Here is a 56,624-nt window from a genome sequence, read left to right on the forward strand (position 1 = left end):
GGCGCGGGGGCAGGGGCGGGCGCCGGAACCGCCTGTGGCGGGTTCAGATACTGGTAGATGAGCCCGATCATGATCGGGAGGAAAATCGGAGCGGCGAAGATCATCGACCAGGTGGTCCATCCGAGCGGCTGGGTGATCGCCTGGTATGCGATGAACAAGAGCAGCACCCCCGACGACGGGTTGCCGAGCCACCCGAGGAAGTTGTTCAGGAAGTCGCTCAGGAAGTCGAAGATGGCGCGAAAGAAGTTGCGCACGAAGTTCAGGATCGACTCGAAGAAGTCCTCGAAGAACCTGACGATCTGCTGCAGCAGATCCGAGATGGAGTCCGCGACGTTCAACGCCGCACCGGAATCGGCGGCGGTCACCATCGCTGCGGACTGCTGGGCGGCTGCTGCCGCCGAACCCGCTTCTCCGACACCGGGAGTCAGCAGGAACGGCGCGGGCATGGTGGTCGGCGCGGCGGCCACCGCGGCGCCTGACACCGCCTGATACGTACTCATGGTCGTGGCGGCCTGAATCCACATCCGCACGTAGTCGGCTTCGTTCAGCGCGATGGGAATCGTGTTGATCCCCAGGAAGTTCGTGCCGACCAGGATCCCGTGTACGGCATGGTTGAGCGCCAGCTCGGCCAGCGTCGGCATCGTCGCGAGTGCCACGCTGTAGGCGGCGGCCGCCGTCTCGTGCTGAACGGCGGTCGCCGTGCTGTTGGCACTCGCCTGTGCCAGCCACGCCAGGTACGGGGTGTGTGCGGCGACGTACTGCTCGGCGCTCGGGCCCTCCCAGGCGCCGCCCTGGACCCCACCCAACACGCCGGTCAACTCCGCTGCGGCCGAGGCGTATTCGGCGGCCAACGACTGCCAAGCCCCCGCGGCAGCCAGCATCGGGCCCGGGCCAGGGCCTGCGCTGAGCATCGCGGAATGCACCTCCGGCGGGAGAGCCATCCAGATGGGGGCCATCATGTTCAGCTACCGGCAACCAGGTAGGACGAAGCGGCCATCGCGTCACCGGTGAGATAGCTGGCACCGGACTCGCCGACCCCGACCCCGGAACGTCCGAGTTCCTCGACGCCGAGCGCGGCCATCGTGTTGTGCTGCACGCCGTGCGCGCTCATGCCCGCCGCGGTCTGCAGCGACACGGCATCGGCGGCGGGCGGCAGGACGGCACTGATCAGGGGCGCGGCCGCGGCGTGAGCGGCGGCGAGTCGGGCGGTCAGTGCCTCGACCGCGGCGCTCGCCGCGACAAGACCCTCGGGAACTACGCGCAGAGTCATCAGTTGAACTCCCTTCCTCTGTTTCCGTTGTGTCCGGTGCTGCCTGTACCGCCTTGGACTGTGTCTGCGAGCGGATTGACGAGCTGCAGGAACGTCGGAGCATCGCCGTCGTCGAGCAACATGGCGCGACCTGCGGGCAACCTGCGGAACCGGTGGCCCCTGATCTTGCCGCTGTCCTGCGGATTACCGGACAACATGACGATGGCGGCTTGCAGCTCGTTCAGGCGCCGCAGCAGCGGAGCAGTCATCAAAGCGTGCGCCGACCCCGTTGCTCGCGCAGTGACGATGACGCGCAGCCCCAGCTCGCTCGCCTGCGACAGCAACCCGATGATGCCGGTCCACGGACGTTGCCCGACGAACGGCCCGCTGACGGCGGGAGCGTCCGGGATCTGGTCGACGTCGTCGACGATCAGATAGTGGGTGTGGCCATCGGCACCTGATTGATAGGACCACCTGCTCAACTCCTGCGGGCTCAGCCCCGCCGGCGGTCGGCGCTTCTCCAAGAGTGCCGAGAGCCCGAGCATCGCGGGCGTGATCCGATCGATGTTCGGGGTGTACTCGTTGTCGGGGAACAACGGTTCCTCGACGAGGTGCAGACGGCGGTCGACGACCGTGAACGCCACGCGGTCCGGCGTCGAATTCTCGCGGATCGTGCGAATCACATGGCGCAGCAACGTCGTCTTGCCCGATTTGGAGTCGCCGAACACCATGAGTAACGGATTGTCCGAGAAGCTCAATGACACGGCGGCGAGATCCTCCTCGCGCTGGCCGACGACCACCCGCTCCGGCGCCGGATACAGCGGCGCCACTGCGGCCGGGGCCAGCTCCAGCGGCAGCAGCCGCACCGGCGGCGCGGCGACACCCGGGTACCGCGCATTGATGACCGCGATATCGCGCAGCGAGGGCTCCGCGACGAGGAAGTGCTCGGCGGCCATCGTCAGGCCGCGGCCCGGCTGGTCGGCGGGCACGGCTTCGGCGGGCCTGCGCAGCGCCCCGGTGATCCGCACATTGCTGTCACGCGCATCCGCGAGCTTGAGCTCGAGCCGCAATCCGAGCCCGTCACGCATCGCCAACGGCACCTCGAGCCAGTTCGGCGTGGTGATGATGACGTGGATGCCGTAGGACATACCGGTGTTGACGAGCTCTGTGACCTTGGCCAGCAACGGGTTTCGGGTGTTGAACGTGTCGGTGTTGTCACGGCTGAAGGCGTACAGGTTGTCGATGACAAGAAAAACTTCGCCATACTCATCACGCTCGCCGTTGCCGGAGTGGCCACGAGCTTGGCGCGCCTGCAAAAGCTGTTCGAGTTCACCGAACGTGCGCCGGATGCGTTCGGGTTCCAGTGGCGACGCGACGCTGCCGACGTGGGCGAGGTCTTCGAGCTCGCGCAACTGACCGCCGCCGTAGTCCAGGCAGTAGAACGTGACGTCGCGGGGTGAGTGCAGCGCGGCGGCCGACAGGATGAACGTCTGCAGCGCCGTCGTCTTGCCCGACCTCGGTCCGCCGTGAATCAGCACGTTGGCGGCGGCCGACGTCGCGTCGAAGATCAGCGGGTCACGCCGCATCGCGAACGGTCGGTCGATTTCGCCCAGCGGCCAACGCCATTCGCGCTCGGACACGTCCGCACGGGCGAGCAGCTCGTCCAGCGGTATCGGCTCGTCCAGCGGGGGCAGCCACAACCGCGGCGCCTTGGGGCCGTAGTGCGAGAGCTGGTCGCCGATGGTGGCGACGAGCTTGCGCGGCGGACGGTCCTCGTGCGCGGCGGGTTCGACGACCGTCACCGTATCCGCGGGCGCGTCCACGTGGCCGGCGGTGAACAGCTGCGGTACCGGAAGCGATTGCACGACAACCGACTTCTCGACCCTGGGCGGATCGTAGATGCCGTCGACATAGGTGCTGCGGAACTTGACCGGCATGGCGCCGGGCGTCGGCACCAGGTAACCCTCACCCTTGTGATCCGGCCCCGCCTCGATGTGGAATGCGTCCTCGACGCCGATGATCTGGCGGCTGACGGCCGGGCTCGCCACCTTGAGCCCGATCCGGTACGAGGTGTTCTTGTCGATGTCCTTGATGCGACCGACATCGAGAGTCTGCGACGCGAACAGAATGTGGATGCGGAACGAACGGCCCTTGCGAGCAACATAGTCGAAGAGCTCGGCGTACTCGGGATGGTCGGACAGCATCAGCGAGAACTCATCGGCGACGACGAGCAGCGTCGGCAACGGCGGCAGATCATGACCCGCCGCGATGGCGGCCTCGTATTCCAGCACCGAGTTGAAGGCGCTGCCTTGCACTCGCCTCCCGGCCTCCATCAGCAGTTGCTCGCGACGCGCCACCTCACCGCGCAGAGTGTCGGCGAAACGGTCGGCCAGGGAGCGCTTCTCCGCCATATTCGAGATGACGGCGACCACCTGCGGGAAGTCGCGGAAGATGTCGGCGCCGGCCTCACCCTTGAAGTCGGCGTAGATGACGATCAGCCGGTCCGCGGAGTGAGTGGTCAGCAGCGACAACAGGATCGACATCAGCGTCTGCGACTTGCCGGAGCCGGTCATACCGATCATCAGACCGTGAGGGCCCATGCCGCCCTCTGCTTCGTCCTTGAGATCGAACTCCAGCGGATCACCGGTCGACGTCACACCGATGGGTACCCGCAGCTCGTCTGCACGCGCGCGGGGCGCCCACAAACTCGCCACGTCCAGCGCCGCGGCGTCCGGAATCCCGAGCAGCGTCGAGAACGTCGCCACCCCGGCATTGCTCGTACGCGCGTGGCTCGGATTGGAATCCCAGCGGGACAGCCGTCGCGCGACGTGGCGGGCTTCGGCGACATCGAGGTGATCGGCCGCATCGACATACGGTGCCCAGCCACCGGATTGCCACCGCTCGAGCCTCCCGTCCGCGACGCGCAGGATGGGCCGTTCGGGGTCGGGGTACTGCTCGCGGTGCGGAGGTTCGGCGATGCGCTGCACCAGCGTCACACCGGACAACCCGCCGCGTGGCACCAGGATGTTCGGATCGGCGTTCTCGGGGTCGTCTACGACGATCAACAGATGCTTGGCACTCGAATCCGCGTCGGAGCCGAACGGTGCGCGGTCGTCGAGTACCGGTTCCAGCAGCGAGCGCAGTTGCGTAACGTCGTCGCAGAGATAACGCGCGGGGCCCGCACCGTCGGATGAGCCGGGTACGTCGTTGTGCGGCAACCACTTCAGCCACGACCAGTCGTCGCTCTGGAAGTCCGGTGATGCCAAGGCGACACCGAGGACGGCGGGGTCGTGCCAGGTGACCGCCTGGATGAGCCACGCCCGCAACGCACCACGAACCTCGTCGGGCTCGCCCAGCACGGAGATCCGCGAGACCTTGGCCAAATCGATCGCCGCGGGGACGGCGCGCACCGTGCGCTGCACGCCGAGCAGTCCGCGCAGCGTGGTGTGCGAAACCGGTTCGAGGTCGACCTCGTCGGCGCTGTCCTTGACCCGCAGCGCTGCGCCCAGCGGTGCATCGTGCAAACCCGTTCGCACTACGAGGAAGTCGCTGTCGTGCGGGTCGCGCTCCCACTGGCGGCGGGTGCCAGGCACCTCGGCGAGCAACTTGGGATCCGGATGCGACCACTCGAGGGCGGCACGCTGTTCGGCCGCGTGTGCGCGAACGTTGTCGCGGACCACCGACAGGTACCGCAGGTAGTCGGCCCGCTCGGCGTCCACCTCCTCGGTGCGCATCTTGTTGTCCGTGCCGCGGTAGAGCGCCGTCGCGGCCAGCAGCAGGACGAACGGGAAGAACAGCGTCGTCGGCGAGATCAGCCGCATACCGGTGGCGACCAGCGCGACGATCATGCCGATGATCAGAATGACGATCAGATACGGCAGCACCCGCCGCAACAACGACGGCGGCACCATCCGGGGCAGTTCCGGTGGCGGTTCGATCGTGATGGTGCCCTTGCGCACCGTCGGCGGCGCAATCCTGCGACGCGCTTCGAAGATGAGCCGACTCACGATGGGGTCTCCCTCACGACTGCGGGACGGGGGTCGGCCGCGAGCCCGTCGTGGGCCAACAGGGCGTCGGCACGCGACAACGTCGGGCCCTCCGCGAACTGGCTCAGCATCGACCATGGAATGGGTAGCGGCGGCGGGGTCAGTCCGAGCGCCTCGATCGTCCTCTGGTCACTCTCGGTGTCGACGCCGTACCGCACGCCGGTGTCGCTGAGCCAGAAGGTCGCCCCTCCGACCGGTTGCGTCGACGTCCCTCCGCCGTCCTGGCCGACGGTCTGCACCAGGAAGCCTGAGCCGGGTGTCAACACGACGCGGTCGGCAGTGGTGCCCGATCCGGCTCCGACCAGTGCGACGGTGCGCAGCTCGTCGACCACCGGAAGCGTTACGCCAGAACGCAATTGAAGCGTTCCGCCGGTCGCATCCGCGGGCCGTGTCCATTGGGCGCACGTCAGCGGTGCGTCGGTGGCGTCGACGACCGTGACCGGCTCGCTCGGATACGCGTCGTTGGCGATACCGCTTGCCACTGGCGCCTTGGCGATGTCGTCGGCTCCCAGCCGCGGCGGCTGGTTGAGGCCGAACGAGTTCGTGTTGCGCAGGATCGCGGCGACCACCGGCGAAACCGGTTGCAGCCCTTGGCGAAGCACCGCGTAGTGCTGTAGTGCGTTGTCGGCTCCGAACGATGTGACGACCGCACCGACCGGTGCCGGCGTCGGCAGCGGGTAGCTCGTCGGCTCACCCGCACCCTCGATGACGGGCGCAGTCAGCGCGGCAGCCTCCGGAATTGCGTTGAACAGTCCCGGAGCGACGGCGCGACTGGCGGGCGCGTCCGGGCCAAGACCCAGCGCACCGGTGACCGCGCGATCGTTCAGGTCGATCGTGCTGCGACGGCCGTCCCACAGCAGCCACGTGCCCGCGTTGGGCCCGGCCTCGTTGGAGACCAGAATGACCTCGTTCTTGGGCAGCACCGCGGCGCGTTCGCCGCCCTCGGTCAGCGGGGCGGCGATCAGCGTCACTCCCGTCGCCGGTCCGGACGCTCCGTCGCACACCGTCCAGTCCGCATCGCCAGTGGTGTTCTGCACCATGCGTTCTGGCGCACCCGGGATACCGATCAGGTTGCCGCGCGCAAACTGGTCGATCTCACTGGTCTTCACCGTGGTCGGGTTGTCGGGCCGGCCCGCGATCAGGCGCGCCGAGGTCAGGTTCAGCACCGGGTGCAACTGGTCGCCGAGGCGGACGTAAAGCGCCGACGTGGTGCGGTCCGCCAGGATCGCGTCGTTGCCCGCCACGCCGCCGGGCCTGATGAGCGAGAAGATGAAGCAGCCGGCGAGACCGGTGATCAGTACGAGTGCGCCGACGAGGACTGCGCGCGACTGGGTGCGCAGCGGATCGACGAGCATCCGGGTGTCATGTAGCGCCACACCGGAGGCGATGCGCCGCATGATGAATCGCCAGCCCGAGACCTGATGGCGCGTGACGAATCCACGCCGGTAAGCGACCCGGTCGGGGTTCTCGTTGACCGGAGTCCTGGAGGTGAACTCGCGGCGGTCACCACCCTCGCGATCCTGGCCGCTCATTCGGACACCGACAGTCCGAGGCCGCGCAGCAGCGGGATGGCGGATCTCGTGACGTCCTGGTCGGTGATGGTCATCAGCTCGTCATCGGTGAAATCGTCTGCGTCGGAATGATCGAGACGGTATTCCCGCTCCTCTTCCGAACGCTCCACGAGGTTGCGGACGAACCGGCCGTTGCCGGCGATGTCGAGGTTGCGTCGCTCGATCCCGTTGGCGTCGGGCGTGGTGACCGAAGCGAGTTGGCCGAACAGCGTCTCCATGTGTTGTAGCGCCGCCGCTTCGAAGACGCTGTCTCGCTTCTCGGCCATCCGCATGGCGATCTCCACCAGTTCATGCGGCGAGTACGACGGGAAGTCGATGCTGCGGGTGAACCGCGACCGCAGACCCTCGTTGGTGTCGAGGAACGCGTCGAGGTCCTTGCGGTAACCCGCGACGATCACGACCAGCCGCTCGCGGTCGTTCTCCATACGGGCCAGCAGGGTGTCGATGGCGACGAGGCCGAAGTCGTTCTTCGCGCCGGTCGACACGAGCGCGTACGCCTCGTCGAGGAACAGCACGCCGTCGAGTGCGCTGTCGATGATGCCGTTGGTCTTGGCCTCGGTCTCGCCGATGTGCTGGCCGATCAGGTCGGCGCGGTGCACCTCGCGCACGGTTTCTTTCTTGAGAATGCCCAGCCCGCAATAGATTTTGGCGACGACGCGCGCAATCGTCGTCTTACCGGTGCCCGGAGGGCCCGCGAAAACCAGGTGGTTGGTGCGGTTGGCCACGGTCAGCCCGCGCTCCTGGCGACGGATCGCCATGGCGACCGAGCTCTTCAGCCGGGCCACTTGGTACTTGACCTCTTCGAGGCCGATGAACTCGGCGAGCTCCGCCTCGGCCTCGATCAGCAGGTGGGCCTTGCGCTCCTTCGCGCCGGGATCGACGAAATCTGTTTCGGTGGGCTCGGTTTCGGGATCCCACGGATCGGTCCGGGCCTCGATCCTGGCTGCCGTCGTCGGCACGATGCCGTACGACGTATCCGTGATCGCGGTCTCGACTTCTTCGTTCTCGGGGTTGGCGGCGTAGAGCTCGGCAAGCACGTCGGCGGCGTCGAGGTCCTCGCCCTGTGCGCGCAGAGACAGCGCCCTGGCCAGCGCGCCGTCGACGGCCGCAACCGCGACGGGTCCGGATGGGTCCTCGAGGTAGGACAGCGCCGGGGCGAACATGCCCAACCTCGCGAGCGAGGTGCCCAGTGCGATGCGCACGGCGTGCGCGTACCTCTGGTCCAGCTTCGTGTCGTTGACGATGGGGGTCAGCAGGCGCACCACATCCGACCATCGCTCGGTCCGGTAGTACATCGCGACCCGCACCCACCGCGCCTCGAGCCAGCTCGGCCGCCGCGCGATCAGGGGGTCGACGAGTTTGTCCGCCGCCGCATAGTCGCCGGCGTCGCACAGGGTGACCGCGTAGGCCAGCGCGAAATCGTCGGGCGTCGAGGCCGCGAATTGGAGGTAGAGACCGGTGTCGTAGTCGAACACCAGATCGCCGTCGGCGAGGTCGACCTCGCGCTGCAGCACACCCGCGGACTTCACCGTCTGCCACACGGCCTCGATGACACGCGCGCTCGTATCGCCGGCGGCGGCCAGACCCGTCCACGCGTCGCACTGCTCACGGGCGATTCGCGTCAGTTCGGCAAACCCGGACCGGGCCGCCGAGAGATCCGGCGGGCGCCGCCGATCGTGGACAGACAAGCCCAGCGCCCGGCAACACGTCGCAAAACGACTCACGACGTCGCTGTCGACGCGGGACGTCGCAGCAAAATCCGTTGATACAGGCACGTGCGCTTGTCTCCCCCGTAAGTTATGGCAGGCTAACTTTCGAAAAGTTAGCATTGCATAACTTAACTGTCGAGACTCACGGTGTGGGGTTACGACGTGACTGCACTCACCCCTTGATCGCGCTGACCAGACTGATCGTCGCGGTCATGGTGCCTGCGTCGGACTCGGGCGAGGCGCGCCAACCCCTGGCGGCGAACCACTGGGCCGCCGGCTCATGCTGCTCGTTGTAGATGAGCTCGAAGAACGGACCGCCGTGGGCCGAGCCTCCCCCGATCCGCTCTTCCTCTTGTTTGGCGGCGAACGCGTCGGCATCCATCGGCACGGACTCCTCCACCGCAGCGTGGCTGCCGGCGCCGAGAGCCAGTCGATGCCGGCGAACAGCTGAACCTGCGCGGTCGCGGGCAGATAAATCAGGAGGCCCTCGGCAATCCAGGCAGATGGCGACGTGGGGTCCAACCCGTGATCGAGCAGCGCCCGCGGCCAGTCATCACGCAGGTCGACGGCGACTTCACGACGCGCGGCGATGGGCCGCACCCCGGCCAGGGCACTACGCCCGGGCCGCGGCCACGAACAACGCCGTCGACCCGACACTCGTCTTGATGCCCCAGGTGTCGTTATCGGTACGCATGTAGCCGTTCTACGCGGCCAATCTGACAACCTGCTTACAGCCCAGGTGACTGCCCGCTAGGTCAGCGGACGGCCGGTTCGGATCCGCCAGTCGAGATCCCGCAGCATCCAGTTGAACGGGAAGCGCCGAATGAAGCGCGGCATCACCTTGTTCACGGTCCCGATAACCGTCATCACCCGATTGAACCTGCGCTGCTTGCTTGCATCCCACGGCAGTCGCATCTCGTCGCGGAACCGTTGCGGCAGAAAGCCGGTGGTCATGAACAGGTTGACCGCGTCCAGCCGCTTCTGCAACGGCCGCGGCAACGTGGCGTTCCCGAGACGCCCGGCCGCGATGGGCCACAGATACTCATGGACGGCGTCGTCGATGTGAATCTGTTCCAGTGACTGCTGCCAGTACTCGTCGAAAGCCTTGCGATCGGCAGGCCACATCTCCGCGGGCACCTGCAACGTCGTGCCGAGTGTCATGCCTTCGCGATAGTGGCGGTCCGCGGTTTCGTCATCCATCTCGCCGACGAAGATGCGATGAACGTCGACGAAACCCTTGTACAGGCACGCCGCCACCCACATCTGCAGGTCCTTGTCGAAGGCGTTGTATTGCACCGGGTCGCCCGGCTCCGAGTACACCTGTGCGTGGGACTTGTTCACCGCGCGGCGATACAGCTTCTTCTGCTCCTCGGTGCCCGAGAGGGCGACCGCGAGATAGGTGAAGGTGGTCCTGGCCCGCTTGATGGGATGACGGTCGGCGCGTCCACTTTCGACCCGGCTGTCCTTGACCCCGTACCCGACGCCGGGGCGGGCCAACTCCATGATCACGTTGGCGCCTCCGGACAGCAGACCGATGAACGCGGCGTCATCCGCGGCGCCCATCCACCTCGGCGGCTTCTTCCCGCCGGGAAGCACCGGGTCGTTGAGGGGACGCTCGACGTGATCGATCGGAACAGTGACCGTCATTGGCCGCCACCTATCGGTAAAGTGAGAACGTGTGTTTCCTGATATTGCCCTGTCAATGGGACAGGTGTCAAGATGGCAGGCATGGCACAGGTCCGTCCCTACCGCGGCGTCGACGCGGTCGAACGCGTCGCAGGTCGCCGTCGCCGCCTGCTGGATGCCGGGCTCGACCTACTCGGCGCCGCAGGTAAGGACCCCGCCGAGTTGACCGTGCGCGCAATCTGCGGGCAGGCCGCGCTGGGCGTTCGGTACTTCTACGAAAGCTTCAACGACAAAGACGACTTCGTCGGAGCGGTGTTCGACTCGGTGATCGCCGACATCGCCGCGACCACCCAGGCCGCCGTCGCGGCGGCATCCCCGGCCGAGCAGGCCCGTGCCGCGATGGCCAACGTCGTCCGCACGATCTCCGCCGACCCCCGCGTCGGACGCCTGCTGTTCAGCGTCGAGCTGTCCAATACCGTGATCGTGCGCAAGCGCGCGGAGTCGACGGCCTTGTTCGCCGCCCTGCTCTTCGCCCATGCGGGCGCGAAAGGGGCGCTGGACAACGACCAGGTCAAGGCCGCATCCCATTTCGCGGTCGGCGGCGTGGGTCAAGCCATCAGCGCATGGCTGTCCGGGGAAGTCGAACTCGACCACGACGAGCTGGTGGAGCTGCTGGCCGCGCTGATCGATCAGCTGGCCGCGATGCCGCCAAGACCCTAGACGCCCACCCGGGGCCGGCGATCCGCGGCGGTCTTCGGCTCGGTCGTGGTGTCACTGTCGGTGAATTCCTTGGTCCAGCAGGCGAACTCGAGGGTGATGCCGTCCGGATCGAAGAAGTAGAACGACCGCACGTACACCCCCGGATGTACCGTCGGGGAGACCTGCTGCTTGCTCTCGTCATGGTTGAGCACCGGGCCGACGCGCACACCCTTGTCCTTGAGCCGCTGCCGGTATTCGTCAAACTTCTCCGCCGGGACATGGAACGCCAGGTGATTCATGGTGCTCACGGCGCTCACGATGTCGCCGATACCCGGAATCGCTTCGGGCGACGAGATTCCCGGAACGCGATCCGGTGCGTCGGCGAACCAGAAGAACGCCACGCAGTCGCCGTTACCTGCATCGAAGAAGAAGTGTTGTCCCATGCCCCCCGGCAGGTCGAGTGACTTGATCAACGGCATTCCAAGCACATTGCTGTAGAAGTCGACCGTCTTCGCCATGTCCGAGCACACGAGCGCTACGTGGTTGATGCCGCCGAGTTCGAACTCGGAATTCGGGTTGTTCGGCTTGATCATGTGTGGCTGCTCCTCTAGTCAAGCTCGATTTCTGAATCTAACATCAGGTTCAGGTTCGATCAATGGTCCGATCGGCGAACCGATCAATGGTCGAGGAGAGGCCGTGTCCGCAAGTTCTCGCGTGCAGCTTCCGACGCTGCGCGGTCGGCGGACGCAGGCGGCGATCGACGCGGGAGCCCGATCAGTGATCGCCCGCAAAGGCATTCTCGCAACGACGATTTCGGATATCGCCGCCGAAGCCGGCAAGTCCACCGCATCGTTCTACAACTACTACGACTCCAAGGAAGCGATGGTCCGCGAGTGGGCCCTGCGGTTCCGCGACGAAGCCAGGGAGCGCTCGCGGGCCGCGGCCGAGCCGGGCCTGTCGAACTGGGAGCGCTCCTACCAGGTCGCGGCCGCTCACTGGCACACCTATCGCCACCAACTCGCCGAGATCGTCAGCGTGTCGCAACTGGCGATGGTCAACGACGACTTCGCGGAATACTGGAACGACATCTGCTCGCTCCCGATCACGCTGGTCACCCATATGGTGAAACATGCTCAACAACAGGGCTTCTGCGTTGACGATGATCCACGCCTCGTGGCAGTGGCGTTGGTGTCGATGCTCAACCAGTTCTGCTACACACAATTGGCCGGGGACGCCGGGCGGGGTGGCGGGAAAGACCCGCACGGTGATGGGGACGCCGTCGATGACGAGGCATGCATCATCACGCTTGCCAACATCTTCTACCGGACGATCTATCACAAGGGGGCGGAATGACAAGGACACCATCGAGCGGCGGAACCCCTGGTGTCACCCGCGAATTCGTCGGCGCGCAGTCACCCACCGCACGTCGTGCGGGTGCGGGCGGGAACCCCTGTCAGGGCCTCTACTACCGCGGCGTCGGACGAAAACCGAAGGTGGCGATGATCGCCACGCACTACCAGATCGACTTCTCCGAACACTATCTCGCCGACTACATGGCGACCCGGGGTATCGGCTTCCTCGGGTGGAACACGCGATATCGGGGCTTCGAGAGCAGTTTCCTGCTCGACCACGCACTGGTCGACATCGGGGTGGGAGTGCGCTGGCTGCGCGAGGTGCAAGGGGTGGAAACCATTGTTCTGCTGGGTAATTCCGGCGGTGGTTCACTCATGGCGGCGTATCAGGCACAGGCTGTCGATCCGCACGTGACCCCGCTGGACGGTATGCGTCCTGCGGCGGGTCTCAACGACCTGCTGCCCGCGGACGGCTATATCGCGAGCGCTGCCCATCCCGGCCGTCCCGACGTCCTGACCGCCTGGATGGATGGGTCGGTCGTCGACGAAAGCGACCCTCTCGGCAGCGATCCCGAGCTCGACCTGTTCAATCCGGAGAACGGCCCACCCTTTTCCGAGGAGTTCGTCGCGCGCTACCGCTCGGCACAGATCGACCGCAACAACGCCATCACCGACTGGGCCGAGAACGAACTCAAACGCGTGCACGCCGCCGGCTTCTCGGACCGCCCGTTCACGGTGCTGCGGACCTGGGCGGACCCACGCATGGTCGACCCGTCCATCGAGCCGACCAGGCGTCAGCCGAACATGTGCTACGCGGGCGAGCCGATCAAGGCAAACCGCTCCGCGCACGGTATCGCCGCGGCGTGCACGCTGCGGAGCTGGATCGGCATGTGGAGCCTGCGGCACGCGCAGACCCGGGCCGAGCCGCACCTGTCCCGTCTCGCCTGTCCCGCGCTGGTGATCAACGCCGAACAGGACACCGGTGTGTATCCGTCGGACGCGCAACGCATTTATGACGCGCTGGCCTCCGAGGACAAGGCGCAGTGCTCCTTCGACACCGACCATTACTTCTCGACGCCGGGCGCACGCAGCGAGAAGGCCGATACCATCGCCAAATGGATCGCGAAGCGGTGGCGTTGAAAGTCCTCGCTCACTACGTTCCCGGTGACAGAGTCGCGCAGTTCGTTGCACCAGAAGTGGATTGGCTCGATATTCGCTACTGCGCCGAAGATGACGACGACGCTTTTTATCGAGAGCTCCCCCATGCCGACGTGATCTGGCATGTGCTGCGGCCGATATCGGGCGGGGACCTCGAGATGGCTCCGCGGTGCCGGCTCGTGCACAAGCTGGGCGCGGGCGTCAACACCATCGACGTCGAGACGGCGACGCGGCTCGGCATCGCCGTGGCGAACATGCCGGGCGCGAATGCCCCATCGGTCGCCGAGGGCACCGTGCTGCTGATGCTTGCCGCGCTGCGCAGGCTAACCGAGCTCGACCGCGTCACCCGCGACGGCAACGGCTGGCCCTCGGATCCGAGCCTCGGCGAGACGGTGCGTGACATCGGCGGGTGCACCGTCGGCTTGATCGGCTACGGCAACATCGCGAAACGCGTCGAAGCCATAGTGAGGGCGATGGGTACTCCGGCTTCTCGGGTGCTGCACACCAGCACCCGCGACGACGGTCTGCCCGGCTGGCGCGCGCTGTCCGACCTGCTTTCGGAAAGCGACATCGTCTCCCTGCACATCCCGTTGACGGACCAGACCGCGGGCTTGCTGGATCGCCGCGCCCTCGCGTCGATGCGTTCCGATGCGGTGTTGGTGAACACCTCCCGTGGCGCGGTGATCGACGAGGACGCGCTCGTCGACGCGCTGCGATCGGGCGGGCTGGCGGCCGCGGGCCTGGACGTTTTCGCCGTCGAGCCGATCCCCGCCGGAAATCCGCTCCTGACCCTGGCCAACGTGGTGCTGACCCCCCATGTCAGCTGGTACACGCTGGACACCATGAGGCGATATCTGGAGGTGGCCGTGGACAACTGCCGCCGCATCCGGGATGGCCGGGACCTCGCCAATGTCGTGAACGGTATCGTGGTTCCCAACCGACCGGTTAATAGGGAAACGCCACAATGAGGTGCAACAGCTATGCCCATCGCAATCAACACTGAGCACAACGACCTGGCTGATTCGGTCCGGTCCCTGGTGGCGCGGGTCGCGCCGTCGGAGGTGCTGCATGAGGCACTGGAGACGCCGGTTCCCAACCCGCCGCCGTACTGGAAGGCCGCCGCCGAGCAGGGTCTGCAGGGTGTGCATCTGTCGGAATCCATTGGCGGACAAGGGTTTGGTGTTCTCGAGCTGGCGATCGTGCTGGCCGAGTTCGGCTACGGCGCGGTACCCGGTCCGTTCGTACCTTCAGCGATCGCCAGCGCACTGATCGCCGCCAACGACCCCGACGCGAAGGTGCTGGCAGACCTGGCGTCCGGTGACGTGATCGCGACCTACGCGATCGACTCCGGCCTGACGGCCACCAGACAGGGCAACGACCTGGTCATTCGCGGTGAGGTCCGCGCCGTCCCCGCGGCCGCGCAGGCGTCGGTGCTGGTGCTGCCGGTGGCGATCGACAGCGGCGAGGAGTGGGTGATCCTCGACGCAGAGGCGCTTGAGATCGAGGGGGTCCAGAGCGTGGACCCACTTCGCCCGGTGGCCGACGTGCGCGCCAACGCCGTCGAGGTCGGCGACGACCGCGTGCTGGGCAACCTGAGCCGCAACCACGCACGCGCAATCATCTCGACGCTGCTGTCCGCAGAGTGTGTCGGAGTCGCGCGGTGGGCGACCGACACGGCGACGGCGTACGCCAAGATCCGCGAGCAGTTCGGCCGGCCGATCGGTCAGTTCCAGGCCATCAAGCACAAGTGCGCCCAGATGATCGCCGACACCGAGCGGGCGACCGCCGCGGTATGGGACGCGGCGCGTGCCATCGATGAGCACAGCGAAAACCCCAGCGATGAAACGGCTTTCGAGTTCGCCTCGGCAGTCGCGGCCACGCTGGCTCCCGCAGCCGTGTTACACACCACCCAGGACTGCATCCAGGTTCATGGCGGCATCGGCTTCACCTGGGAACACGACACCAACGTGTACTACCGCCGCGCGCTGCTGCTGGCCGCATGCTTCGGCCGCACCAGCGAGTACCCGCAGCGGGTCGTGGATATCGCGACGAGCACCGGAGCCCGCAAGCTCAACATCGATCTGGATCCCGAGACGGAGAAGCTACGCGACGAGATCCGCGCGGAAGTGGCGGCGCTGAAAGCGATTCCGAGCGATGAGCGGACCACCGCGATCGCCGAGGGCGGCTGGGTGGTGCCCCACCTGCCCAAGCCCTGGGGTCGCGCGGCGGGCCCCGTCGAGCAGATCATCATCGCGCAGGAGTTCAGCGCCGGCCGGGTCAAACGTCCGGCGATGGGCATCGCGGCGTGGCTGATCCCGTCGGTGGTGGCATTCGGGACCGAGCAGCAGCAGCAGCGCTTCCTGCCACCGACGCTGCGCGGCGAGATGATTTGGTGCCAACTGTTTTCCGAGCCCGGCGCCGGCTCGGACCTGGCCAGCCTGACCACCAAAGCCACCAAGGTCGACGGTGGCTGGCGGATCACCGGCCAGAAGATATGGACCACCGGCGCGCAGTACTCGCAGTGGGGCATGCTGCTGGCCCGCACCGATCCGAGCGCCCCGAAGCACAACGGCATCACCTACTTTCTGCTCGACATGAGCAGTGACGGTGTCGAGGTGAAACCGCTGCGCGAACTGACCGGCAACGCGATGTTCAACACGGTGTTCATCGACGACGTGTTCGTCCCCGACGACATGGTGCTCGGTGAGGTGAACCGCGGCTGGGAGGTCAGCCGCACCACCCTGACGGCCGAGCGGGTGTCGATCGGCAGCACTGAGCCGCCGTTCCTGCCCACCTTCGACGGCTTCGTCGACTTCATCCGCGACGGCCAGTTCGATCAGGTCGGGAAGAACACCGCGGGTCATCTCATGGCCGAAGGACACGCGGCCAAGGTGCTGAACATGCGGTCCACCCTGCTGACGCTGGCCGGTGGCGATCCGATGCCCGCGGCGGCGATCTCCAAGCTGCTGTCCATGCGAACCGGTCAGAAGTACGCCGAGTTCGCGGTGTCCTCGTTCGGCACCGACGGCGCCGTGGGGAATCCGGAGACACCGCAGGGGAAGTGGGCCGAGTTCCTGTTGGCCAGCCGCGCGACGACCATCTACGGCGGCACATCAGAGGTGCAGCTGAACATCATCGCCGAGCGGCTGCTGGGCTTGCCTCGCGATCCGTAACCGCCCTCGACGGCGGGCGTACGATCGAACTGTTGACTCACGAAAGGGGTCGGCAGCTATGAACCTTCTCAAGCGACGCCCGTCGCGGTTGATCATCACCGGTGCCGCGGCACTGGGGTTCCTGATTGCGCCTGCGGTGTTGACGGCGGAGTCGGCGGTCGAGTCGGAGGCCGCGCCGTGCTACCCCGGCTTCGTCCCCGGTAACCCGTACATCCCGTCCTGCAACGTCGGACCGCGCATCCCGAGGGTTCGCGGCGGGCCACCGGATCAGGCGGCGGTGATCGCGTGCCGCGATATCCCGGGATGCCTGTCCTGGTACATCAACCATCCGCACTGAGCACGGTTTCTCCGTGCGGTACGCGGGAACCCGTTCGACATGACCAATGACGTCGAGAAGCGCTGGGACCGGCCCCGCACCTTCCGTGCCGCGGCGGTCTACGTCGGCGCGGTCGTCGTTGTGGCGGGCATCGTCTTCGCCATATACGGATTGGCCGCCCGGGAATCGGTGATCGCGGCATCGCTGGTGCCGGCCGTTTTGTTCGCCGGCGGCGTCGGCGCATTCGTCAAGACGTATCGCGAGTGGAAAGTACAGGGGCCGTGGGTGGCCTGGCAGGGCGCGGGCTGGTTCCTACTCACCCTGATGCTGGTGTGCCTGTCGATTCCCGGCGCCGCGATACTGTCCGCCTAAGGCAGGTGGAACTATTCCGACCCTTCGGTGTCCATCTCACGTAGTTCGCGCTTGAGGATCTTGCCAGTGGGATTGCGCGGCAACTCGTCGAGGAACACCACCTCGCGGGGGACCTTGTAGCGGGCCAGATTGTCCCGCACGTACGCCTTGATGCCGTCCTCGTCGATCGACGCACCATCGGTCTTGACCACGAAGCAGCGCAACCGGTGCCCCCACTCCTTGTCTTCGACACCGAGCGCGGTGGCCTCGACGACCTCGGGATGCCCGCTCACCAGGTCCTCGATCTCGGCGGGGAACACGTTCTCACCGCCGGAGACGATCATCTCGTCGTCACGACCGCTCACGTACAGCAGACCGTGCTCGTCGAAGTAGCCGACGTCGCCGGACGACATCAGTCCGTCGATGATCTGTTTGTGCCCGCCACCGGTATAGCCCTCAAAGGGGAAGGTGTTGCCGACGAAGATGCGTCCCACCTCGCCCTGCGGTAGCTCGGCGCCGTTGTCATCGAGGATCTTGACCTTGACGCCCTTGACGACGGGGCCGACCGTGCCCGGATTGATCGACAGGTCCTTGGGCCGCGCGATGGTCGCGAAAGCGATCTCGGTCGAGCCGTACAGGTTGTAGACGACGGGGCCGAGGTCCTTCAGCGCGCGCGTCGCCAGCTCGGCGCCCAGCTGTGACCCGGACACGAACACGATGCGCAATGACGACAGGTCGGGTTTGGGCTGGGTCTTCTCGAGTTCGTCGAGCAGCCGAGACAACATCACCGGTACGACGACGATTGCGGTGGCCTTGTTCTTCTCGATGTCCGCCAGCACGGTCGCCGGCTTGAAGCGCCTGCGCAGCACCAGCGTGGAGCCCAGCATCATCGCGATCGTGGCGTGCAGGAAACCGAGCGCGTGGAACATCGGCGCCGGAAGCGACGTCACCTCCCCCGCCTTGAACGGGACGTGGGACAGCACGCCGCCGATGGGCGCCAGCGAGGGCGGGGTGCTGCGGTTGGCTCCCTTGGGCGTCCCGGTGGTACCGCTGGTCAGGATGATGATCGACGAGTGCTTGCTCACCTTGGGGGCGTGCGCGGAACTGCTGCGGGCGATCAGATCCGCGATCGTCTCGTCGGTGCTTTCGGACGGCCCGTCTTTGTCCGGGTTGGTCGGTAGCGCGCGCAGCTTGCCGAAATCGGGGTCGGCCTGCGAAACGGCGGACGTGTACTCGTCGTCGTAGATGATGACCTTCGCGCCTTCGCGTTCCGACACCTCCTTGACCTGGGGTCCGGAGAATTCGCTGTTGAGCAGGATGATGCGCGCCCCGGTGCGGGCCGCGCCGTACACCGAGACGAGGAACCACCGGTGGTTTCGCGCGAGGATCGCCACCCCGTCGCCACCCTTGACGCCCATGGCCAGCAGGCCGTTGGCGACGGCGTGCGCCGCATCGTCGAGTTCTTTGAAGGTGAACTCGCCCTCGTCGTCGATGACGGCGACGCGATCCGGCGTGCGGCGCGCGTTGAGCGCCGGGATCATGCCGAACTCGCCCCAGCGCCGGATGTCGGCGAGGAACGCGGCGATGTTCTGCGGTGCCTCCAGCTTCAGCGCGCCGGCTTCGAACATCTTGCGGGCGTAGTGCAGTTCGGCCGATCCGCGCTCCAGGTACTTCTGGGAGGTCTGCTGGATCTTGGCCGCTGCCTGCAACGGAAGATCGGTTAGCTTGGGCATGAACCCACAATATGTGACACGGGTCGCATGTCGGCCTGGAACCTAACATGGACCCATGCCCGCCCCGCTCCACTTGGAGGTCGACGGTCAGCAGGTGCCCATCACCAACCCTGACAAGGTCGTGTTCCCGGCATTCCAGGGACACGGCGAGGTCACCAAGATGGACCTGATGCGCTACTACCTGCGCGTCGCCGACGGAGCGCTGCGCGGTGTGGCCGACCGGCCGATGATTCTCAAGCGGTTCGTCAAGGGCATCACCGAGGAGGCGGTGTTCCAGAAGCGTGCGCCAGCGAAGCGGCCGAACTTCGTCGACGTCGCCGAACTGAAATACGCGTCCGGAACGTCGGCCAAAGAAGCGGTGATCCGCGACGCGGGTGGGCTGGTGTGGGCTGTCAACCTCGGCTGTGTCGACCTCAATCCCCACCCGGTGCGCGCCGACGACCTGGCCCACCCCGACGAGTTACGCGTCGACCTCGATCCGATGCCCGGTGTGGACTGGCGCCAGATCGTCGCGGTGGCGCTGATCGCCCGCGAGGTACTCGAGGACTACGGGCTGACGGCATGGCCCAAGACCTCCGGGTCGCGAGGCTTCCACATCTATGCGCGCATCGAACGACGCTGGCCGTTCAAGCAGGTGCGCCTGGCCGCACAGACAATCGCGCGCGAGGTGGAAAGCCGCGCTCCGGACCTCGCCACCAGCCGGTGGTGGAAGGAGGAGCGAGAGGGTGTGTTCGTCGACTTCAACCAGAACGCGTTCGACCGCACGGTGGCATCTGCCTACTCGGTGCGGTCGCTGCCGGACGCACGGGTGTCGACACCGTTGTTGTGGGACGAGGTCGCCGACTGCCATCCCGAGCAATTCACCATCGCGACCGTGCCACAGCGGTTCGAGGATTACGGCGACCCGTGGGAGGGAATAGACGACTCAGCGGGTTCACTCGATTCGCTGCTCGACCTCGCCGACAAGCTCGGCCCGCCCGAGAAGGCGCCGCGCGGCGCACGCAAAGGAACGGGCCGCCGTGAGTCGGTGATGCCGCTGATCGAGGTCGCCCGCACGAAGACCAAAGACGAGGCGATGGCCGCGCTGGACGCCTGGCGTGAACGTTACCCGTCGGTAGCTGAAAGGCTCGAAGCGCCAGACATTCTGGTAGACGGCATGCGGGGCCCCAGTTCGATCTGGTACCGCATTCGAATCAACCTGCAACATGTGCCCGAGGATCAGCGGCCTCCGCAGGAACCGCTGCTCGCCGACTACAACCCGTGGGAGAACTACACGGGGCCGCAATGGATGCGCCGAGACTGACTCGTTTGCTATTCGGCAGACCTGGGCACCAAAACACGTTCTTACCAAAGTATTAGCGATAGCACCCGGTTGCCTTACTTTGCCTGGATACCTTGAGACTCAAGAGACCGAGGGGAGGCAACATGTACGGCAACCCGGCGTTCGATTGTGCTGGCGCTCAGATCCATGCGGTGTGCCGTCAGTTGGCCACCGTAGTGACCGTCGAAGGCGTGATCGACGACACCAACATCGAGCGGGTCACCGCCCTGGCGCTTCGGTTCGTCATCGCGGAGAAACCCTTCGTGCTCGACCTCAGCAGCGTGAGTTCCTATTCAGGACACGCACTTTCGCTGCTGTCCGCGGTCGACGAGAGTTGCTTCCACAGCGGTGTGGAGTGGTCGCTGATCACCAGCGCCCCCGTCATGCGCGCGATGCAGGCTGCCGGGCTCAGCTTCCCGGTCGCCGAGTCGATTCCCGACGCGCTCCATCATTTCGCCGACAGCATCGACGAACGCCGTCGCCTGCTGCCCCTGCTGACCAAGAAATCCGCATAGCGGAAAGGTCCGAAAATGCTTCTCGATATTCGCTGGCTCCAGTTCCTGCTTGGGCGCCGTCACCTGCCCGCCAGGCGCGCACTGCCCGCCGCTCGGTAACCGTATTGCGCTGGATCGTCGACGGCATGAACGTCGTCGGGTCCCGCCCGGACGGCTGGTGGCGCAATCGCCGGTCGGCGATGTCCACCTTGATCGAACATCTCGAACGTTGGGCGTCCACCGAAGGTGAGGACGTGACGGTGGTGTTCGAGCATCCGCTGTCACCGCCGCTGGAATCGTCGGTCATCACCATCGCGCACGCACCGCGGGCGGCGGCCAACTCGGCCGACGACCACATCGTCACGCTGGTCGGGTCCGCCGAGAATCCGCAGGACGTCCGCGTGGCTACCTCGGATCGTGCACTGTCAGAGCGGGTCGGGGCGCTCGGCGCGACGGTCTACCCCGCGCAGCGCCTGCGTGACCTCATTGACCCTCGCTGACGCGCTCACCGGTCCAGTTGGCCAGCAGGCGTAAGGCGGTCTCCGAGGGCGACGCCGCCTCCGCGGTGTAGAGGCACAGGGTCTGGTCGGGATCGCCGAGTAGCGCGACGGACTCGTACTGCAACGTCAGGTCCCCGACGAGCGGATGGTGGTAACGCTTCGTTCCGTGCGTGCGTTCGCGCACATTGTGATCGGCCCAAAAACGGCGAAACTCCGGGCTCTTCACCGACAGCTCACCCACCAACTCCATCAGCAGCGGATCGTCGGGATGACGTCCGGCGTCCAGGCGCAAGGTCCCGACGTTGTCCTTGGCGACCTCCTCCCAATCGACGAACAGCTCTTGGGTGGACTCGTCTAAAAAGGTGTAGCGCAACAGATTTCGTTCGCGTGGCGGGAGCGCTTCGAAATCCGTGAGTAGCGCCCGCGCCAGTTTGTTCGCGGCGAGCACATCCATCCGGCGGCCGAAGACGAACGCGGGCGTCACGTCGTCCAGCGTCTCGAGGATGCGCCGCACACCGGGCCGCACGCGTTGCACGGGCGCCGGCGCACGCCTGCGCGGCCGTCGCGGGTTGGTCTTGGCGATCCGAAACAGGTACGCGCGTTCGGTGTCGTCGAGGCGCAACGCGCGAGCCACGGCATCGAGAACCTCGTCGGACACATTCAGGTGCCGGCCCTGTTCGAGGCGGCTGTAGTAGTCCACGCTGACACCGGCAAGCGCAGCGACCTCTTCGCGACGCAACCCTGGCACGCGTCGCCTACGACCGGTGCCGCCGACATCGACATCGTCGACGTTCAGCCGCGCGCGGCGGGTACGCAGGAAGTCCCTCAGCTCCGCGTTGTGCTCCATGTCAACCAGTCTGAGGCCCCCGGCGCGTGCACGCCGGAACAAACGTAGGTCTGCCAGACCTAGGTAGAGCAGTGCTCGAATAGGCGGAAAGCATCGTGCCGTCGCGATGTTGATGTGGGCATGACCACTTCAACCAACACCACCAACACCGACACCACTCTCATCGGCCGCGTCGCCGTCGTGACCGGCGCGTCCAGCGGCATCGGCGAGGCCACCGCCAAGCGCCTGGCCGCATCCGGCGCCAAGGTCGCCGTGCTCGCTCGGCGCGCAGAACGACTCGACAAGCTCGTCAACGAGATCGAGCAGGCCGGCGGCACCGCCCTGGCCGTTCCCATCGACGTGTCCGACGCCGAGGCCGTACGCGCCGCCGCCGATCGGGTGGCTCGCGAGCTGGGCACCGTCGACCTGCTGTTCAACAACGCCGGGGTCATGCTTCCGGCACCCGTCGAGGAACAGCGCTTCGATCAGTGGCAGCAACAGATCGACCTGAACATCAGCGGCCTGATGTATGTGATCGGCGCATTCATTCCGCAACTGATCGCGTCGGCTTCCGAGAAGGGGGTCGCCGACCTGATCAACACCTCGTCGATCGGCGCGCAGAACATCTTCCCGAACTTCGCCGTCTACGCGGGAACGAAGGCCTACGTGACACACATGTCGCGAACGCTGCGTGCAGAACTCGGCCCCAAGGGAATCCGGGTCTCCGCGATCGAGCCTGGCATCGTCGGGACGGAACTGCCGAACCACGTGACCGACGCCGGGGCAGGAGAATGGATCTCCGAGACGAAGGGGCAGATCGATGTGCTCGAATCCGAGGATGTGGCTGAGGCGATCAACTTCCTGGCCAGCCAGCCGGCCCGGGTGAACTTCCAGCAGCTCACGATCATGCCGACCGCGCAGGTTTCCTAGCCGCCGGCACGATCGCCGCGAGGTCGGATCGGTCGCTGACTAATATTCGTCCATGCCGTCCAAGGCAAGGCGCCCCGACCTCGCGGCGATGCTCGCTCCGCTGCTCCGTGAGTTGATCGCCGCAGAGCTTCCAGTGCTGGCCGAACACGATGTGTCGATGTGGGGCTACGCCGTGCTGCTCGCCCTCGACGAATCCCCGGTACGCACCCAGGCGGCGCTCGCCGAGGCCATCGGTGCCGACAAGACGCGCATCATCCCGACGCTCGACGAGCTGCAGACCAAGGGCCACATCGAGCGGCACGCCGACCCCGACGATCGCCGCGTACGACTGCTTTCCATCACCGAATCCGGCCGCCAGGTGAAAGAGACGGTGCAGAACGACATCCAGCGCGCCGAGGAGCGCTGGCTCTCGGCGCTCTCAGCCGACGAGCGTCGAGTGTTCCTGAACGCGCTACAGAACATCACACGCGTGCGCCATGCCCCTTAGGGTCGAAGAGTGAACCGCCTCGACCGCTTCTTCGAGATCTCGGAGCGAGGGTCCACGCTCACCAACGAGATCCGCGGCGGCGTAGTCACTTTCATCGCGATGGCCTACATCATCGTGCTGAACCCGATCATCTTGTCCGGCATCGACGACGTCACGGGCAGCCAGCTCGAATTCGATCAGGTCTCGGCGGTGACGTCGCTGGCCGCGGGCGTCATGACCATCCTGTTCGGTCTCATCTCGCGACTGCCATTCGCGTTCGCCGCGGGACTGGGCCTCAACTCGTTCGTCGCAACGACGCTGGTCGACTCGCTGACCTGGCCCGAGGCGATGGGACTCGTCGTCATCAACGGGCTCATCATCGTCGCACTCGCGGCGACCGGGTTGCGCAGACTCGTCTTCGACGCCGTCCCGATCCAGCTGAAGATCGCGATCACCGCCGGCATCGGCTTGTTCATCCTGTTCATCGGATTGGTCGACGCCGGCTTCGTCGGGTCGACGGGAACACCGTCGCCTCCGATGGGCCTGGGCATCGGCGGCGCCGGGGACATCAGCACAGTCCCCACCGTCATCTTCGTGTTCACGCTGTTGGTGACAGGCATCCTCGTGGCGCGACGGGTGCGTGGCGGCATCCTGATCGGACTCGTCGCGGGCACCGTGGTCGCCGTCGTCGTCGAGGCGATCTGGCATCTCGGGTCGGCGGTCGAGAAGCCCGGCGGCTGGAGCCTGTCGGTGCCGACCTTGTCGGGATCGCCGTTCGCGCTGCCCGACCTATCACTGATCGGCGATGTCAGCCTCTTCGGCAGCTTCGGCCGCATCGGGGCGATCGCCTTCGTGATGTTCGTGTTCACTCTGGTCTTCGCGAACTTCTTCGACGCGATGGGCAGTTTCACCGGCCTCGCGCGTGAGTCCGGGCTCGCCGACGATCAAGGAATCTTTCCGCGCCTGCGTTCGGCGCTGATCGTCGAGGGCGCCGGCGCGGTCGTCGGCGGGGCGACGTCGGCGTCGTCGCAAACCGTCTTCGTCGAGTCCGGAGCCGGTATCGAAGAGGGCGCCCGTACGGGTCTCGCGAATCTCGTTACGGGCGTTCTGTTTATGGCCGCCATGTTCATCTCGCCACTCGCATCGATCGTTCCGACCGAGGTCGCCGCGGCTGCGCTGGTGGTCGTCGGAACGATGATGGCGGCCCATCTGCGGCACATCGACATATCCGAGTTCTCCATCGCGCTGCCCGTCGTGCTCACCGTGGCGACCATGCCGTTCTCCTACTCGATCGCCAACGGCATCGGCGTGGGATTCATCGTGTGGGTGGTGACCCGCTCGGCAGCGGGCAAGGCCCGCGAAATCAGCCCGCTGATGTGGATCGTCGCCGCGGGCTTCGTGGTCTACTTCGCGCGCGGCTGGGTCGAGTCACTGCTTGGCATGTAGCGCCGCGAGGTCGTGAGGCCCCGCCGCGGGATAGCCGTGCGCCGCACGCACGGCGTCGGAGAACCGCCGTAGGACGACAACGGCATTCTCGAAGTCGTCACCAAGGGCTCGTAGGACCGGCACGCACTGCGCATCGGTGCGGCTCTCGATGGCCTCCCGCTCCTGCCTGCCTCGATCGGTCAGCCCGCCATCGTCGATCACACCGCGGCTTTCCAGGCCGGCGATGGCCGCGTCGAGCTCGCCGTCCGACCAGCCCCTGGTCCTGACGTACGTCTTGGGCCCCAACCCCCAGTACAGCTCGGTCGTCAGTCCGATCTCGATGGCGCTGTAACCGGCCGACGTCCAGGCGGCCGTATGCGCGTCGCCGCGGAATTCGCGAAGGCGGTCGGCGAACCGCCACGCCGCGCTGAGCGGGTCCTCGGGCACATCGGCATTCATCAACCCCGCATAAAGCGGGCGCCCCGCGACTGGAAGCGATCCGCTCACCGGTCCCAGGAGTCGGGCCAGCTCGTCGGCGCCGTCCGGGTTGGCCCCGAGGATCCTTCGCAACTGACCCGCGGCGGCCTCATCCCGGGCCGCGATGATCTCCACGGCGCTCGTCAGCGACCAGCCGTGTTCGATCGCAGGTACCACGATCGCCGGGTTGAACACCGCGAACGCCGACGCCACCACCTCACCCGGCACCTGTCCGAGGATCGCGCCGCGACTGCAGAAGTAGGCGTTCATATCGGGCATCGCCACCCCGCCGGCGCGTCCCGGACTGCCGGAGAAGCCGAGCTTCTCGTACCCGGCGTGGGCCTCGGGGGCGAAATAAACCTGCCCGGCGAAGGCTTCGACGGCACCCGCCAGAATTCGCGTTGCGCGAAACGCGCTATCAGCACCGGCCATTGGCTCACGGTAACCTGCAGACCTATGGGGAAGCGATGAGCGCGGGCCTGTTCGGACTTCTCGACGACGTGGCGGCGCTGGCGCGGCTGGCGGCGGCGTCGGTCGACGACATCGGTGCCGCGGCGGGACGCGCGACCGCCAAGGCTGCGGGCGTCGTGATCGACGACACCGCGGTGACGCCGCAGTACGTGCACGGCATCACCGCCGACCGCGAACTGCCGATGATCAAGCGGATCGCCATCGGCTCGCTGCGCAACAAGCTGCTGTTCATCCTGCCCGCGGCCCTGCTCCTCAGCCAGTTCGTGCCGTGGATCGTGACGCCGATCCTGATGTTGGGCGCCACCTACCTCTGCTACGAAGGCGCGGAGAAGGTACTGGGCTGGTTCACCGGACACGACGCCCATGCCGCACCCGCGTCGATCCTCGGCGAAGACGCCGAGAAGCAGATGACGGCGGGGGCGATCCGCACGGATTTCATCCTGTCCGCCGAGATCATGGTGATCGCGCTCAATGAGGTGGCGGGCGAGAGGTTCTGGTCGCGGTTCGCGATCCTCGTCGTGGTCGCGATCGTCATCACGGCCGCTGTCTACGGCGTCGTCGCGCTGATCGTGAAAATGGACGACATCGGCCTGAACCTCGCACAGCGCTCGTCGAAGTTCACACAGAAGGTCGGTCGTGGGCTTGTCAACGCGATGCCCAAACTGCTGTCGGCGCTGTCGACCATCGGCACCGTCGCAATGCTCTGGGTCGGTGGGCACATCCTCCTGCTGGGAACCGACACGCTGGGCTGGCACGCGCCCTACGGCTTCGTGCACCACTTCGAGGACCTGATAAAGCGCGCGGTCGCCGAGGGTCTCGGCGGCGTGCTGGCATGGCTGGTCAACACCGCGGCTTCGGCAGTCATCGGATTGGTCGTCGGCGCCGTCGTCGTGGCGATCATGCACGTGCTGCCGTTCGGCAAGAAGAAGCACGAGAAGGCGCCCGCCGCTTAGCTGTTGGCCCGGAGCATCGGACGGACGCCGGATCGGTTGCGGCGAAGCCCATTCGGGCGAGGTCGTCGAATGTGACCGAATGGTGAACTATGCCGCCGTCACGAGCGCATCTCGTGTCGAAGGAGCATCTTGGAAATAGCCCCGCGTAGCTTCCCAGGAGCCGACGCATATGAACTCAAAACTGAACGACATCGCCGCAGCCCAAGGCGATGCCATCGACTCGCGTTATCACCCGTCGGCGGCGCTGCGCCGGCAACTCAACAAGGTGTTCCCGACCCACTGGTCGTTCCTGCTCGGCGAGATCGCGTTGTACAGCTTCATCGTCCTGATCGTCACCGGCGTCTACCTCAGCTTGTTCTACGACCCATCGATGGCCGAAGTCACCTATGACGGTGTATACCAACCGCTGCGCGGCATCGAGATGTCGAAGGCCTACGCGTCCACGCTGGACATCAGCTTCGAGGTGCGCGGCGGGTTGTTCGTCCGACAGGTCCACCACTGGGCGGCACTGTTGTTCGCCGCAGCGATCATGGTGCACCTGGCCCGCATCTTCTTCACCGGCGCTTTTCGCCGGCCCCGCGAAGCGAACTGGGTGATCGGCTCGCTGCTGTTGATCCTGGCCATATTCGAGGGTTTCTTCGGCTACTCACTGCCCGACGATCTGCTGTCCGGGACAGGCATTCGCGCGGCGCTGTCCTCTATCACGCTCGGCATCCCGGTGATCGGCACCTGGCTGCACTGGGCGCTGTTCGGCGGTGACTTTCCATGCGGCGGTGTTGGATACCAGTGCACCCAGGACGGAATCCTGTTGCCGCGTCTGTACGCGATTCATATTCTGCTTTTCCCCGGAATCATGCTCGCGCTCATCGGAATTCACCTCGCCCTGGTGTGGTTCCAGAAGCACACCCAGTTTCCCGGCCCGGGCCGCACCGAGAGCAACGTGGTCGGCGTGCGGGTGATGCCGGTGTTCGCGGTCAAGTCGGGGGCGTTCTTCGCGATGGTCGTCGGCATCCTCGGCCTGATGGGCGGGTTGCTGCAAATCAACCCGATCTGGAATCTGGGACCCTACAAACCGGCGCAGGTGTCGGCCGGCAGCCAGCCTGACTTCTACCTGATGTGGACGGACGGGCTGATCCGTCTGTGGCCGGCCTGGGAGCTCTACATCGGCAACCACACGGTACCGGCTGCCGTTGCGGTCGCGGTGCTGATGGGCCTCGTGTTCATGCTGCTGATCATCTACCCGTGGATCGAGAAGAAGGTCACCGGCGACGATGCTCACCACAACCTGCTGCAGAGGCCCCGCGACGTCCCGGTGCGCACCGGCATCGGCGCCATGGCGATTGCGTTCTACATCGTGCTCACGTTCAGCGCGATGAACGACATCATCGCGTACAAATTCGACGTCTCGCTGAATGCGACCACCTGGATCGGGCGGATCGGCATGGTCGTGCTGCCCGCAATCGTGTACTACGTCACCTACCGGTGGTGCATCGGCCTGCAGCGCAGCGACCGCGCGGTGCTCGAGCACGGCATCGAGACCGGAATCATCAAGCGGTTGCCGCACGGAGCCTACGTCGAATTGCATCAGCCGCTGGGGCCCGTCGACTCCGACGGTCACCCAATTCCGTTGGCCTACCAGGGCGCTGCGATTCCGAAGCGGATGAACAAGCTCGGCGCCGCGGGAGCACCGGGCAGCGGAAGTTTCTTGTTCGCCGACCCGCCGTCTGAGCAGGAGGCGCTGACCGCGGCGCATCATGCGTCGGAACAACGTGCCCTCACCGCGTTGCGGGAACACCAGGAAGGCAACGGCTCGTCAAACGGAAACACCAACGGACATCACTGACTGCTCGACAACCCGGCGCATAATGAACCAGTGAGCTTCCACGAAGTCCGCGAGCTCCTCATCGAAGCCAACTCGGACGAGGTGTTGGATGTCATGCTGGATCTGGAGGCACTCCCCGAGTGGTCACCCGCCCATCTCTCGTCGACGATACTGGAGCGGGATCAATCGGGACGGCCGCTGCGCAGCAGGTCACGCATCCAGGTTGCCGGATTCACCGACGATGTCGTGATCGCCCTCCGCTACCACCCCGATGGATACAGCTCACGACTGGAATCCGCGATGCATCAACGCGCGCAGAACGTGCGATACACGTTGACCCCCGACACGAACGGAACGCGGGTGCGATTCGAAATCACCGTTGAACCGACCCTGCCCGTACCCAATTTCATCCTGCGGCGCGTCACCGAGGGACTCAGGTACACAGCGAGCGAGGGTCTTCGTCAGCGGGTGCTTGCGTTGCGACGCCGAAATTCGCGGGATTGATCGTCGAAGACACGATGCCCAATGGCAGGTGAGACGGCGTTGCGGGGGGAACGATTCTAAGCGAAACGGCGGTCACACCATGATCTTTCGGGCGGCCGCCTGTACCGCGTCGGTGATGGCCCCGACCAACGGGCTGTCGAGTTTCCAGCACTGCCAGAACAGCGGCACGTCCAGGTGCGCGTCGACCACCCGAGCAAACGAACCGTCCGCGAGTTCCGGTTCGGCCAGATTCTGCGGGAACATGCCCCACCCGAGGCTCGCCCGCACGGCACTCCCGAAGCCTTCTGCCGTCGGCACAAAGTGTTGCGGACGAGTGATGTCGCGTCGAAAAACTTTGCGCACCAGCATGTCCTGCAGCGCATCGTCGCGATTCCACGCCAGCGAGGGTGCCGCCGCCACGGCGCGGGCCGTGAAACCTTGGGGCAGATGTCTTTCGATGTACCGTGGGGCTGCGACGGCTACGTACCTCATCACGCCTAGCGGCAACACTCGGCAACCCGTCACCGGCGTGCGTTCGGTCGTCACCGCCCCCATCACCACACCCTCGCGAAGCAGTCGCGCCGAATGGTCCTGGTCCTCGATGCGGATGTCGAACAAGACGCCATCCAACGCGCCGAGGACTCCGGTGAACCACGTCGCCATCGAATCGGCGTTGACGGCCAACGCAACACGCGGAGCGGACCCGTCACCGCCGCCCATCTCTGTCAACGCCTCGGCCTCCAGCAGCGCGGTCTGCGCCGCCAACCGCAACAGGGGAGCGCCCGCCGCCGTGGCCACACATGGCTTCTCCCGTACCACCACTACCTGACCAACCCGCTGCTCGAGCGCCTTGATGCGCTGGCTGATTGCCGATGGAGTCACGTGGAGCCGGGCCGCGGCGGCATCGAACGACCCGTGCTCGATGACGGCCGCGAATGCCGCCAGTTGCTGACCGTCTATGTGCATTGGGCCGATGCCTCCGTTTCGGCCCTCGGCTTGTGCCCCAAGTAGACCACCACGACAGCGGCGGCCAGCGACAGCACGCCGACCACCCACATCGCGGCCTTGGCATCGCCGGTCAGATCGTTCAGCCATCCGGTGATGTACGGCCCGCCGAACCCGCTGAGGTTTCCCAGCGAGTTGATCAGTGCGATACCGCCGGCCGCGGCCACCCCGGTCAGGAAGGTGGACGGCAGCGCCCAGAAGACGGGCAGGGCACACATCACCGAGCAGGTGGACAGGGTGACGGCGACCATCGCCAGGTAGGGGTCGGCCATGTAGAGCGCGGCCGGAATGGATACCGCACCGACGATCGCCGGTATCGCGACGTGCCAGACCCGTTCGTTGGTTCGGTCGGCGTGCCGCGCCCAGGGCACCATCACGATGGCAGCGACGACGTACGGAACAGACGTCACCAGGCCGCGCTCGATGACGCTCAGATGAGTGCCGTACTGCTCCTGGAATCCGGCGACGATGGTCGGCAGAAAGAACCCGACCGCATACAGGCCGTAGGTGATTCCGAAGTAGATGAACGCCAGTAGGAGGATTCTCGGGTGACTGAGCGCCTTCTTGAGTGGCCAGTCCTGGCCGGTCTCGGCGAGTGAGCGTTCGACGTCCAGTGTCGTTTCCAGCCAATCCTTTTCATCGGTCTTCAGCCAGGCCGCGTCGGCCGGTCGGTCCGTGAGGTAGAACCAGCAGGCGAACGCGAGCATGACCGCCGGGATGCCCTCGACGAGAAACATCACGCGCCAGCCTTCGAGACTGAAAAGGCCGTGCCCCCAATCGATGATCAGCGAGGAAAGGGTGGATCCGATGGCTGTCGATACCGGCACAGCCACCATGAACAGCGACACCGCCTTGGCGCGATGCTTTTCCGGAAACCAGAAGGTGAGGTAGAGAATGATGCCGGGGAAGAATCCGGCTTCCGCCACGCCGAGCAGGAAGCGAAGGACGATGAGCGTTTCCGCGTTCGGCACGAAAGCGATTGCGCTACTGATGATTCCCCACGTCAGCATGATGCGTGCGAGCCAACGGCGGCCGCCGAACTTGTGAAGCGCGATATTGCTCGGCACTTCCAGCAACAGATAGCCGATGAAGAAGATGCCCGAGGCGAAGCCGAACATCTTGGCGCTCATCGCCAGGTCTTCGTTCATGCCGTTGGGGCCGGCGAAGCTGATGTTGACGCGATCGAGGTAGTTGACGAAGTAGAGCAGGATCAGAAACGGGATCAGACGGCGGGTGACCTTCGTCATCGTCTGGGGTCCCAGCGCCGAATCTGGAAGGTGGGTGGTCATCGTTGCCCTCCTGCGCAGGTCCGTCGCAATCGGACCAGATTCAACGGGTCGCCGGGGCGACTACGACGGTTCGGGGTATCGGTCTGGATCGGCGACAGCTCATCAGTTATCCTAATGCAGATGAAGAATCATTAGCTGTACTGAACGGCCGCAGGTTCCTACCGTCGAAGACATGAACTCACCGCTGCTCGTCGGCTTCCTTGCCTCCCTGACGCTGATCATCGCGATCGGCGCACAGAACGCCTTCGTGCTGCGCCAGGGCATCCGCGGTGAACATGTGGCCGCGGTGGTGGCGGTGTGCGCGGTATCCGACATCCTGCTCATCACCGCGGGCATCGCCGGCATCGGCGCCCTGATCGCCGCACACCCGGGCGCGCTCGACATCGCCCGGTTCGGTGGCGCCGCGTTCCTGATCGGTTACGGAATGCTCGCGGCGCGTCGCGCCTGGCGGCCGGCCGCGTTGACGCCGTCCGAGAAGGGCCCGGCTCGGCTGCTCGAGGTGCTGGTCACCTGCCTCGCTCTCACGTGGCTCAATCCGCACGTCTACCTCGACACGGTGATCCTGTTGGGCACCCTGGCCAACGAGCACAGCGAGCAGCGGTGGCTGTTCGGCGTCGGCGCGGTCACCGCGAGCGTGGTTTGGTTCGTCAGCCTCGGACTCGGCGCGCGGCGCCTCTCCGGGCTGTTCGCCACCCCACTCACCTGGCGGATCCTCGACGGACTGATTGCCGTCACTATGACCGGACTCGGTGTGTCTTTGATCTTGTCCTGAAATAATCCGCGTATGACGGTTGGCGGGCCAGCGCTGGGTTTGCGTGACCGCAAGAAGATCCAGACTCGCGACACCATTCGGCGCGAGGCCATGCGGCTCATCAAGGCCAACGGTTACGCGAGCACCACGATCGAACAGATCGCCTTCGCGGCGGACATCGCACCCAGCACCTTCTTCCGCTACTTCCCCACCAAAGAGTCGGTGCTGATCGCGAACGACCTGGACCAGGTGACCATTGACGCCCTTGCCGGCTTGCCGTCAGACATGCCGCGGTTCAAGGCATTTCGGCGCTCACTCGAAATCACTCTGGTCGCGCTGACCGCGGCGGAGTGGCGATTCGAACGCGCCCGGTTGCGACTGGTCCTTTCGGTGCCGGAACTCAAAGCCGCCCAGCTGGACGAGTACCGGCACACCGTCGAGCGACTCGCCGAGTCAGAGGCACACCGCACCGGGCGCGACCCGCAGGATCTGGAGGTCCGCGTGTTCGTCGGTGCATTGTCCGGCGGGTTGATGGCCGCCCTGGACGGCCATCTGTCCGAACTGACCAACCGGATGCAACGGACCCTGGACCTCCTCGAAGCCGCGATGCACTTCGATGGAATCGTGGAGACATGACCGCTACGAGAAAGTCCGTATTCATCACCGGTGCCGCGGCGGGAATCGGGAGGGCCACCGCACTGACGTTCGCCCGAAACGGATTTCTCGTCGGCGGCTTCGACATCGACGAGGTCGGGCTCAAGACGCTCGCCGACGAGATCGACCAACGCGGAGTGGGCCGGGCGATCGTCGGCCACCTAGACGTCACCGACCCCGATGAAATGGCGCAGCGGGTCGGAGATTTCACGAAGGCGGCCGGCGGCCGGCTCGATGTGATGATCAACAACGCCGGTATCTTGCGAGCAGGCCGTTTCGAGGAGATGGAGCTCGGCGGTCACTTCAAGGAGATCGACATCAACACCAAGGGCGTGGTGAACGGGCTTTATGCCGCCTTTCCCTACCTGCGGTCCACGCGGAACTCCGTCGTCGTCAACCTCGCCTCCGCATCGGCGATCTACGGCCAGGCTGAACTCGCCAACTACAGCGCGACCAAGTTCTTCGTCCGCGGCATCACCGAGGCGCTGGACATCGAGTGGAATAGGTACGGCATCCGGGTGATCGCGATGTGGCCGCTATTCGTGAACACCGCGATGACCGACCACCTCAAGACGGGCAGCACCGAGTCCCTCGGCATCCGACTGACGGCTCAGGACATCGCCGATGCCATTGTCGCGGCGGTCGACCCGCGGTGGTTGCGCCGCGCCATCCACCAGGTTCACTTCCCCGTCGGCTCCCAGACCAAGGTCTTGGCGGCCGGCTCTCGATTCTCACCCGGCTGGCTCACCCGTCTGGTCAACAAGAGATTGGCGCATTCCTGATGTTCAAGATGACGGTCGAAGAGGTCTTCGCCATCAAGAATCGGGGCGTGGTCGCGACGGGCCGCGTCGAAAGTGGAACGCTGCGCGTTGGCGACACCGTCCAGATCAACGGGGGTCCGGGGGTCGAGGTGACCGCGATCGAGAAGTTCCGCAAACAGCTCGACGAGGCGAGCGCCGGTGAGAACGTGGGCGTGCTGATGAAGGGGATCGAGCGCAACGAGCTCGACCGCGGTGACGTCCTCACGTCCTCGTCGTCCTCGTCGACGACCTACTGCGAGGCGCCACCCATCTAAGCGCGCCTGGCCGCCGGGATGTTCGGCAGTTTTCAGATGAGTTAGCTACTCTCGCCGGGTGCCTGCTTCGTTGTCCCGGCGGAGTTTCCTGGCGATGACCGCCGGGGCGGCGGCTTTGGTGGCCGCGTGCGGCTCGAAGCCGGGCGAGGTCGCCGACGACGGGTCCGTCACCGTGAAGCACGTGTTCGGTGAGACCAAGGTCCTTGCACCGCCCATGCGCGTGGTGAGCGCAGGTCTCACCGAACAGGACGACCTCCTCGCCGTCGGGGTGATACCGATCGCGGTGACGGACTGGTTCGGCGGCGAACCGTTTGGCGTATGGCCTTGGGCCCAGCAAAAACTCGGCGGGACACAGCCTGCGGTGCTCAACCTCGTCGACGGCGTCGCGGTCGATCAGATCGCGGCGTTGCGGCCCGACCTGATCGTCGCCACCAATGCCGGCCTTGACAAGGACACCTACGAAAAGCTGGCGGCCATCGCCCCCACCATCGCGCAGTCCGGTGAGGACGCGTTCTTCGAGCCGTGGAAGATTCAGGCCACGACCATCGGCCAGGCGGTGTTCAAACACGACCAGATGCAGGCACTCATCACCGCCGTCGATGAGCGCTTCGCCGCCGCGGGCAGCAACAACGCGCAATTCGCCGGCAAGAAGGTCCTGCTGCTGGAAGGCACCCTGGGTCCAGACGGTCCCACGGTGATGTCACCCGATTGGCGCAGCGAATTCCTCACGAAGATGGGCTGTGCCGTCGCCGAGAACATCGATTCGGCCGACGTCCTGATCTGGACGACGGAAAGCGACGAACAGCAGGCCGCGCTGCTCGCCGATCCGGCGATCAGTCGACGGCGCAACGTGTTCACCGGCAAGGAACTCGCGGGCGCCATCGCCTTCGCCTCACCGCTGTCGTATCCGGTGGTGGCCGACCAGTTGCCGGCGCTCATCGCCCGCGCGATCGCCTGACAAGATGTTCGGGTGACTGCCACCAGCACCGAGTCCGAACACCGGGGTTTCGCGCTCACGGGCTCGGCCTACTATCCGGCGCTGGTCGCGATCTTCACCGGCCTGGTTCTGATCTCGAATGTGTCCGCCACCAAGGGCATCGCATTCGGACCGATCATCGGCGACTGGTCACTGATCACCGACGGCGGGTTCATCGTATTCCCGCTGACGTACGTGATCGGCGACGTGTTGTCCGAGGTGTACGGCTTCCGGGCCACCCGCAGGGCCATCTACATCGCCTTCGTCATGGAGGCCATCGCCGCGTTCACGTTCTGGCTCACCGCCTACCTGCCCGCGGCTGACTTCTACACCAACCAGGCGGCGTTCGAGGCCGTGGTCAAGCCGTTCACGCAGTTGATCATCGCCGGGCTCGCGGGCTTCATCGTCGGGCAGACGCTCAACGCGTGGGTCGTCGTCAAGATCAAGGAACGGACCAAGGAGAAACACCTGTGGGCCCGTTTGATCGGGTCGACGGTCGTCGGCGAATTCGCTGACACCGTCGTCTTCTGCACGATCGCCGCGGGCGCGATCGGCATCAGCACATGGGGCGACTTCCTGACCTACGTAGCGTTGGGCTGGGTGTACAAGACCGTCGTCGAGATCCTCGTGCTGCCCATCACCTACCGGGTGATCGCGCACATCAAGCGCCGCGAGCCGACGTATCGGCCCGCCGTGTGAGGCTTCGTTAAGGCTCCTCTGGCAAGGCTCATAGAGCGCGCATAGCAGTTGCTACTCGCGGGTAATTTGGGTCCATGAGCGTGACAGTGGATCTCATGGACGCCAACGCGACGGGTGCGGGTCCCGCCAAGATCCGCGACTACGGGGATCGGGCCCTGCTGCTGGAATTCGGAGGGACCGACGAGGTGCTGGCGTGGTCAGCGGCGATCCGGGCCGCCGACCTGCCGGGTGTGCTCGACATCGTTCCTGCCTCCCGCACCGTGCTGATCAAGCTGGCCGGTACGCGGTATCAGGGCCCCACCCGGCAGCGACTGGGCAAGCTGGATGTCGCGGCCGCGTCGGAGTCGGCCGCGGCTGCCGGTGTTCGGGCCGACGTTCAGATCGACGTCATCTACGACGGTCCCGATCTGGACGAAGTCGCGCGGCTCACCGGCTTGACCGCCGACCAGGTCGTCGCGGCGCACACAGACACACTGTGGCGCGTCGGATTCGGTGGCTTCGCACCGGGTTTCGCATATCTGATCGGGGGGGACGCGCGACTCGAGGTTCCCCGGCGGGATGAGCCGCGCACCAAGGTGCCGGTCGGGGCGGTCGGTCTCGCCGGCGAGTTCAGCGGTGTTTATCCCCGCGAGTCTCCTGGCGGCTGGCAGCTGATCGGACGCACCGCCGACGGTCAGGCGGCGCTGTGGGATGTCGACCGTGATCCGCCCGCGCTGCTGATGCCGGGCATGTGGGTGCAGTTTCGAGCGGTTGGTTAGGAGGCCGAGTCATGGGCGCCACACTGGAGATCCTGCGTTCTGGTCCGCTGTCGCTGATCGAAGACCTGGGCCGGCCGGGTCTGGCGCATATGGGCGTGAGCAGGTCCGGTGCCGCCGATCGCCGCTCCCACACCCTGGCGAACCGGCTGGTGGCCAATCCGGGAGAGCTGGCCACCATCGAGGTGACGTTCGGCGGGCTGACGGCCCGGGTGCGCGGCGGGGACAAGAAGGGCGTCGCCATCGCGGTCACCGGAGCCGACACCGACCCGTCCGTCAACGGAGTTCCCTTCGGCACGAACAGCATCCACTACGCGCGCGACGGCGAGGTGATCACGCTCGGCGCACCGCACTCGGGGCTGCGGACCTATCTGGCCGTCCGCGGCGGCATCGACGTCGACCCCGTGCTCGGCTCCCGCTCGTACGACGTGATGTCGGCCATCGGGCCGCTGCCACTCGCGCCGGGTGACGTCCTGCCCATCGGCGAGCACAGCGACGAGTTCCCCGAGCTGGATCAGGCACCGGTGGCCGCCATCGAGGATGACGTGCTGGAGCTGATGGTCGTGCCGGGCCCGCGCGACGACTGGTTCGTCGACCCCGATGTGCTGATCCGCACCAACTGGCAGGCCACCAACAAGAGCGACCGCGTGGGGATGCGGCTGGTCGGTATGCCGCTGGAATATCGGTGGCCCGATCGCCAGCTGCCCAGCGAGGGAGCGACGCGCGGAGCAATTCAGGTGCCGCCGAACGGTTTTCCGGTGATCTTGGGCCCGGACCATCCTGTCACCGGCGGATATCCGGTGATCGGCGTGGTAGCCGACGACGACATGGACAGGGTGGCGCAAATTCGGCCTGGGCAGACGGTGCGCATGCACTGGTCGCGACCGCGTCAGCCATTCGAAGGCAGCCCATAGGACGCTCGCGGCTGGTAGAACGGCAGTGTGCACGCGCACAGCTCGAGCGTCGCTCACCTGCGCGAGGACCCGTTTCCTCGCGTGCACTGCGCCCGCCTGATCCACACCTCCGATCTCGACAACGAGACCCGTGAGGACGCGCGCCGAATGCTCACCGACGCGTTCGGCGGCGAGTTCACCGACGCCGACTGGGAGCATTCGCTGGGCGGTATGCACGCGTTGATCTTCGATCACGGCGCGTTGATCGCGCACGCGGCGGTGGTGCAGCGGCGGCTGCTGTACCGCGGTACCGCGTTGCGATGCGGCTACGTCGAGGGTGTCGCGGTGCGCGAGGACCGGCGGGGCCAGGGCCTTGCCAGCGCCGTCATGAATGCCGCCGAACAGGTGCTGCGCGGCGCGTATCACCTCGGCGCCCTGAGCGCGTCGGCGGCGGGCAGACGGATCTATCCGGCCCGCGGTTGGCTGCCATGGCAGGGCCCGACGTCGGTACTGGGGCCCGCCGGAGTGACGCGAACCCCGGACGACGACGGCTGCGTGTTCGTCTTGCCTATCGCCCTGCCTGACGGCGGTGAACTGGACCTCACCGCTGAGATCACCTGTGATTGGCGCGACGGCGACGTCTGGTAGCCGCGGCTCACACGCCCACCTCCCCCGGCGTGAGCGTAATTTCACGGCGGGGTCACCACGACGCATTGCTGGGCAATAAAGCCTTTCTAACCTGGCCTTATGCGTTGCCGACGAGCCCTGACACGTCCAGGCAACGGCAAAGTAATCGCCTGGAAACATGAGCTGAATAGACAGGTCCCATGAGTGAGCCTGACTGGGCACCGCTCACCGGGTTTCGGGTGGCGGTGACCTCCGCTCGGCGTGCCGAAGAGCTTGGCACGCTACTGGAACGCCGCGGCGCCAGTGTCACCAGCGCGGCCGCGATCACGATGGTGCCGCTGCCCGACGATGAGGCGCTGCGCTCACACACCGAGGCACTGATCGATGCACCGCCCGACATCGTGATCGCCACCACCGGCATCGGATTCCGCGGTTGGATCGCGGCGGCCGACGGCTGGGGTCTGGCCAACGAGCTGACCGCCGCTCTCGGGAAGGCCCGCATCGTGTCGCGCGGGCCCAAGGCGACGGGCGCACTGCGCGCCGCGGGGCTGCCCGAGGAGTGGTCCCCCGAGTCGGAATCGTCGCGAGAGGTGTTGCACTACCTCGTCGAGGGCGGCATCGCCGGGAAACGCATCGCGGTGCAACTACACGGCGCCACCGACGACTGGGATCCGTTTCCGGAGTTCCTCGACGAACTGCGCGCCGCCGGTGCGCAGGTGGTGCCGATTCGGGTCTACCGCTGGCATCCCGCACCGCGCAACGGTGAATTCGATCAATTGGTGATGGGCATCGCGGACGAGAAGTTCGACGCGGTGAGTTTCACCTCGGCACCGGCGGTCGCGTCGGTGCTCATGCGTGCGACGGAGTTGGGGATCGAGGATCGGCTGCTCGCCGCGCTGCGCACCAATGTGCACGCGATGTGCGTCGGGCCCGTGACGGCGCGGCCGCTGGTCCGTCTCGGTGTGCCTACATCGGCACCGGAGCGAATGCGGTTGGGCGCGTTGGCCCGCCACATCACCGACGAACTCCCGCTGCTGTGCGCGCGCACCACCCGAGTGGCCGGCCATGTGCTCGAGATCCGAGGCACCTGCGTCCTCGTCGACGGCGAGGTCAAGGCGGTTTCACCGGCCGGGATGGCGACGATCCGGGCACTCGCGCATCGACCCGGAGCGGTGGTGTCTCGCCACGCGCTGCTGTCCGTACTGCCGGGCAGCGGCACGGACACCCACGCCGTGGAGACGGCGGTGCTGCGGCTCCGAACTGCCCTGGGGGACAAGAACATCGTGTCGACGGTGGTCAAGCGGGGGTACCGGCTGGCCGTCGACGAGGACTTGGTGCACGCATGATGAGACACGTCCTCGTCGCGCACGGCACTCGTAAGCGCACCGGTGTGGAGATGATCGGTTCGCTCGCGGATCGGGTGACGGCCGCGTTGGGATCCCCGGTTCACGTGGCCTTCGTCGACGTGCTCGGCCCTACGCCCGCCGATGTCCTTCGTGGACTCGCGGGGCCGGCCGTCGTCGTGCCGGCGTTCCTGTCGCGGGGCTACCACGTCAACACCGACATCCCGGCACATGTCGCGGCGAGCGGACACGGCGATGTCACCGTCGCCGATGCGCTAGGGCCCAGCCCGGAGATCGCGCGGGTCCTTGCCGACCGCCTCATCGAAAGCGACTGGAGTCCAGGGGACTCGGTGATCCTGGCCGCGGCGGGAACGTCGGATCCGGCGGCCCGCAGCGATCTGCACAAGATGGCGGCATGGGTATCGGCGCTGACGAGCTCACGGGTCGAGTTGGCGTTCGCCGCAACCGGTGATCCGCCCGTCGCCGAGGCGGTGGCCGAGCTGCGCGGTCGCGGCGCCAGGCGCGTGGTGGTGGCGTCATACCTGTTGGCGGACGGACTCTTTCAGGATCGGCTCCGTGACAGTGGCGCCGATGCCGTCACCGATCCGTTGGGCAACCATCCGGCGACGGTGCGGTTGATCGCAAGCAGGTTCCGGCGCGCCCGGTTACCGGTCGCGGCATAGCGGGGTCTTTGCCTTCGGAAGAAGCCAACGGACCCTGGGTTTGTCGCCACCGCTTCACGGGTACGTGCGCCTCATGATCAAGCATGCCACCGCCGCCATCGCTTTATTCGCCGCGCCCGTAACCATTTTGAGCGGCTGCGCGAACGAGTCCTCCGACAACGCATCGACGACGACCACATCCGGTTCGGCGTCCGGCGCACAGACGCTGACCACCCAGCTGAAGACGACCGACGGCGAACCCGTCGCCGATGCGACGATCGACTTCACCAGCGGATACGCCACAGTGACCGTCGAGACCGTCGGAACCGGCATCCTCTCGCCCGGCTTGCACGGCCTGCACATCCATGCGGTCGGCACGTGCGACGGCGATTTCACTTCGGCGGGCGGCCACTTCCAGGCGCCCGGGCGTACCGGCGAGCCCGCGAGCGGAGATCTTCCGCCTCTGCTCGTGCGCTCGGACGGCGCCGGCAAACTCGTCGCCACCAGTGACGGCTTCACCGAGGATCAACTCAAGGGTCCCGACGGCTCGGCGATCCTGCTTCATCAGGACGCCACCTCCGACCAGCGCATCGCCTGCGGCGTACTCAGCCCGGCGAGCACCACCAGTACATCCGTCTCGACCTCGACCTCGACCGTCACCACGACTGCGTCGCCCGCGGTTCCACCCGCCACCGTCACCGAGACGACAACTCCGGCCCCCGCCGAGTCCACCACCAGCGTCGTCCCCGGCACGAGCACCAGCACCGTTACGGTGATCCAGCCTCCGACCATCCCGGACATCACCGTGCCCCCGCTGCCCGGCCCTGGCGGCGGCTGATCCGTCCGGATCAGGAGCCGATCTGTACGTTCCCGTCCACGATGCGCGTCGGGTAGACCGGCAGCGCGATGTTCGCATCGTCGAGACAGACTCCGTCGTCGAGGCCGAACGCCTGCTTCTTGATCGGCGACTGCACGGTTGCGCGCCCGCCGCGGTCACCGACGATCCCGCGTGAGATCACCGCGGCGCCGGAGAACGGGTCGATGTTGCCGACCGCGTGCAGGGTGCCGTCGTCGAGCCGGAACAGCGCCACCTGCGTACCGTCGGCCAGCAGCACGCCCACGCCGCGGTTGGGGATCAGGTAGTCGTACGGGCAGGCGGCGGTCCATACCTCGATGTCATTGAGAAGGCTCATCTTTGGGGTACCTTTGGCATTCCGATGGGCACGATGCGCCCAGACTGTTCGGTGAATTCGATCGTCGGATCCGCGACCTCGGGGGCGTTGACGAACGAAACGAAGCGCGACAGCTTGTTGGGGTCCTCGAGCACACCCTTCCACTCGCACGAGTAGCCCTCGACGTGGCGGGCGATGGCCTCTTCGAACTCGGCGGCCAAGCCGAGCGAGTCGTCGCACACGACGTCACGTAGATGGTCCAGCCCGCCGTCCAGCGCCTCCAACCACGGTGCGGTGCGCTGCAGTCGGTCGGCGGTGCGGATGTAGAACATGAGGAATCGGTCGATGTAGCGGATCAACGTCTCGTCGTCGATGTCGCTCGCGAGCAACTGCGCGTGCCTCGGCGACATGCCGCCGTTTCCGCAGACGTAGAGGTTCCAGCCGTTCTCGGTCGCGATGACGCCGACGTCCTTGCTCTGGGCTTCCGCGCATTCGCGCGCACAACCCGACACCGCCATCTTGATCTTGTGTGGTGCACGCAGGCCGCGGTAGCGCTTTTCGATCTCGACCGCCATGTCGACCGAGTCCTGCTGGCCGTATCGGCACCAGGTGCTGCCGACACAACTCTTCACCGTGCGCAACGCCTTGCCGTAGGCGTGGCCCGATTCCATGCCGCCGTCGACGAGCCGCCGCCAGATCTCGGGGAGCTGATCGACCCGGGCACCGAACATGTCGATGCGCTGTCCGCCGGTGATCTTGGTGTAAAGGTTGAAATCGCGGGCGATCTCGCCGATCAGGATGAGCTGTTCGGGCGTGATCTCACCACCCGGCGATCGCGGCACGATCGAATAGCTGCCGTTGCGCTGGATGTTGGCCAGGAAGTGGTCGTTGGAGTCCTGCAACGAGGCCTGCTCACCGTCGAGGATGTGGTCCGAGCTCGTGGACGCCAAGATGGAGGCGACCACGGGCTTGCAGATGTCGCAGCCCCTACCGGTGCCGAAGCGTTCGATCAGCGCCGAGAACGTCCGAATCGATGTGGCGGTGACGATCTCGAAAAGTTCTGCGCGCGAATGGCTGAAGTGTTCGCACAGCGCCTTGGACTGTTCGACGCCCTCGGCCTCCAACAACTGCTTCAGCAAGGGGACGCACGAACCGCAGGACGTCCCGGCGAGCGTGCACTTCTTCAGCTCGGGCACATCACAGCAGCCGCCCGCGATCGCCGCGGTGAGATCGCCCTTCGTGACGTTGTTGCATGAGCAGATCTGCGCGGCGGCCGGTAGTGCGCCGACGCCGAGAGAGCCGCCCGCCTCACCTTCTGGTCCGGCCGGCGCGATCAGCGCGAGCGCGTCGCCGGGCAGTTCTTCGCCCACCATCGGTCGCAGCACGCCGTACGCCGACGCGTCCCCGACGAGGATGCCGCCGAGCAGCGTCTTCGCATCGTCGGAGAGCACCAGCTTGGCGTAGGTCTGGTTGACGGCGTCGTTGATCGCCACCTCGAGACAGTCCGGGGTGACACCCATCGCATCGCCGAAGCTGGCGACGTCGACCCCGAGCAGCTTGAGCTTGGTCGACATGTCCGCCTCGCCGAATTCCGCGCCGCCACCGAGAAGCCGGTCGGCCGCCACCTCGGCGCTGGTGTAGCCCGGACCCACCAGGCCGTAGCAGCGGCCGTTGATGGCCGCGACCTCGCCGATCGCGTAGATGTTCGGATCGTCTGTCGCGCAGGACAGGTCGGTCAGGACACCGCCACGTTCGGCGGTCGCCAGGCCCGCATCGCGGGCCAGCTCGTCCCGGGGCCGCACACCGGCGGCGAAGACGATCACGCCGGCGTCGATGAACGACTCGTCACTCAGCGTGACCCGCATCGAGTCATTGTCGGCAGAACCGCGCACCGGTCGGTTTCGTTGTGCCGGAGCGATACTGGCGGTACCGACGCCGGTGTGCACGGTGATGCCGAGGTCGCTGATCATCCGGCCAAGGAGTGCTCCACCCGCTTCGTCGAGCTGTTGCGCCATCAGGCGCGGCGCCATCTCGACGACGTGCGCGTGCAGCCCGAAAGAGCGCAACGCGTTGGCGGCCTCAAGACCCAGCAGGCCTCCACCGATGACCACTCCGACCGGGGCGCCCGCGTCCTTCGTACGCAGTGCGCTGTCTCGGATCGCATCGAGGTCGTCGAGGGTCCGGTACACGTGGCAGGCCGGCAGGTCGCGTCCGGGCACCGGGGGAACGAACGCATAGGAACCGGTGGCCAGCACGAGCGCGTCGTAGTGCACCCGCCCGCCATCCGCCGTCAGCACCGACTTGGCATCCCGGTCGATGGCCGTCACCCGGCTGCCCAGCCGAGTCTCAACCAGATCGTCGTCGGGATAGGTATTGCCGGGCAGGGCCAGCAGCGCGCGATCCCAGTGTTCGGTGTATCCGGTCAGCCCGACGCGGTCGTAGGCGGCGTCCGCCTCCTCGGCGAGCACCGTCACCCGCCATTCACCGGCGCTGTCGCGCGAACGCAACGCCTCGACGAACCGGTGGCCGACCATGCCGTGGCCGATGACCACGACGTTTTTTGAAGACATGCGGTGAGGCTAGGCAGCCGATATTGCCGCCATGTCGCCTTGTGTGAAGCGGCCATCACGGTGTGCTCACCGCCGCTGACAGCCCGATGTGAGCGGGCTTCGCTGACAGCGAATGCCACGCTGGAACATGAGCGGGGTCGACTCAAGTTAAAGGAAGTAGCGGACCGGCGTGGTGCCGGTCACGACAAGCGAGGAGAGGAACACGATGAGCAGAGTGACGCTGTGGTCGCGGCCGACATGGGACATCGACCGCTGGGTGAAGGACGGTGTTTTGGACGGTTTCACGCCCGCCGCCGAAATCGTGCGGGACGGTGAGGACGCGGTCGTACGCGTGGAACTGCCGGGCGTCGATGTCGACAAGGACGTCACCGTCGAGGTCGATCGCGGCCATCTGGTGATCCGCGGCGAGCGGCGCGACGAGCGCGCAGACGAGGAGGACGGCCGCACCCTGCGCGAGGTGCGCTACGGCTCGTTCCGTAGGTCGTTCAAGCTGCCTGCGCACGCCGCCACGGACGCGATCTCAGCGTCCTACGATGCGGGTGTGCTCACGGTACGGGTCGCCGGCGCTCACCGGGGCGCCCAAGCCCAGCGCATCGCAATCGAAAGCAAATAGCTCTCGACTGACACCAGAGCCGGTGCAGCCCTTTGGGTTTCACCGGCTCTGTCGTCGGCGATGTGCTAGGCCCAGCGCTGCAGCATCTCGTTGGCGTGGACCGACAACGCGCGCTGCAGGAACGGGCCGAAGCTGATCCGGCCGACACCGAGCGGCCCGAACGAGGCGGGGTCGTCCGCCTCCGGCAGCGCGATCGCATTGACCGGCAACGGAAGCTCAGACGTCAACCGCCGCATCGTCTCCGGATCGTGGCGCCCAACCGGATACAACGAGTCGGCACCCGCGGCCGCGGCCTCGGTGAGCCGCGCGATCGCTCTCTGCACGCGGTCGGACTCGTCGCCGTCCTGGCGCAGGAACAGGTCCGTGCGCGCATTCAGGACCACATGCACACCCGCATCGTCAGCGGCCTTACGCAGCGCACCGACCAACTCGGCATGCTCGCCGGACGACCGTAGTCGCTTGCCCTCCTTGTGGACGGTGTCCTCGATGTTCAGTCCGACCGCGCCCGCCTCCAGCAACCCGTTGATGAGCCGGCTCGGCGATTCTCCGTATCCGGACTCGATATCGACCGAGATCGGCACGTCGACCGCTGCGGTGATCTGGGCCACCCGCGTCACGACGTCGTCGAACGACATCACCTCACCGTCCTCCTTGCCGATGGAGTCGGCCATCGGATGGCTGCCGATCGTGAGCGCGGCAAACCCTGCGTCGACCGCCAGCTTGGCCGACCAGGCGTCCCACACGGTCGGCAGGACTACCGGGTTGCCCGGTTGGTGTAAGGCCAGCAGGGAGTCGGCGCGCTCGTTCAGAACCCGGTCGGGCATGGGGAAACCTCCGCTTCAGACGTGATCTGTCTCACTGGGTACTGCATGATGTGAATAACGTCAGGTGTCGTAACGTGATGCCTGACACCCTTCAGCCCAAGGAGGTCAATTGTCCAGCACTACCGAACTTGCCGAACTGCACGAGCTAATCGGAAGCCTGCGGCGGTGTGTCACATCGTTGGCGTCGAGGTATGGCGACAGCCCAGCGACGCGTCGGATCGTCAACGACGCCGAGCGGATCCTCAACGACATCGATCGTCTCGACATTGACGCCGAGGAACTGGAGCTTGCCCGCGGCGTGGTGCAACACCACCACGCCGGCGAAAAAATCTCGATCCCGGACACCGCGTACGACAGCGACTTCTGGCGTGGTGTCGACGACGAGGGTCTCGGCGGAACGCGCTAGGCGCGGGACCTACCGGGACACATCAACACCGAAAGGCAACAGTGAGCGCACCAACCGCCGACCGCAAGGCGACCGGCGTCTTCTCGCCGGGCCGTGCCCAGATCGAGCAGCGCACCTTGCGTACCGACCGATGGTGGCAATCGCCGTTGATCATCGACCTGGGCTTCGCCGCGTTCGTGATCTACGCGACGGTGCGGGCCTTCCTGCAGAACAACTATTACGTCGCCGAGTACCACTACCTCACGCCGTTCTACTCACCGTGCGTGGTGAAGTGGAACGAGGCAACGCAGTCCGGATGCATCCCCGAGGCCAGTCACTTCGGCCAGTTCCTCCCCGACGTCTGGTGGCTGCCCTACGCCGCGGTCACGCTGCCGTTCCTGCTGCTGTTCCGGTTGACGTGCTACTACTACCGCGGTGCCTACTACCGCACCGTGTGGCAGGCGCCGACGGCGTGTGCGGTTGCCGAACCCCACGCGAAATACACCGGCGAAACCCGCTTTCCGCTGATCATCCAGAACACGCACCGGTACTTCTTCTACATTGCCGGCATCATCTCGGTGATCAACACCTACGACGCGATCATCGCCTTCCAGTCGCCGTCCGGCTTCGGATTCGGTTTGGGCAACATCATTCTCGTCGTCAACGTCGTGATGCTGTGGGTGTACACGCTGTCCTGCCACTCGTGCCGCCACGTCGTCGGCGGGCGCCTCAAGCACTTCTCCAAGCATCCGGTCCGGTACTGGATGTGGACTCAGATCAGCAGGCTGAACACGCGGCACAAGCAGTACGCGTGGATCACGCTGGGAACCCTGATGTTGACCGACTTCTACATCATGCTCGTTGCCAGCGGCACTATTTCTGACCTGAGATTCATCGGTTAATGCGGCTGGCTGACAGCCTTTTTCGCGACTTAGTGAGGATTATCAATGGTTGAGGTCGAACGGCACTCCTACGACGTGGTCGTGATCGGTGCCGGCGGCGCGGGTTTGCGTGCTGTCATCGAGGCGCGGGAGCGCGGCCTACGGGTCGCGGTGGTCACGAAGTCGTTGTTCGGTAAAGCGCACACCGTGATGGCCGAGGGCGGCTGCGCCGCCGCGATGGGCAACGCGAACTCCAAGGACAACTGGCAGGTCCACTTCCGCGACACCATGCGTGGCGGGAAATTCTTGAACAACTGGCGCATGGCCGAGTTGCACGCCAAGGAGGCGCCGGACCGCGTGTGGGAGCTGGAGACCTACGGCGCGCTCTTCGACCGCACCAAGGACGGCCGGATCAGCCAGCGCAACTTCGGCGGCCACACCTACCCGCGACTGGCCCACGTCGGCGACCGCACCGGCCTCGAGATCATCCGCACCCTGCAGCAGAAGATCGTCTCGCTGCAGCAGGAGGACAAGGCCGAGTTCGGCGACTACGAGGCCCGTATCAAGGTCTTCCACGAATGCACCATCACCGACCTGGTCAAAGACGGCAGCCCGGGTCCGGGTGTCCCGGAAGGCGGACGGATCGCAGGCGCGTTCGGCTATTGGCGGGAGAGCGGCAGCTTCATCCTCTTCGAGACTCCCGCCGTGGTGCTGGCCACCGGCGGCATCGGCAAGTCCTACAAGGTGACGTCGAACTCGTGGGAGTACACCGGCGACGGGCACGCGTTGGCGCTGCGCGCCGGCGCGACCCTGATCAACATGGAGTTCGTCCAGTTCCACCCGACCGGCATGGTCTGGCCGCCCAGTGTGAAGGGCATCCTGGTCACCGAGGGCGTGCGCGGCGACGGCGGAGTGCTGAAGAACTCCGAGGGCAACCGGTTCATGTTCGATTACATTCCGCCGGTCTTCAAGGGGCAGTACGCCGAGTCAATCGAGGAAGCCGACCAATGGCTCAAGGACAACGACTCCGCGCGACGCACCCCTGACCTGCTCCCGCGCGACGAGGTGGCCCGCGCCATCAACTCCGAGGTCAAGGCAGACCGCGGCACCCCACACGGCGGGGTTTACCTCGACATCGCGTCGCGTCTGCCGGCCGAGGAGATCAAGCGCCGCCTGCCGTCGATGTACCACCAGTTCATGGAGCTCGCCGAGGTCGACATCACCAAGGAGCCCATGGAGGTCGGGCCTACCTGCCACTACGTGATGGGCGGCGTCGAAGTCGATCCCGACACCGGCGCGGCCAAGACACCCGGCTTGTTCGCCGCGGGCGAGTGCGCCGGCGGCATGCACGGGTCCAACCGGCTCGGCGGCAACTCGCTGTCGGACCTGCTGGTGTTCGGCAGACGGGCGGGAATGGGCGCCGCCGACTACGTCCGCGCGCTTTCCGATCGGCCCACAGTGTCCGAGACAGCCCTCGACGACGCAGCCAAGCTGGCGCTCGCGCCGTTCGAGGGTCCGTCCAACGGCGACGCCGCGGAGAATCCGTACACCATCCAACTCGATCTGCAGGACTCGATGAACACCCTGGTCGGCATCATCCGCAAGGCCGACGAGGTGTCCGAGGCCATCGAGAAGCTCAAGGAGCTGCGGGAGCGTTACAAGCGGATCCGCGTCGAGGGTGGCCGGCACTTCAATCCCGGCTGGCATCTTGCCGTCGACCTGCGCAACATGCTCATCGTCAGCGAGTGCATCGCGATGGCCGCGCTGGAACGCACCGAGAGCCGCGGCGGGCACACCCGCGACGACCATCCGTCCATGGACGCCGCGTGGCGCAAGACGCTGCTGGTGTGCCGCGCCGAAGGTGACGTGGTCGTGCCGGACATCACCATCACCCGCGAGGACCAGGTCCCGATGCGCGAGGACCTTCTCGAGCTCATCGAGGTCGAGGAGCTGGAGAAGTACTTCACGCCCGAGGAACTCGCCAACCATTCGGCAAGGAGAGCCTGATGAGCTACCAAGCGAAGATGAGGGTGTGGCGCGGCGACGAAGCCGGCGGCGACCTGCAGGACTACACCGTCGAGGTCAACGAGGGCGAGGTGGTGCTCGATATCATCCATCGCCTGCAGCAGACGCAGACCGGCGATCTGGCCGTGCGGTGGAACTGCAAGGCCGGCAAGTGCGGGTCCTGCTCGGCCGAGATCAACGGGCGGCCGCGGCTGATGTGCATGACCCGGATGTCGACGTTCTCCGAGACGGAGACCATCACCGTCACGCCGCTGCGCGCCTTCCCGGTGATCCGCGACCTCGTCACCGACGTGTCCTTCAATTACGAGAAGGCCAGAGAGATCCCGTCGTTCACGCCGCCCAAGGACCTGCAGCCCGGGGAATACCGGATGATGCAGGAGGATGTGAACCGGTCGCAGGAGTTCCGCAAGTGCATCGAGTGCTTCCTGTGCCAGAACACCTGTCACGTGGTGCGCGACCACGAGGAGAACAAGAAGGCCTTCTCGGGTCCGCGGTATCTGATGCGGCAGACCGAGCTCGACATGCACCCGCTGGACACCCGGGCCGACCGTGCGGTGCAGGCGCAGGAAGAGAACGGCCTGGGCTTCTGCAACATCACCAAGTGCTGCACCGAGGTGTGCCCCGAACACATCAAGATCACCGACAATGCGCTGATCCCGCTCAAGGAGCGCGCGGCCGATCGCAAGTACGACCCGGTGGTGTGGCTGGGGAGCAAGCTGTTCCGGCGGAACTGATTCACGACTGCTCCCGCGGGTAGCCTCTAGTCGAGCGGCCAATCATCGACGAAAGGCAGCGCTATGGGACAGACCGAAAGCGTCAATGACATTCGCACCGCTATCCGCGAGCTGAGTGCCCGCGCCGAGCTGGCTCGAAAAGAGGACCGGCCGGGCGACGCCGACGAGATCGAAGCACGAATTGCGGCGAAACGCCAGGAACTCGGCGAACGACCCTAGGCGCCCAGACGACGGAATGTGCTGCGGTGGAACACGATCGGTGGCACGTCGTCGTGCACCGTGATCGACCGGACCGCCAAGATGACGATCGTGTGGTCCCCCGCTGGGACCAGTTGCTCGATCGAGCTCTCCAGCCACACGCTGGTGCCCCCGACGAAGACGGCGCCGGACTCCCGCGAATGCGTTTCCAGGCCGGCGAACCGGTCGCCGGTCTTGGCGGCCAGCGCGCGCGCGGCGGCGTCGTGCGACTCGCCGAGCAAGCTGATGCCCAGATGGGGCAGGTCCTTGAGCTTGGGCCAGGTCTCCGAGCAGTTCTGTACGCAGAAGGACACCAGCGGCGGGTCGAGAGACACCGGCACGAAAGTGCTCGCCGCCAGACCCACCCGGACACCGTCGACCTCGGCGGCGATCGCGATGACACCGGACGGGAAATGCCCGAATGCCTCTCGCAAAGATGTGGGGCTGAGATCGTTTTCGCTCATCGCCTCCATCTTCACACGTATCAGTCGGCCCAGCGCTGGGCTTCCAACTCAGCGGGACGGCCTGTCTGCATCGGTACGTCGAGACCGTCGTAGATCCCGGGCTTCTGCGTCGACAACCAGTCCAGCGCGCCGAGCAGCCGGTTGGCCGCAGTGGTGTTGCCGCCGTCGGCGCGCGTGCCACCTGGCACGTCGGCGCGACTGGTGATGGTGAGCTCGGGGTCGCCGTGCACGATCACCCGGTGGTCGCCCACTCCCTGGTCGGGATACGGCCAGTCAGGTGCGCAGGATTCGTGGATGCGGGTGATGTGGTCGATGACGATTCGCTCGCGACCGCCCGACTTTCCGATCACCTTGAGCCAGAACGCGCCCTGGGTGCCCTTGTCGAACCGGCCCATCACGGTGTCGACGGACTTCTCCAGCGGACGCCGCTCGATCTCCTCGGTGATCTCGTCGAGTTCCAGGCCGAGCCCGCGCGCGATGAGCCGAAGGTTGCCTCCCCACACCATGGTCGGGATGGACGGCAGCAGCATCATCGGCACCTCGTCCATGGGGCCCCCAAAACCACAAAGCACCCGCACAGAATTCGGCTGGTTGTAGGTGGAGTAGTCGAAGATCTCTTGACAGTGGATCGACTGGATCCGCGTGCACAACCCTGCGGCGATGACCGCCAGCGCATCATTTCCCCAGCCGGGGTCGACACCGCTGACGAGCAGGGTTGCCCCGCCCTCCTCGGCGGCCTGGTTCAGGCGGTCGACCCACTCCTGCGGCGCCGAGCGCGGGTCGTAGAGCGAGTAGAGCGACGGTGTGACGACGTGCGAACCGGCGCGCAGACACCGTTCGATGTCGGCGATCGCCTCGTCGGGGCGGATGTCGCCGGACGCCATGTACGCCACCGCGTCACAGGCCGCCAGGACCGCGTCGACATCAGTGGAGGCCGTGACGCCCGTCGGCTGATCCAGGTTAGCGAAGGTGGCTGCATCCTTGCCGGCCTTGTCCGGCGAAGACGTGATGACGCCTGTCAGTTTCAACCCGGGAAACGCCACCGCGCTCCGGATCGACGTAGCCCCCATATTGCCTGTTCCCCATACCGCGACTCGAAGCACGCGTCCACCCTATCGGGCCGTCCCGTGACGAGATTCACAGTGACCAAAAGCGCCCCGAAAACCGGTCGCCAGCTGCCCGTTTAGTGTCCCGACCAACCACCGGGTTGCTTAGGTCTTGGAAATTGCTCTCGGCTGCTTTGTGTTGAAGTTACCGGGCGGTATAGTTCGGAGCAGTTACTGGTGGGTAACTTAGCCAAAAGTACCCAACCACAGGCGGCACTCTCGACGAGGAGGAACAGTGAGCCACTACAAGAGCAACGTACGTGACCAGGAATTCAATCTTTTCGAGGTCTTCGGACTCGACAAGGTTCTCGGTGACGGCGATTACACGGACATCGACGCCGACACGGCGCGCGAGATGCTCAGCGAGATGGCGAAGCTGGCCGCGGGGCCCGTGGCGGAATCTTTCGCTGACGCCGACCGCAACCCGCCGGTGTTCGATCCCAAGACGCACACGGTGACGCTGCCGGAGTCCTTCAAGAAGTCGATGCGCGTGCTGCTCGACGGCGGTTGGGACAAAGTCGGCGTGCTCGAGGAACTCGGCGGCATGCCGATGCCCCGTGCGCTGCAGTGGGCCCTGATCGAGCACATCCTCGGCGCCAACCCGGCGGCCTACATGTATGCGATGGGCTCGGGTATGGCCGAGATCTTCTACAAGAACGGCACTGACGAGCAGAAGAAATGGGCCGTGCTGGCCGCCGAACGCAATTGGGGCGCCACCATGGTGCTGACCGAGCCCGACGCGGGCTCCGACGTCGGCGCCGGCCGCACCAAGGCCGTGCAGCAGGCCGACGGCACCTGGCACATCGACGGCGTCAAGCGCTTCATCACGTCGGGCGATTCCGATGACCTGTTCGAGAACATCATGCATCTGGTGCTGGCCCGCCCCGAGGGCGCCGGCCCGGGCACCAAGGGTCTGTCGCTGTTCTTCGTGCCGAAGTTCCATTTCGATCCCGAGACCGGTGAGCCCGGTGAGCGCAACGGCGTCTACGTCACCAACGTCGAGCACAAGATGGGCCTGAAGGTCTCGGCCACCTGTGAGCTCTCGCTGGGTCAACACGACAAGCCCGCCGTCGGCTGGCTTGTCGGCGAGGTGCACGACGGCATCGCGCAGATGTTCGACGTCATCGAGCAGGCCCGAATGATGGTGGGCACCAAGGCCATTGCGACGCTGTCGACCGGCTACCTCAACGCCCTGGAGTACGCCAAGGAGCGCGTGCAGGGTGCCGACATGACGCAGATGACCGACAAGACGGCTCCGCGCGTCACGATCACGCACCACCCAGATGTGCGTCGTTCGCTGATGACCCAGAAGGCATACGCCGAGGGCCTGCGGGCGCTGTACCTGTTCACGGCGACCTACCAGGACGCCGCGGTGGCCAAGACCGTGCATGACGTCGACCCGGAGCTGGCGGTCAAGGTCAACGACCTGCTGCTCCCGATCGTCAAGGGTGTGGGCTCCGAGCAGGCCTACGCCAAGCTGACCGAGAGTCTGCAGACCTTCGGCGGTTCGGGCTTCCTGCAGGACTACCCGGTGGAGCAGTACATCCGCGACGCCAAGATCGACTCGTTGTACGAAGGCACCACGGCCATCCAGGCGCAGGACTTCTTCTTCCGCAAGATCGTCCGCGACAAGGGTGTGGCCTTGGCCCACGTGGCCGGACAGATCGAGCAGTTCGTCAAGAACGAGTCCGGCAACGGGCGGCTGAAGGCGGAGCGTGCGCTGCTGGCCACCGCGCTGGAAGACGTGCAGGCCATGGCGGCCACGCTCACCGGTTATCTGATGGCAGCGCAGGAGAACCCGGCCGAGCTGTACAAGGTCGGACTCGGTTCGGTGCGCTTCCTGATGAGCGTCGGCGATCTGGTGATCGGCTGGCTGCTTGCCAAGCAGGCCGCGGTGGCCATCGAGGCGCTGGACAACGGCGCAGCGGATGCCGATCGCGCCTTCTACGAAGGCAAGATCGGCGTGGCCTCGTTCTTCGCGAAGAACTTCCTGCCGATGCTGACCAGCACCCGCCAGGTCGTCGAGCACCTCGACAACGACCTGATGGAACTCGACGAAGCGGCGTTCTAACCCCACCGCCGCTTCAACCAAAAGGCCCCCGGACTCTTCCCGGGGGCCTTTTGCGGTACATGACATGGGGGCGGGTTCGGGAGGACTGTGGGTGCGTCACATTGGTCTCGCGCGTCCGGCTTTCAACCCTCACCGGCACTTCGGATTAGTCACTCCCGAACCCGTCGTGCGATCGATCGTACGCTTGTGACTGCAGTCACACCAGGGCGATTTTCAACCCTTTCCGACCTCGGCTCGCAGAAGTGCGCGGGTGCGCGCACGCACCTCCGGTGAAGCGTCGAAGATCGATGCGGTGAACTCGTCGACACCTGCTGCGCTCAGTTCGTCGAGGCGCTGTGACACGGTCTCCTCGTCGCCGATGATCGCGGCATCCTCGGGTCCGACATACCCTTCGCGGTCGAGCATCGCGCGGTACGACGGCAGCGAACCGTAGATCGCGAACTCCTCTGCGGCCTGCCTACGCGCCCCGTCGACGTCGTCGGTCACGCTGATCGGCAGTGACGCGGCCACCCGCACCGCCGACTCCGGGCGACCCGCCTCTGCCGCCGCACCGCGCAGTGTCGGCACGACATGTTCGGCAAGGGTCTTCGGTCCGGTCATCCAGGTGAGCGTCCCGGCAGTGCGCCGTCCCGCCAGCCGCAGCATCTGCGGACCGAGCGCCGCGAGGTATACGTCCGGTGCCGGCGCGCCGGGAATCTGCAACGACCCGCGCGTCGTCCAGAATTCGCCGGTCGAATCCGCGGGCTGCCCCGCCAACAGCGGCTGCAGACAGTCGAGATACTCACGCATCTGACGCACCGCCCTGTCCCACGAGATTCCCCACACCCCTTCGGTCACCATGCGATGGCTCATGCCGATACCGAGTGAGAACCGGCCTCCGCCGACAAGGCTGAGCGTGAGAGCGCGTTGGGCCAGCTGCATCGGGTGCTGCACCTGGATGGGTATGACGGCCGAGCCCACCTCGATGCCGTCGACCTCGCGCAGCGCGATGCCGAGCGCGATGGGCAGGTCAGCGTCGTAGGGAAGCTGAGCCATCCAGACCCTGCGGAAGCCCTCGTCGCGTAGCTTGGCGAGGTTGTTCACCAGGGAGTCGACGGGAGACGGTCCGGCGTTGTTCAGTCCGACGATGGAAAGGCTGATGTCCATACCCGTCATCGAAGCACGCGAATGCGAACATACTTGCCGATGACGACCGAACTGGCTCGACTCCAACACTTCGGCCCCAACTGGTTCGCGTCGGTGATGGGCACGGGCATCGTCGCCACCGCAGGTGCCACGCTGCCGATCCACATTCCCGGGCTGCACGTGTTCACGCGCGTCGTATGGGTGGCGGCGGCGGTACTGCTCGTGGTGCTCATCATCGCGGTGACAGTGCAACGCGTTCGGCATCCGTCGGCCTCGCGCAGCCACGCCCGCAACCCTCAGATGGCGCACTTCTACGGTGCCGCTCCGATGGCACTGCTGACAGTCGGATCGGGCGCCTTGCTGATCGGCAAGGACCTGATCGGCGAGCGCGTCGCCGTGGACCTGGCGTGGGTGTTGTGGACGGCGGGCACCATCGGCGGGTTGTTCACCGCCGCGACCATCCCGTTCCTGATGTTCACGCAGATCAACGTCGAACCGGACGCGGCATTCGGCGGCTGGCTCATGCCCGTCGTGCCACCCATGGTGTCCGCGGCGGCAGGCGCGCTGCTGATCCCCCACATGGCCGAAGGCACCGGCCGCACCACGATGCTGTACGGCTGCTATGCGATGTTCGGACTGTCACTCGTCGCCGCGCTGATCATCATCTCGATGATCTGGAGCCGTCTCGCCCTCTACGGCACCTCGGGAACCACCCGGGTGCCGACGCTGTGGATCGTGCTCGGCCCGCTCGGTCAGGGCATCACCGCCGCGGGCCTGCTCGGTGCGAATGCGGCGTTGGCCGTCCCGCCGGAACTGGCCGGCGGGATGAACGTGTTCGCGGTGTTGTTCGGTGTGCCCGTGTGGGGCTTCGCGGTGCTGTGGATCGTGCTGGCCACCGAACTCACCGTCCGCACACTGCGGCGTGGGATGCCATTCGCTCTGACGTGGTGGAGCCTGACGTTCCCCGTGGGCACGTTCGTCACCGGCACGACGCAGCTGGCGAACCACACCGGGCTGCCCGCGTTCCGGGTGGCCGCCGCGATCGCCTACCTCGCCCTGTTGGGGACATGGGGCTTGGTCGCGGTGCAGACCGCTCGCGGAAGCCTCGGCGGAGGCCTGTTCACTCCACCTCCGGCCGCCGGGCCGATCAAGGCCAAAAAGGATCCGCCGCCCGGCGCCTAGGCCCCGCGAACGTGGGTTACCCGCACGCTCTAAGCCTGTTGGACGTGCCGCAAGCCCACACTCGCGGGCACAAAGTTAAGAGCCCCGTGCTGACGTCGGGTCGGGGGGTCAGACGCCAACACGGAGCTATCCGGTGTATCGGCGGCTTCTACGGAGCCGTTACACGCATTACCGAAATACTTCTCAGGCCTCGAGAATCGCAGCCACGCCCTGGCCGCCAGCTGCGCAGATCGAGATCAAACCGCGGACCGGACCGCCCGTCTGCTTCTTCTTTTCGGCCAATTGCTTGGCCAGCTGCGCAACGATCCGACCGCCGGTCGCGGCGAACGGATGGCCCGCTGCCAGCGACGATCCGTTGACGTTGAGCTTGGATCTGTCGATGCTGCCCAACGCCTGGTCGAGACCGAGCCGCTCCTTGCAGTACTCCTCGGACTCCCACGCCGCCAGTGTGGCGAGGACCACAGAGGCGAACGCCTCGTGAACCTCGTAGAAGTCGAAGTCGCCAAGACCCAGGCCATTTCGCGCCAGCAGCCGAGGCACCGCGTAGGTGGGCGCCATCAACAGGCCGTCATCGCCGTTGACGTAGTCGACCGCTGCGGTTTCGCCGTCGACGAAATACGCCAGCGGCTCGATTCCGCGAGCGGACGCCCACTCGTCGGTGCCCAGCAGCGCCACCGAGGCGCCGTCGGTCAGCGGGGTCGAGTTGCCCGCCGTCATCGTCGCGTCGCCGGCCTTCACGCCGAACACCGGCTTGAGCTTGGCCAGCTTCTCGGCCGACGAATCGGCGCGCAGATTGTTGTCGCGGTAGACACCGAGGAATCCGGTGACGAGGTCGTCGAAGAACCCGCGGTCGTAGGCGGCAGACATGTTCCGGTGGCTGGCCGCCGCCAGCTCGTCCTGATCGACGCGCTTGACGCCCATCTTCTTCGCGGTGATCGCGGCGTGCTCACCCATCGACAGACCCGTGCGCGGCTCGCTGTTAACCGGGATCTCCACACCGAGCGATGCGGGCAGCTTGCCGACCAGCTTGAGCCGGTCGACGTTGGACTTCGAGCGTCGCAAGCCGAGCAGTACGCGCCGCAGGTCGTCGCCGAACGCGATCGGAGCGTCGGAGGCGGTATCAACACCCCCTGCCGCCGCCACCTCGTAGCGGCCCGCGGCGACGCCGTCGGCGGCGGCGATGGTGGCCTGCAATCCCGTCCCGCAGGCCTGCTGAATGTCGAACGCCGGGGTGTAGGCCGACAACGAGCTGCCGAGGACGCACTCGCGCATCAGGTTGAAGTCGCGGCTGTGCTTGAGCACCGCGCCGCCGATGACGGCTCCCAGCGTCTCGCCTGCCAGGTTGTAGCGGTCGA

Annotated in this window: 55 protein-coding genes and 1 pseudogene (1 of these 56 running past the window's edge); 36 read left to right on the forward strand and 20 right to left on the reverse strand. The window is 66.0% G+C overall.

Translation table 11 applies throughout. The features are described 5' to 3' along the window. The 7 genes and pseudogenes from BST47_RS23580 to BST47_RS23610 form a co-directional block, all read right to left on the reverse strand. Positions 1-959, reverse strand: a 959-nt coding sequence (locus tag BST47_RS23580) for a PPE family protein (RefSeq protein ID WP_133056241.1), incomplete at its 3' end; no start/stop codon positions are given. Between the two features lie 2 nt (positions 960-961). Next, entirely contained in the window at positions 962-1,270 is a 309-nt protein-coding gene (locus BST47_RS23585; RefSeq protein ID WP_083128106.1) for a PE family protein, read from the reverse strand. Beyond that, positions 1,270-5,256 carry a type VII secretion protein EccCa gene (eccCa, locus tag BST47_RS23590; protein WP_083128107.1) on the reverse strand — a complete coding sequence of 1,329 codons (3,987 nt, stop codon included), beginning with the start codon at positions 5,254-5,256 and terminating at the stop codon, positions 1,270-1,272. Before eccCa ends, BST47_RS23585 begins: the two co-directional genes overlap by 1 nt. Then, complete coding sequence (gene eccB, locus BST47_RS23595; RefSeq protein WP_083128108.1) at positions 5,253-6,827, reverse strand: type VII secretion protein EccB; 1,575 nt, start codon at positions 6,825-6,827, stop codon at positions 5,253-5,255. The genes eccCa and eccB overlap by 4 nt, the downstream gene beginning before the upstream one ends. After that, complete coding sequence (gene eccA, locus BST47_RS23600) at positions 6,824-8,641, reverse strand: type VII secretion AAA-ATPase EccA (protein ID WP_083128109.1); 1,818 nt, start codon at positions 8,639-8,641, stop codon at positions 6,824-6,826. The genes eccB and eccA overlap by 4 nt, the downstream gene beginning before the upstream one ends. A gap of 106 nt (positions 8,642-8,747) precedes the next feature. Next, positions 8,748-9,178, reverse strand: a pseudogene (locus BST47_RS23605) (SAM-dependent methyltransferase); the annotation flags it as partial. Between the two features lie 147 nt (positions 9,179-9,325). Then, on the reverse strand, positions 9,326-10,222 hold the full coding sequence (locus BST47_RS23610; protein WP_083128110.1) for an oxygenase MpaB family protein: 897 nt from the start codon (positions 10,220-10,222) through the stop codon (positions 9,326-9,328). An 81-nt stretch (positions 10,223-10,303) separates the two neighbouring features. On the opposite strand from BST47_RS23610, the gene BST47_RS23615 reads away from it, so the two are divergent. Next, complete coding sequence (locus tag BST47_RS23615) at positions 10,304-10,921, forward strand: TetR/AcrR family transcriptional regulator (protein WP_083128111.1); 618 nt, start codon at positions 10,304-10,306, stop codon at positions 10,919-10,921. On the opposite strand, the gene BST47_RS23620 is transcribed toward BST47_RS23615, so the two are convergent. Continuing rightward, complete coding sequence (locus BST47_RS23620) at positions 10,918-11,493, reverse strand: VOC family protein (protein WP_083128112.1); 576 nt, start codon at positions 11,491-11,493, stop codon at positions 10,918-10,920. The two genes, BST47_RS23615 and BST47_RS23620, sit on opposite strands and share 4 nt — an antisense overlap. Positions 11,494-11,596: 103 nt before the next feature. Between BST47_RS23620 and BST47_RS23625 the strand changes: the two genes are divergently transcribed. Genes BST47_RS23625 through BST47_RS23650 form a run of 6 tightly spaced genes read left to right on the forward strand, consistent with a single transcriptional unit; the run spans position 11,597 to position 17,271 of the window. After that, positions 11,597-12,253 (forward strand): TetR/AcrR family transcriptional regulator, encoded by a 657-nt coding sequence (locus BST47_RS23625; protein ID WP_083128113.1) that lies wholly within the window; start codon positions 11,597-11,599, stop codon positions 12,251-12,253. Further along, positions 12,250-13,392 carry an alpha/beta hydrolase gene (locus tag BST47_RS23630; protein WP_083128114.1) on the forward strand — a complete coding sequence of 381 codons (1,143 nt, stop codon included), beginning with the start codon at positions 12,250-12,252 and terminating at the stop codon, positions 13,390-13,392. The genes BST47_RS23625 and BST47_RS23630 overlap by 4 nt, the downstream gene beginning before the upstream one ends. Continuing rightward, positions 13,368-14,378 carry a 2-hydroxyacid dehydrogenase gene (locus tag BST47_RS23635; protein ID WP_207568680.1) on the forward strand — a complete coding sequence of 337 codons (1,011 nt, stop codon included), beginning with the start codon at positions 13,368-13,370 and terminating at the stop codon, positions 14,376-14,378. The genes BST47_RS23630 and BST47_RS23635 overlap by 25 nt, the downstream gene beginning before the upstream one ends. A gap of 12 nt (positions 14,379-14,390) precedes the next feature. Then, positions 14,391-16,583: an acyl-CoA dehydrogenase family protein gene (locus BST47_RS23640; protein ID WP_083128115.1), complete on the forward strand. Its 2,193-nt coding sequence runs from the start codon at positions 14,391-14,393 to the stop codon at positions 16,581-16,583. A 58-nt stretch (positions 16,584-16,641) separates the two neighbouring features. Beyond that, entirely contained in the window at positions 16,642-16,920 is a 279-nt protein-coding gene (locus BST47_RS23645) for a hypothetical protein (RefSeq protein ID WP_165799843.1), read from the forward strand. A 39-nt stretch (positions 16,921-16,959) separates the two neighbouring features. Continuing rightward, positions 16,960-17,271, forward strand: a complete 312-nt coding sequence (locus tag BST47_RS23650; protein ID WP_083128116.1) for a hypothetical protein — start codon at positions 16,960-16,962, stop codon at positions 17,269-17,271. Between the two features lie 11 nt (positions 17,272-17,282). Here BST47_RS23650 and fadD2 read toward each other — a convergent pair whose 3' ends face one another. After that, positions 17,283-18,983: a long-chain-fatty-acid--CoA ligase FadD2 gene (gene fadD2 / locus BST47_RS23655; RefSeq protein ID WP_083128117.1), complete on the reverse strand. Its 1,701-nt coding sequence runs from the start codon at positions 18,981-18,983 to the stop codon at positions 17,283-17,285. Between the two features lie 55 nt (positions 18,984-19,038). Here fadD2 and BST47_RS23660 point away from each other — a divergent pair, with 55 nt between their 5' ends. The 3 genes from BST47_RS23660 (at position 19,039) to BST47_RS23670 (ending at position 21,298) form a co-directional block, all read left to right on the forward strand. Further along, positions 19,039-20,286, forward strand: a complete 1,248-nt coding sequence (locus tag BST47_RS23660; RefSeq protein WP_083128118.1) for a DNA polymerase domain-containing protein — start codon at positions 19,039-19,041, stop codon at positions 20,284-20,286. A 122-nt stretch (positions 20,287-20,408) separates the two neighbouring features. Next, entirely contained in the window at positions 20,409-20,819 is a 411-nt protein-coding gene (locus BST47_RS23665) for an STAS domain-containing protein (RefSeq protein WP_165799844.1), read from the forward strand. Between the two features lie 104 nt (positions 20,820-20,923). Then, a complete protein-coding gene (locus BST47_RS23670) occupies positions 20,924-21,298 on the forward strand; it encodes an NYN domain-containing protein (protein WP_083128119.1) in 375 nt (124 codons plus the stop codon). On the opposite strand, the gene BST47_RS23675 is transcribed toward BST47_RS23670, so the two are convergent. Further along, entirely contained in the window at positions 21,282-22,145 is an 864-nt protein-coding gene (locus BST47_RS23675) for a helix-turn-helix transcriptional regulator (RefSeq protein ID WP_083128120.1), read from the reverse strand. The genes BST47_RS23670 and BST47_RS23675 overlap by 17 nt on opposite strands. A gap of 120 nt (positions 22,146-22,265) precedes the next feature. Between BST47_RS23675 and BST47_RS23680 the strand changes: the two genes are divergently transcribed. From BST47_RS23680 to BST47_RS23690, 3 genes are read left to right on the forward strand one after another with little or no spacing between them, the layout of a single operon-like run. Further along, a complete protein-coding gene (locus BST47_RS23680) occupies positions 22,266-23,054 on the forward strand; it encodes an SDR family oxidoreductase (protein ID WP_083128201.1) in 789 nt (262 codons plus the stop codon). A 52-nt stretch (positions 23,055-23,106) separates the two neighbouring features. Next, positions 23,107-23,541 (forward strand): MarR family winged helix-turn-helix transcriptional regulator, encoded by a 435-nt coding sequence (locus BST47_RS23685; protein ID WP_083128121.1) that lies wholly within the window; start codon positions 23,107-23,109, stop codon positions 23,539-23,541. A 9-nt stretch (positions 23,542-23,550) separates the two neighbouring features. Further along, positions 23,551-24,966 (forward strand): NCS2 family permease, encoded by a 1,416-nt coding sequence (locus tag BST47_RS23690; RefSeq protein ID WP_083128122.1) that lies wholly within the window; start codon positions 23,551-23,553, stop codon positions 24,964-24,966. Here the strand turns inward: BST47_RS23690 and BST47_RS23695 are convergent. Further along, complete coding sequence (locus BST47_RS23695) at positions 24,949-25,854, reverse strand: SCO6745 family protein (RefSeq protein ID WP_083128123.1); 906 nt, start codon at positions 25,852-25,854, stop codon at positions 24,949-24,951. The genes BST47_RS23690 and BST47_RS23695 overlap by 18 nt on opposite strands. A 35-nt stretch (positions 25,855-25,889) precedes the next feature. Here BST47_RS23695 and BST47_RS23700 point away from each other — a divergent pair, with 35 nt between their 5' ends. The 3 genes from BST47_RS23700 to BST47_RS23710 all read left to right on the forward strand — a co-directional run bounded on the left by BST47_RS23700 (position 25,890) and on the right by BST47_RS23710 (position 29,172). Then, entirely contained in the window at positions 25,890-26,846 is a 957-nt protein-coding gene (locus tag BST47_RS23700) for a DUF808 domain-containing protein (RefSeq protein ID WP_083128124.1), read from the forward strand. 169 nt (positions 26,847-27,015) lie between these two features. Then, positions 27,016-28,689: a cytochrome bc1 complex cytochrome b subunit gene (gene qcrB / locus BST47_RS23705; RefSeq protein WP_083128125.1), complete on the forward strand. Its 1,674-nt coding sequence runs from the start codon at positions 27,016-27,018 to the stop codon at positions 28,687-28,689. Between the two features lie 30 nt (positions 28,690-28,719). Beyond that, entirely contained in the window at positions 28,720-29,172 is a 453-nt protein-coding gene (locus BST47_RS23710) for an SRPBCC family protein (protein ID WP_083128126.1), read from the forward strand. Positions 29,173-29,244: 72 nt separating this feature from the next. Here the strand turns inward: BST47_RS23710 and BST47_RS23715 are convergent, their stop codons facing one another. Beyond that, the gene (locus BST47_RS23715) at positions 29,245-30,117 is read right to left on the reverse strand and encodes a LysR family transcriptional regulator ArgP (RefSeq protein WP_083128127.1); all 873 of its coding nucleotides are present in this window, start codon (positions 30,115-30,117) and stop codon (positions 29,245-29,247) included. Next, a complete protein-coding gene (locus tag BST47_RS23720; RefSeq protein ID WP_083128128.1) occupies positions 30,108-31,445 on the reverse strand; it encodes an MFS transporter in 1,338 nt (445 codons plus the stop codon). The genes BST47_RS23715 and BST47_RS23720 overlap by 10 nt, the downstream gene beginning before the upstream one ends. 172 nt (positions 31,446-31,617) lie before the next feature. Here BST47_RS23720 and lysE point away from each other — a divergent pair, with 172 nt between their 5' ends. The 12 genes from lysE to BST47_RS23780 all read left to right on the forward strand — a co-directional run bounded on the left by lysE (position 31,618) and on the right by BST47_RS23780 (position 40,718). Continuing rightward, entirely contained in the window at positions 31,618-32,217 is a 600-nt protein-coding gene (gene lysE / locus BST47_RS23725) for an L-lysine exporter (RefSeq protein WP_083128129.1), read from the forward strand. A 12-nt stretch (positions 32,218-32,229) separates the two neighbouring features. Further along, positions 32,230-32,832: an acyl-CoA-like ligand-binding transcription factor gene (locus BST47_RS23730; RefSeq protein WP_083128130.1), complete on the forward strand. Its 603-nt coding sequence runs from the start codon at positions 32,230-32,232 to the stop codon at positions 32,830-32,832. After that, positions 32,829-33,632: an SDR family oxidoreductase gene (locus BST47_RS23735; RefSeq protein WP_083128131.1), complete on the forward strand. Its 804-nt coding sequence runs from the start codon at positions 32,829-32,831 to the stop codon at positions 33,630-33,632. Before BST47_RS23730 ends, BST47_RS23735 begins: the two co-directional genes overlap by 4 nt. Beyond that, a complete protein-coding gene (locus BST47_RS23740) occupies positions 33,632-33,925 on the forward strand; it encodes an EF-Tu/IF-2/RF-3 family GTPase (RefSeq protein ID WP_083128132.1) in 294 nt (97 codons plus the stop codon). The genes BST47_RS23735 and BST47_RS23740 overlap by 1 nt, the downstream gene beginning before the upstream one ends. Positions 33,926-33,983: 58 nt before the next feature. Then, positions 33,984-34,883 carry an ABC transporter substrate-binding protein gene (locus BST47_RS23745; RefSeq protein ID WP_083128133.1) on the forward strand — a complete coding sequence of 300 codons (900 nt, stop codon included), beginning with the start codon at positions 33,984-33,986 and terminating at the stop codon, positions 34,881-34,883. Positions 34,884-34,895: 12 nt separating this feature from the next. Next, the gene (locus BST47_RS23750) at positions 34,896-35,600 is read left to right on the forward strand and encodes a queuosine precursor transporter (RefSeq protein WP_083128134.1); all 705 of its coding nucleotides are present in this window, start codon (positions 34,896-34,898) and stop codon (positions 35,598-35,600) included. Between the two features lie 74 nt (positions 35,601-35,674). Continuing rightward, entirely contained in the window at positions 35,675-36,358 is a 684-nt protein-coding gene (locus BST47_RS23755) for a 5-oxoprolinase subunit B family protein (RefSeq protein WP_083128135.1), read from the forward strand. Between the two features lie 11 nt (positions 36,359-36,369). Continuing rightward, complete coding sequence (locus BST47_RS23760; RefSeq protein ID WP_083128136.1) at positions 36,370-37,269, forward strand: 5-oxoprolinase/urea amidolyase family protein; 900 nt, start codon at positions 36,370-36,372, stop codon at positions 37,267-37,269. 57 nt (positions 37,270-37,326) lie between these two features. Further along, positions 37,327-37,896, forward strand: a complete 570-nt coding sequence (locus BST47_RS23765) for a GNAT family N-acetyltransferase (protein ID WP_083128202.1) — start codon at positions 37,327-37,329, stop codon at positions 37,894-37,896. Between the two features lie 179 nt (positions 37,897-38,075). Continuing rightward, positions 38,076-39,221, forward strand: coding sequence for a uroporphyrinogen-III synthase (locus BST47_RS23770; RefSeq protein ID WP_083128137.1), 1,146 nt, complete (start codon positions 38,076-38,078; stop codon positions 39,219-39,221). Then, the gene (locus BST47_RS23775) at positions 39,221-39,901 is read left to right on the forward strand and encodes a sirohydrochlorin chelatase (protein ID WP_083128138.1); all 681 of its coding nucleotides are present in this window, start codon (positions 39,221-39,223) and stop codon (positions 39,899-39,901) included. Before BST47_RS23770 ends, BST47_RS23775 begins: the two co-directional genes overlap by 1 nt. A 73-nt stretch (positions 39,902-39,974) precedes the next feature. After that, positions 39,975-40,718 carry a superoxide dismutase family protein gene (locus BST47_RS23780; protein ID WP_165799845.1) on the forward strand — a complete coding sequence of 248 codons (744 nt, stop codon included), beginning with the start codon at positions 39,975-39,977 and terminating at the stop codon, positions 40,716-40,718. 10 nt (positions 40,719-40,728) lie between these two features. Here BST47_RS23780 and nirD read toward each other — a convergent pair whose 3' ends face one another. Both nirD and nirB read right to left on the reverse strand, forming a co-directional pair. Further along, a complete protein-coding gene (nirD, locus tag BST47_RS23785; RefSeq protein WP_083128139.1) occupies positions 40,729-41,073 on the reverse strand; it encodes a nitrite reductase small subunit NirD in 345 nt (114 codons plus the stop codon). Next, on the reverse strand, positions 41,070-43,622 hold the full coding sequence (gene nirB, locus BST47_RS23790; RefSeq protein ID WP_083128140.1) for a nitrite reductase large subunit NirB: 2,553 nt from the start codon (positions 43,620-43,622) through the stop codon (positions 41,070-41,072). The genes nirD and nirB overlap by 4 nt, the downstream gene beginning before the upstream one ends. 205 nt (positions 43,623-43,827) lie before the next feature. Between nirB and BST47_RS23795 the strand changes: the two genes are divergently transcribed. Beyond that, a complete protein-coding gene (locus tag BST47_RS23795; RefSeq protein WP_083128204.1) occupies positions 43,828-44,235 on the forward strand; it encodes an Hsp20/alpha crystallin family protein in 408 nt (135 codons plus the stop codon). 65 nt (positions 44,236-44,300) lie between these two features. Here the strand turns inward: BST47_RS23795 and BST47_RS23800 are convergent, their stop codons facing one another. Beyond that, the gene (locus BST47_RS23800) at positions 44,301-45,059 is read right to left on the reverse strand and encodes an isocitrate lyase/PEP mutase family protein (protein WP_083128141.1); all 759 of its coding nucleotides are present in this window, start codon (positions 45,057-45,059) and stop codon (positions 44,301-44,303) included. Positions 45,060-45,168: 109 nt separating this feature from the next. Between BST47_RS23800 and BST47_RS23805 the strand changes: the two genes are divergently transcribed. The 5 genes from BST47_RS23805 to BST47_RS30795 all read left to right on the forward strand — a co-directional run bounded on the left by BST47_RS23805 (position 45,169) and on the right by BST47_RS30795 (position 49,303). Continuing rightward, entirely contained in the window at positions 45,169-45,465 is a 297-nt protein-coding gene (locus BST47_RS23805; RefSeq protein ID WP_083128142.1) for an Rv0250c family protein, read from the forward strand. A 41-nt stretch (positions 45,466-45,506) separates the two neighbouring features. After that, positions 45,507-46,346, forward strand: coding sequence for a succinate dehydrogenase subunit SdhC (locus tag BST47_RS23810; protein WP_083128143.1), 840 nt, complete (start codon positions 45,507-45,509; stop codon positions 46,344-46,346). Between the two features lie 45 nt (positions 46,347-46,391). Beyond that, on the forward strand, positions 46,392-48,332 hold the full coding sequence (locus tag BST47_RS23815) for a fumarate reductase/succinate dehydrogenase flavoprotein subunit (RefSeq protein WP_083128144.1): 1,941 nt from the start codon (positions 46,392-46,394) through the stop codon (positions 48,330-48,332). Beyond that, positions 48,332-49,084 (forward strand): succinate dehydrogenase/fumarate reductase iron-sulfur subunit, encoded by a 753-nt coding sequence (locus tag BST47_RS23820; RefSeq protein ID WP_083128145.1) that lies wholly within the window; start codon positions 48,332-48,334, stop codon positions 49,082-49,084. The genes BST47_RS23815 and BST47_RS23820 overlap by 1 nt, the downstream gene beginning before the upstream one ends. A 63-nt stretch (positions 49,085-49,147) precedes the next feature. Next, positions 49,148-49,303: a hypothetical protein gene (locus tag BST47_RS30795; RefSeq protein WP_165799846.1), complete on the forward strand. Its 156-nt coding sequence runs from the start codon at positions 49,148-49,150 to the stop codon at positions 49,301-49,303. On the opposite strand, the gene BST47_RS23825 is transcribed toward BST47_RS30795, so the two are convergent. Together BST47_RS23825 and BST47_RS23830 are read right to left on the reverse strand one after the other, a co-directional pair. Further along, positions 49,300-49,785 carry a flavin reductase family protein gene (locus BST47_RS23825; RefSeq protein ID WP_083128205.1) on the reverse strand — a complete coding sequence of 162 codons (486 nt, stop codon included), beginning with the start codon at positions 49,783-49,785 and terminating at the stop codon, positions 49,300-49,302. The two genes, BST47_RS30795 and BST47_RS23825, sit on opposite strands and share 4 nt — an antisense overlap. Positions 49,786-49,805: 20 nt before the next feature. Continuing rightward, the gene (locus tag BST47_RS23830) at positions 49,806-50,855 is read right to left on the reverse strand and encodes an NAD(P)H-dependent amine dehydrogenase family protein (protein ID WP_234809842.1); all 1,050 of its coding nucleotides are present in this window, start codon (positions 50,853-50,855) and stop codon (positions 49,806-49,808) included. 271 nt (positions 50,856-51,126) lie between these two features. Between BST47_RS23830 and BST47_RS23835 the strand changes: the two genes are divergently transcribed. Beyond that, complete coding sequence (locus tag BST47_RS23835; RefSeq protein WP_083128147.1) at positions 51,127-52,962, forward strand: acyl-CoA dehydrogenase; 1,836 nt, start codon at positions 51,127-51,129, stop codon at positions 52,960-52,962. A 213-nt stretch (positions 52,963-53,175) separates the two neighbouring features. Here the strand turns inward: BST47_RS23835 and BST47_RS23840 are convergent, their stop codons facing one another. Beyond that, the gene (locus BST47_RS23840) at positions 53,176-54,108 is read right to left on the reverse strand and encodes a TIGR03564 family F420-dependent LLM class oxidoreductase (RefSeq protein WP_107529069.1); all 933 of its coding nucleotides are present in this window, start codon (positions 54,106-54,108) and stop codon (positions 53,176-53,178) included. 39 nt (positions 54,109-54,147) lie between these two features. Between BST47_RS23840 and BST47_RS23845 the strand changes: the two genes are divergently transcribed. Continuing rightward, positions 54,148-55,269, forward strand: coding sequence for a TDT family transporter (locus tag BST47_RS23845; RefSeq protein ID WP_083128149.1), 1,122 nt, complete (start codon positions 54,148-54,150; stop codon positions 55,267-55,269). A 183-nt stretch (positions 55,270-55,452) separates the two neighbouring features. Here the strand turns inward: BST47_RS23845 and BST47_RS23850 are convergent, their stop codons facing one another. Beyond that, positions 55,453-56,624, reverse strand: partial view of an acetyl-CoA C-acetyltransferase gene (locus BST47_RS23850; RefSeq protein ID WP_083128206.1) — the 3' portion only. The gene runs 127 nt beyond the window's last position; 1,172 of the gene's 1,299 nt are visible here — the last part of the coding sequence; its start codon lies beyond the right edge, outside the window; the stop codon is at positions 55,453-55,455.

The sequence above is a fragment of the Mycolicibacterium tusciae genome, from assembly GCF_002086795.1.
GTDB lineage: Bacteria > Actinomycetota > Actinomycetes > Mycobacteriales > Mycobacteriaceae > Mycobacterium > Mycobacterium tusciae.

What these genes read in the sequence shown, in the direction of transcription:
- BST47_RS23585 (WP_083128106.1), bottom strand. Translation starts at nt 1,270, where the DNA reads ATGACTCTGCGCGTAGTTCCCGAGGGTCTTGTCGCGGCGAGCGCCGCG.
- eccB (WP_083128108.1), bottom strand. Translation starts at nt 6,827, where the DNA reads ATGAGCGGCCAGGATCGCGAGGGTGGTGACCGCCGCGAGTTCACCTCC.
- BST47_RS23610 (WP_083128110.1), bottom strand. Translation starts at nt 10,222, where the DNA reads ATGACGGTCACTGTTCCGATCGATCACGTCGAGCGTCCCCTCAACGAC.
- BST47_RS23615 (WP_083128111.1), top strand. Translation starts at nt 10,304, where the DNA reads ATGGCACAGGTCCGTCCCTACCGCGGCGTCGACGCGGTCGAACGCGTC.
- BST47_RS23620 (WP_083128112.1), bottom strand. Translation starts at nt 11,493, where the DNA reads ATGATCAAGCCGAACAACCCGAATTCCGAGTTCGAACTCGGCGGCATC.
- BST47_RS23630 (WP_083128114.1), top strand. Translation starts at nt 12,250, where the DNA reads ATGACAAGGACACCATCGAGCGGCGGAACCCCTGGTGTCACCCGCGAA.
- BST47_RS23635 (WP_207568680.1), top strand. Translation starts at nt 13,368, where the DNA reads ATGGATCGCGAAGCGGTGGCGTTGAAAGTCCTCGCTCACTACGTTCCC.
- BST47_RS23640 (WP_083128115.1), top strand. Translation starts at nt 14,391, where the DNA reads ATGCCCATCGCAATCAACACTGAGCACAACGACCTGGCTGATTCGGTC.
- BST47_RS23645 (WP_165799843.1), top strand. Translation starts at nt 16,642, where the DNA reads ATGAACCTTCTCAAGCGACGCCCGTCGCGGTTGATCATCACCGGTGCC.
- BST47_RS23650 (WP_083128116.1), top strand. Translation starts at nt 16,960, where the DNA reads ATGACCAATGACGTCGAGAAGCGCTGGGACCGGCCCCGCACCTTCCGT.
- fadD2 (WP_083128117.1), bottom strand. Translation starts at nt 18,983, where the DNA reads ATGCCCAAGCTAACCGATCTTCCGTTGCAGGCAGCGGCCAAGATCCAG.
- BST47_RS23660 (WP_083128118.1), top strand. Translation starts at nt 19,039, where the DNA reads ATGCCCGCCCCGCTCCACTTGGAGGTCGACGGTCAGCAGGTGCCCATC.
- BST47_RS23665 (WP_165799844.1), top strand. Translation starts at nt 20,409, where the DNA reads ATGTACGGCAACCCGGCGTTCGATTGTGCTGGCGCTCAGATCCATGCG.
- BST47_RS23675 (WP_083128120.1), bottom strand. Translation starts at nt 22,145, where the DNA reads ATGGAGCACAACGCGGAGCTGAGGGACTTCCTGCGTACCCGCCGCGCG.
- BST47_RS23680 (WP_083128201.1), top strand. Translation starts at nt 22,266, where the DNA reads ATGACCACTTCAACCAACACCACCAACACCGACACCACTCTCATCGGC.
- BST47_RS23685 (WP_083128121.1), top strand. Translation starts at nt 23,107, where the DNA reads ATGCCGTCCAAGGCAAGGCGCCCCGACCTCGCGGCGATGCTCGCTCCG.
- BST47_RS23695 (WP_083128123.1), bottom strand. Translation starts at nt 25,854, where the DNA reads ATGGCCGGTGCTGATAGCGCGTTTCGCGCAACGCGAATTCTGGCGGGT.
- BST47_RS23700 (WP_083128124.1), top strand. Translation starts at nt 25,890, where the DNA reads ATGAGCGCGGGCCTGTTCGGACTTCTCGACGACGTGGCGGCGCTGGCG.
- qcrB (WP_083128125.1), top strand. Translation starts at nt 27,016, where the DNA reads ATGAACTCAAAACTGAACGACATCGCCGCAGCCCAAGGCGATGCCATC.
- BST47_RS23715 (WP_083128127.1), bottom strand. Translation starts at nt 30,117, where the DNA reads ATGCACATAGACGGTCAGCAACTGGCGGCATTCGCGGCCGTCATCGAG.
- BST47_RS23720 (WP_083128128.1), bottom strand. Translation starts at nt 31,445, where the DNA reads ATGACCACCCACCTTCCAGATTCGGCGCTGGGACCCCAGACGATGACG.
- lysE (WP_083128129.1), top strand. Translation starts at nt 31,618, where the DNA reads ATGAACTCACCGCTGCTCGTCGGCTTCCTTGCCTCCCTGACGCTGATC.
- BST47_RS23730 (WP_083128130.1), top strand. Translation starts at nt 32,230, where the DNA reads ATGACGGTTGGCGGGCCAGCGCTGGGTTTGCGTGACCGCAAGAAGATC.
- BST47_RS23735 (WP_083128131.1), top strand. Translation starts at nt 32,829, where the DNA reads ATGACCGCTACGAGAAAGTCCGTATTCATCACCGGTGCCGCGGCGGGA.
- BST47_RS23740 (WP_083128132.1), top strand. Translation starts at nt 33,632, where the DNA reads ATGTTCAAGATGACGGTCGAAGAGGTCTTCGCCATCAAGAATCGGGGC.
- BST47_RS23755 (WP_083128135.1), top strand. Translation starts at nt 35,675, where the DNA reads ATGAGCGTGACAGTGGATCTCATGGACGCCAACGCGACGGGTGCGGGT.
- BST47_RS23760 (WP_083128136.1), top strand. Translation starts at nt 36,370, where the DNA reads ATGGGCGCCACACTGGAGATCCTGCGTTCTGGTCCGCTGTCGCTGATC.
- BST47_RS23770 (WP_083128137.1), top strand. Translation starts at nt 38,076, where the DNA reads ATGAGTGAGCCTGACTGGGCACCGCTCACCGGGTTTCGGGTGGCGGTG.
- BST47_RS23775 (WP_083128138.1), top strand. Translation starts at nt 39,221, where the DNA reads ATGAGACACGTCCTCGTCGCGCACGGCACTCGTAAGCGCACCGGTGTG.
- BST47_RS23780 (WP_165799845.1), top strand. Translation starts at nt 39,975, where the DNA reads ATGATCAAGCATGCCACCGCCGCCATCGCTTTATTCGCCGCGCCCGTA.
- nirD (WP_083128139.1), bottom strand. Translation starts at nt 41,073, where the DNA reads ATGAGCCTTCTCAATGACATCGAGGTATGGACCGCCGCCTGCCCGTAC.
- nirB (WP_083128140.1), bottom strand. Translation starts at nt 43,622, where the DNA reads ATGTCTTCAAAAAACGTCGTGGTCATCGGCCACGGCATGGTCGGCCAC.
- BST47_RS23795 (WP_083128204.1), top strand. Translation starts at nt 43,828, where the DNA reads ATGAGCAGAGTGACGCTGTGGTCGCGGCCGACATGGGACATCGACCGC.
- BST47_RS23800 (WP_083128141.1), bottom strand. Translation starts at nt 45,059, where the DNA reads ATGCCCGACCGGGTTCTGAACGAGCGCGCCGACTCCCTGCTGGCCTTA.
- BST47_RS23815 (WP_083128144.1), top strand. Translation starts at nt 46,392, where the DNA reads ATGGTTGAGGTCGAACGGCACTCCTACGACGTGGTCGTGATCGGTGCC.
- BST47_RS23820 (WP_083128145.1), top strand. Translation starts at nt 48,332, where the DNA reads ATGAGCTACCAAGCGAAGATGAGGGTGTGGCGCGGCGACGAAGCCGGC.
- BST47_RS30795 (WP_165799846.1), top strand. Translation starts at nt 49,148, where the DNA reads ATGGGACAGACCGAAAGCGTCAATGACATTCGCACCGCTATCCGCGAG.
- BST47_RS23825 (WP_083128205.1), bottom strand. Translation starts at nt 49,785, where the DNA reads ATGAGCGAAAACGATCTCAGCCCCACATCTTTGCGAGAGGCATTCGGG.
- BST47_RS23830 (WP_234809842.1), bottom strand. Translation starts at nt 50,855, where the DNA reads ATGGGGGCTACGTCGATCCGGAGCGCGGTGGCGTTTCCCGGGTTGAAA.
- BST47_RS23840 (WP_107529069.1), bottom strand. Translation starts at nt 54,108, where the DNA reads ATGGACATCAGCCTTTCCATCGTCGGACTGAACAACGCCGGACCGTCT.
- BST47_RS23845 (WP_083128149.1), top strand. Translation starts at nt 54,148, where the DNA reads ATGACGACCGAACTGGCTCGACTCCAACACTTCGGCCCCAACTGGTTC.